The 56,784-nt window shown below is 74.8% G+C and carries 45 protein-coding genes, 1 pseudogene and 2 riboswitches (1 of these 48 running past the window's edge); of the genes and pseudogenes, 24 read left to right on the plus strand and 22 right to left on the minus strand.

Going from position 1 to position 56,784, the window contains the following annotated elements:
• Window positions 1-174: 174 nt before the first annotated feature.
• Window positions 175-1,656, minus strand: a complete 1,482-nt coding sequence (locus ACIGZJ_RS04030) for a glycine hydroxymethyltransferase (RefSeq protein WP_396455806.1) — start codon at window positions 1,654-1,656, stop codon at window positions 175-177.
• Between the two features lie 20 nt (window positions 1,657-1,676).
• Window positions 1,677-1,772: riboswitch (ZMP/ZTP riboswitch) on the minus strand.
• Between the two features lie 304 nt (window positions 1,773-2,076).
• Here ACIGZJ_RS04030 and ACIGZJ_RS04035 point away from each other — a divergent pair.
• From ACIGZJ_RS04035 to ACIGZJ_RS04050, 4 genes are all read left to right on the plus strand, one after another.
• Window positions 2,077-3,057 (plus strand): ABC transporter permease, encoded by a 981-nt coding sequence (locus tag ACIGZJ_RS04035; protein WP_396455807.1) that lies wholly within the window; start codon window positions 2,077-2,079, stop codon window positions 3,055-3,057.
• 84 nt (window positions 3,058-3,141) lie between these two features.
• Entirely contained in the window at window positions 3,142-4,890 is a 1,749-nt protein-coding gene (locus ACIGZJ_RS04040; RefSeq protein ID WP_396455808.1) for an ABC transporter substrate-binding protein, read from the plus strand.
• A 32-nt stretch (window positions 4,891-4,922) separates the two neighbouring features.
• Entirely contained in the window at window positions 4,923-6,032 is a 1,110-nt protein-coding gene (locus ACIGZJ_RS04045) for an ABC transporter permease (protein WP_396455809.1), read from the plus strand.
• A 29-nt stretch (window positions 6,033-6,061) separates the two neighbouring features.
• A complete protein-coding gene (locus tag ACIGZJ_RS04050; RefSeq protein ID WP_396455810.1) occupies window positions 6,062-7,810 on the plus strand; it encodes a dipeptide ABC transporter ATP-binding protein in 1,749 nt (582 codons plus the stop codon).
• Window positions 7,811-7,831: 21 nt separating this feature from the next.
• On the opposite strand, the gene ACIGZJ_RS04055 is transcribed toward ACIGZJ_RS04050, so the two are convergent.
• Window positions 7,832-8,770, minus strand: coding sequence for an EamA family transporter (locus ACIGZJ_RS04055; protein ID WP_396455811.1), 939 nt, complete (start codon window positions 8,768-8,770; stop codon window positions 7,832-7,834).
• A gap of 138 nt (window positions 8,771-8,908) precedes the next feature.
• Here ACIGZJ_RS04055 and ACIGZJ_RS04060 point away from each other — a divergent pair, with 138 nt between their 5' ends.
• From ACIGZJ_RS04060 to ACIGZJ_RS04085, 6 genes are all read left to right on the plus strand, one after another.
• Window positions 8,909-9,373: a gamma-glutamylcyclotransferase family protein gene (locus ACIGZJ_RS04060; RefSeq protein ID WP_396455812.1), complete on the plus strand. Its 465-nt coding sequence runs from the start codon at window positions 8,909-8,911 to the stop codon at window positions 9,371-9,373.
• Between the two features lie 159 nt (window positions 9,374-9,532).
• Window positions 9,533-10,771, plus strand: a complete 1,239-nt coding sequence (cbiE, locus tag ACIGZJ_RS04065; RefSeq protein WP_396455813.1) for a precorrin-6y C5,15-methyltransferase (decarboxylating) subunit CbiE — start codon at window positions 9,533-9,535, stop codon at window positions 10,769-10,771.
• A complete protein-coding gene (cobM, locus tag ACIGZJ_RS04070) occupies window positions 10,768-11,529 on the plus strand; it encodes a precorrin-4 C(11)-methyltransferase (RefSeq protein WP_396455814.1) in 762 nt (253 codons plus the stop codon). Before cbiE ends, cobM begins: the two co-directional genes overlap by 4 nt.
• On the plus strand, window positions 11,529-12,278 hold the full coding sequence (locus ACIGZJ_RS04075) for a cobalt-precorrin-6A reductase (protein ID WP_396456224.1): 750 nt from the start codon (window positions 11,529-11,531) through the stop codon (window positions 12,276-12,278). The genes cobM and ACIGZJ_RS04075 overlap by 1 nt, the downstream gene beginning before the upstream one ends.
• Window positions 12,279-12,318: 40 nt before the next feature.
• The gene (locus ACIGZJ_RS04080; protein WP_396455815.1) at window positions 12,319-12,822 is read left to right on the plus strand and encodes a DinB family protein; all 504 of its coding nucleotides are present in this window, start codon (window positions 12,319-12,321) and stop codon (window positions 12,820-12,822) included.
• 29 nt (window positions 12,823-12,851) lie between these two features.
• Complete coding sequence (locus ACIGZJ_RS04085; protein WP_396455816.1) at window positions 12,852-13,358, plus strand: protein phosphatase; 507 nt, start codon at window positions 12,852-12,854, stop codon at window positions 13,356-13,358.
• 19 nt (window positions 13,359-13,377) lie between these two features.
• On the opposite strand, the gene ACIGZJ_RS04090 is transcribed toward ACIGZJ_RS04085, so the two are convergent.
• Window positions 13,378-14,907: a UDP-N-acetylglucosamine 1-carboxyvinyltransferase gene (locus tag ACIGZJ_RS04090; protein ID WP_396455817.1), complete on the minus strand. Its 1,530-nt coding sequence runs from the start codon at window positions 14,905-14,907 to the stop codon at window positions 13,378-13,380.
• A gap of 156 nt (window positions 14,908-15,063) precedes the next feature.
• Entirely contained in the window at window positions 15,064-16,182 is a 1,119-nt protein-coding gene (locus ACIGZJ_RS04095; protein WP_396455818.1) for a cobalt-precorrin-5B (C(1))-methyltransferase, read from the minus strand.
• A gap of 116 nt (window positions 16,183-16,298) precedes the next feature.
• Here ACIGZJ_RS04095 and ACIGZJ_RS04100 point away from each other — a divergent pair.
• Window positions 16,299-16,394: pseudogene (locus tag ACIGZJ_RS04100) on the plus strand (type II toxin-antitoxin system RelE/ParE family toxin); the annotation flags it as partial.
• Between the two features lie 103 nt (window positions 16,395-16,497).
• On the opposite strand, the gene ACIGZJ_RS04105 reads toward ACIGZJ_RS04100, so the two are convergent.
• Genes ACIGZJ_RS04105 through ACIGZJ_RS04115 form a run of 3 tightly spaced genes read right to left on the minus strand, consistent with a single transcriptional unit; the run spans window position 16,498 to window position 19,861 of the window.
• Window positions 16,498-18,015, minus strand: a complete 1,518-nt coding sequence (locus ACIGZJ_RS04105) for a precorrin-2 C(20)-methyltransferase (protein ID WP_396455819.1) — start codon at window positions 18,013-18,015, stop codon at window positions 16,498-16,500.
• Window positions 18,012-18,638 (minus strand): precorrin-8X methylmutase, encoded by a 627-nt coding sequence (locus ACIGZJ_RS04110; protein ID WP_392931195.1) that lies wholly within the window; start codon window positions 18,636-18,638, stop codon window positions 18,012-18,014. The genes ACIGZJ_RS04105 and ACIGZJ_RS04110 overlap by 4 nt, the downstream gene beginning before the upstream one ends.
• Window positions 18,635-19,861: a cobalamin biosynthesis protein CobG gene (locus ACIGZJ_RS04115; RefSeq protein WP_396455820.1), complete on the minus strand. Its 1,227-nt coding sequence runs from the start codon at window positions 19,859-19,861 to the stop codon at window positions 18,635-18,637. The genes ACIGZJ_RS04110 and ACIGZJ_RS04115 overlap by 4 nt, the downstream gene beginning before the upstream one ends.
• Window positions 19,862-19,993: 132 nt before the next feature.
• Window positions 19,994-20,079, plus strand: a riboswitch (cobalamin riboswitch).
• 185 nt (window positions 20,080-20,264) lie between these two features.
• On the opposite strand from ACIGZJ_RS04115, the gene cobN reads away from it, so the two are divergent.
• A complete protein-coding gene (gene cobN, locus ACIGZJ_RS04120) occupies window positions 20,265-23,885 on the plus strand; it encodes a cobaltochelatase subunit CobN (protein ID WP_396455821.1) in 3,621 nt (1,206 codons plus the stop codon).
• A 110-nt stretch (window positions 23,886-23,995) separates the two neighbouring features.
• Window positions 23,996-25,531 carry an apolipoprotein N-acyltransferase gene (gene lnt / locus ACIGZJ_RS04125; RefSeq protein WP_396455822.1) on the plus strand — a complete coding sequence of 512 codons (1,536 nt, stop codon included), beginning with the start codon at window positions 23,996-23,998 and terminating at the stop codon, window positions 25,529-25,531.
• 17 nt (window positions 25,532-25,548) lie between these two features.
• Here the strand turns inward: lnt and ACIGZJ_RS04130 are convergent, their stop codons facing one another.
• From ACIGZJ_RS04130 to gdhA, 4 genes are all read right to left on the minus strand, one after another.
• Complete coding sequence (locus ACIGZJ_RS04130; protein WP_396455823.1) at window positions 25,549-26,313, minus strand: VOC family protein; 765 nt, start codon at window positions 26,311-26,313, stop codon at window positions 25,549-25,551.
• Window positions 26,314-26,335: 22 nt separating this feature from the next.
• Window positions 26,336-27,244, minus strand: coding sequence for an NADP-dependent oxidoreductase (locus ACIGZJ_RS04135; RefSeq protein ID WP_396455824.1), 909 nt, complete (start codon window positions 27,242-27,244; stop codon window positions 26,336-26,338).
• 112 nt (window positions 27,245-27,356) lie between these two features.
• Window positions 27,357-27,860, minus strand: coding sequence for a DinB family protein (locus ACIGZJ_RS04140; RefSeq protein WP_396455825.1), 504 nt, complete (start codon window positions 27,858-27,860; stop codon window positions 27,357-27,359).
• A gap of 140 nt (window positions 27,861-28,000) precedes the next feature.
• Window positions 28,001-29,380: an NADP-specific glutamate dehydrogenase gene (gdhA, locus tag ACIGZJ_RS04145; RefSeq protein WP_396455826.1), complete on the minus strand. Its 1,380-nt coding sequence runs from the start codon at window positions 29,378-29,380 to the stop codon at window positions 28,001-28,003.
• A 309-nt stretch (window positions 29,381-29,689) separates the two neighbouring features.
• Here gdhA and ribA point away from each other — a divergent pair, with 309 nt between their 5' ends.
• Both ribA and ACIGZJ_RS04155 read left to right on the plus strand, forming a co-directional pair.
• A complete protein-coding gene (gene ribA, locus ACIGZJ_RS04150; protein ID WP_392931209.1) occupies window positions 29,690-30,334 on the plus strand; it encodes a GTP cyclohydrolase II in 645 nt (214 codons plus the stop codon).
• 84 nt (window positions 30,335-30,418) lie between these two features.
• On the plus strand, window positions 30,419-31,630 hold the full coding sequence (locus ACIGZJ_RS04155; protein WP_396455827.1) for an FAD-dependent oxidoreductase: 1,212 nt from the start codon (window positions 30,419-30,421) through the stop codon (window positions 31,628-31,630).
• Here the strand turns inward: ACIGZJ_RS04155 and ACIGZJ_RS04160 are convergent.
• From ACIGZJ_RS04160 to ACIGZJ_RS04210, 11 genes are all read right to left on the minus strand, one after another.
• Window positions 31,598-32,884: an ATP-grasp domain-containing protein gene (locus ACIGZJ_RS04160; protein WP_396455828.1), complete on the minus strand. Its 1,287-nt coding sequence runs from the start codon at window positions 32,882-32,884 to the stop codon at window positions 31,598-31,600. The genes ACIGZJ_RS04155 and ACIGZJ_RS04160 overlap by 33 nt on opposite strands.
• Before the next feature lie 15 nt (window positions 32,885-32,899).
• Window positions 32,900-34,255: a family 16 glycosylhydrolase gene (locus ACIGZJ_RS04165; protein WP_396455829.1), complete on the minus strand. Its 1,356-nt coding sequence runs from the start codon at window positions 34,253-34,255 to the stop codon at window positions 32,900-32,902.
• Window positions 34,252-36,174, minus strand: coding sequence for a glycosyltransferase (locus ACIGZJ_RS04170; protein ID WP_396455830.1), 1,923 nt, complete (start codon window positions 36,172-36,174; stop codon window positions 34,252-34,254). The genes ACIGZJ_RS04165 and ACIGZJ_RS04170 overlap by 4 nt, the downstream gene beginning before the upstream one ends.
• A complete protein-coding gene (locus ACIGZJ_RS04175) occupies window positions 36,167-36,979 on the minus strand; it encodes a polysaccharide deacetylase family protein (protein WP_396455831.1) in 813 nt (270 codons plus the stop codon). Before ACIGZJ_RS04175 ends, ACIGZJ_RS04170 begins: the two co-directional genes overlap by 8 nt.
• Entirely contained in the window at window positions 36,976-37,992 is a 1,017-nt protein-coding gene (locus ACIGZJ_RS04180) for a glycosyltransferase family 2 protein (RefSeq protein WP_396455832.1), read from the minus strand. Before ACIGZJ_RS04180 ends, ACIGZJ_RS04175 begins: the two co-directional genes overlap by 4 nt.
• Window positions 37,992-39,365 carry a lipopolysaccharide biosynthesis protein gene (locus ACIGZJ_RS04185; protein WP_396455833.1) on the minus strand — a complete coding sequence of 458 codons (1,374 nt, stop codon included), beginning with the start codon at window positions 39,363-39,365 and terminating at the stop codon, window positions 37,992-37,994. The genes ACIGZJ_RS04180 and ACIGZJ_RS04185 overlap by 1 nt, the downstream gene beginning before the upstream one ends.
• The gene (locus ACIGZJ_RS04190) at window positions 39,365-40,702 is read right to left on the minus strand and encodes a glycosyltransferase family 2 protein (protein ID WP_396455834.1); all 1,338 of its coding nucleotides are present in this window, start codon (window positions 40,700-40,702) and stop codon (window positions 39,365-39,367) included. The genes ACIGZJ_RS04185 and ACIGZJ_RS04190 overlap by 1 nt, the downstream gene beginning before the upstream one ends.
• Complete coding sequence (locus ACIGZJ_RS04195) at window positions 40,699-42,045, minus strand: glycosyltransferase family 2 protein (protein ID WP_396455835.1); 1,347 nt, start codon at window positions 42,043-42,045, stop codon at window positions 40,699-40,701. The genes ACIGZJ_RS04190 and ACIGZJ_RS04195 overlap by 4 nt, the downstream gene beginning before the upstream one ends.
• A complete protein-coding gene (locus ACIGZJ_RS04200) occupies window positions 42,042-42,869 on the minus strand; it encodes a glycosyltransferase family 2 protein (RefSeq protein ID WP_396455836.1) in 828 nt (275 codons plus the stop codon). The genes ACIGZJ_RS04195 and ACIGZJ_RS04200 overlap by 4 nt, the downstream gene beginning before the upstream one ends.
• 382 nt (window positions 42,870-43,251) lie before the next feature.
• Entirely contained in the window at window positions 43,252-45,366 is a 2,115-nt protein-coding gene (locus ACIGZJ_RS04205; protein ID WP_396455837.1) for a putative bifunctional diguanylate cyclase/phosphodiesterase, read from the minus strand.
• Entirely contained in the window at window positions 45,363-46,169 is an 807-nt protein-coding gene (locus ACIGZJ_RS04210; protein WP_396455838.1) for an SAM-dependent methyltransferase, read from the minus strand. The genes ACIGZJ_RS04205 and ACIGZJ_RS04210 overlap by 4 nt, the downstream gene beginning before the upstream one ends.
• 184 nt (window positions 46,170-46,353) lie before the next feature.
• Here ACIGZJ_RS04210 and ACIGZJ_RS04215 point away from each other — a divergent pair, with 184 nt between their 5' ends.
• From ACIGZJ_RS04215 to ACIGZJ_RS04255, 9 genes are all read left to right on the plus strand, one after another.
• On the plus strand, window positions 46,354-48,135 hold the full coding sequence (locus tag ACIGZJ_RS04215) for a glycoside hydrolase family 15 protein (protein WP_396455839.1): 1,782 nt from the start codon (window positions 46,354-46,356) through the stop codon (window positions 48,133-48,135).
• A gap of 9 nt (window positions 48,136-48,144) precedes the next feature.
• Entirely contained in the window at window positions 48,145-48,594 is a 450-nt protein-coding gene (locus ACIGZJ_RS04220) for an SRPBCC family protein (protein WP_396455840.1), read from the plus strand.
• Between the two features lie 173 nt (window positions 48,595-48,767).
• On the plus strand, window positions 48,768-49,919 hold the full coding sequence (locus tag ACIGZJ_RS04225; RefSeq protein WP_396455841.1) for an aminotransferase class I/II-fold pyridoxal phosphate-dependent enzyme: 1,152 nt from the start codon (window positions 48,768-48,770) through the stop codon (window positions 49,917-49,919).
• Between the two features lie 239 nt (window positions 49,920-50,158).
• Window positions 50,159-51,448, plus strand: coding sequence for an ergothioneine biosynthesis glutamate--cysteine ligase EgtA (egtA, locus tag ACIGZJ_RS04230; protein ID WP_396455842.1), 1,290 nt, complete (start codon window positions 50,159-50,161; stop codon window positions 51,446-51,448).
• Entirely contained in the window at window positions 51,445-52,857 is a 1,413-nt protein-coding gene (gene egtB, locus ACIGZJ_RS04235) for an ergothioneine biosynthesis protein EgtB (RefSeq protein ID WP_396455843.1), read from the plus strand. The genes egtA and egtB overlap by 4 nt, the downstream gene beginning before the upstream one ends.
• Window positions 52,857-53,594, plus strand: coding sequence for an ergothioneine biosynthesis protein EgtC (gene egtC, locus ACIGZJ_RS04240; RefSeq protein ID WP_396455844.1), 738 nt, complete (start codon window positions 52,857-52,859; stop codon window positions 53,592-53,594). The genes egtB and egtC overlap by 1 nt, the downstream gene beginning before the upstream one ends.
• 56 nt (window positions 53,595-53,650) lie before the next feature.
• Window positions 53,651-54,622: an L-histidine N(alpha)-methyltransferase gene (gene egtD / locus ACIGZJ_RS04245; RefSeq protein ID WP_396455845.1), complete on the plus strand. Its 972-nt coding sequence runs from the start codon at window positions 53,651-53,653 to the stop codon at window positions 54,620-54,622.
• A gap of 118 nt (window positions 54,623-54,740) precedes the next feature.
• Entirely contained in the window at window positions 54,741-56,171 is a 1,431-nt protein-coding gene (locus ACIGZJ_RS04250) for a sugar porter family MFS transporter (RefSeq protein ID WP_396455846.1), read from the plus strand.
• Between the two features lie 139 nt (window positions 56,172-56,310).
• A protein-coding gene (locus ACIGZJ_RS04255) for a nitric oxide synthase oxygenase (RefSeq protein WP_396455847.1) crosses the window boundary here: on the plus strand, window positions 56,311-56,784 show its 5' end (the start). The gene runs 741 nt beyond the window's last position; 474 of the gene's 1,215 nt are visible here — the first part of the coding sequence; it begins with the start codon at window positions 56,311-56,313; its stop codon lies beyond the right edge, outside the window.

Here is a 56,784-nt window from a genome sequence, read left to right on the forward strand (position 1 = left end):
CGCCCGCGGGGCGCCCCCCGCCGGCCCCGGGGGGGGGGGGCCCGGCCCGGGGGGGGGGGGGGCCGGGGGGGGGGGGGGGGGGCCCCCCCCCCCCCCCGGGGGGGGGGGCCCCCCCCCCCCCCACCCCCGCGCACCCGACCGTGTGCGGCCGTCCGGCCGCACACGGTCGCACCGTCAGACCAGGTCGACGCCCGGGTAGAGCGGGAAGCCCGCGAGCAGGTCCGCCGCCCGCTTGGCGACGCCGTCGCGCAGCGCCTCGTCCAGGACGTACCGGGCCTTGGAGGGCGCACCGCCGGGGCCGGCCGCCGGCGTGGTGCCGCGCAGCACGGTGTCGATCAGGCCGGCGATCTCGTCCATCTCCGCGACACCCAGGCCCCGGGTGGTCAGCGCGGGCGTGCCGATCCGGACACCGGAGGTGTACCAGGCGCCGTTCGGGTCCTGCGGGACGGAGTTGCGGTTGGTGACGATGCCCGAGTCCAGGAGGGCGGACTCGGCCTGACGGCCCGTCAGGCCGTAGCCGGAGACGTCGGCGAGCACCAGGTGGTTGTCGGTGCCGCCGGTCACCAGGCGGCCGCCGCGGCGCAGCAGCCCCTCGGCGAGCGCCTGCGCGTTGTCGACGACCCGGCGGGCGTAGTCCTGGAACTCCGGGCGGCGGGCCTCGGCGAAGGCGACGGCCTTGGCGGCCATCACGTGCGAGAGCGGGCCGCCGAGGACAAGCGGGCAGCCGCGGTCCACGTGCTCGGCCAGCTCGGAGGTGCAGAGGACCATGCCGCCGCGCGGGCCGCGCAGCGACTTGTGGGTGGTGGTGGTGACGATGTGGGCGTGCGGGACGGGGTCGTGGTCGCCGGTGAGGACCTTGCCCGCGACCAGGCCGGCGAAGTGCGCCATGTCGACCATCAGGGTCGCGCCGACCTCGTCGGCGATCTCGCGCATCAGGCGGAAGTTGACCCGGCGCGGGTAGGCCGAGTAGCCGGCCACCAGGATCAGCGGGCGGAACTCCCGGGCGGTGGCGCGCAGTGCGTCGTAGTCGATCAGGCCGGTGGCCGGGTCGGTGCCGTAACTGCGCTGGTCGAACATCTTGCCGGAGATGTTGGGGCGGAACCCGTGGGTGAGGTGGCCGCCGGTGTCCAGGGACATGCCGAGCATCCGCTGGTTGCCGAGCTCGCGGCGCAGCTCGGCCCAGTCCTCTTCGGTGAGGTCGTTGACGTTGCGGACCTCGGCGCGCTTGAGGGCGGGGCTCTCCACACGCTGGGAGAGCACGGCCCAGAAGGCGGTGAGGTTGGCGTCGATGCCGGAGTGCGGCTGGACGTAGGCGTGGTCGGCGCCGAACAGGGCGCGGGCGTGCTCGGCGGCGAGGGACTCGACGGTGTCGACGTTGCGGCAGCCGGCGTAGAAGCGGCGGCCGACCGTGCCCTCGGCGTACTTGTCGCTGAGCCAGTTGCCCATGGCGAGCAGGACGGCGGGGGAGGCGTAGTTCTCGCTGGCGATCAGCTTGAGCGAGGAGCGCTGGTCCTCGATCTCCTGGCCGATGGCGGCGGCGATGCGGGGTTCGACCTCGCGGACGACGTCGAGGGCGCTGCGGAAGGCGGTGTTGGCGGTGGCGCTCGCGGCGGTGTGCGGCTGCTGCGCGGCGTCGGGGGTGCCGGGGGTGGCCAAGGCTGTCTCCTCATCGGGATGCGGACGGCCCAGGCGCACGGCAACTGACGTGAGGATTCACGGAGCCGCTTCCCGATGGTTGATTCCATCCCTGCGCGCCAGTCGCGGCTCACCGGGATCGTACCAACGCCCGGCGCGCTGTGGTGGAGATCTCAACATGCGGGACGGGACCCGCCCGGGCGCGCCCTTTGCCACTAAATGTCCGTTCTATTGCGACGGCAGTATTGCGGCGGAATGAAGCCGTCACAATCCCCGCAACATTGCCGGAGAGTTCGGGTCGGAATGATTTGCGAAACGCCCGGCGCATCCGATCTGATGACGTTCGACGGGCCGCCGGGAAACCCCCGGCACCCGTCCGGAAATGCACATCAGCGCACCCTCACCCACGGGGCGGCGGAGAATTCGGGGAGTACGCCTCTCATGGCAGTGGTCGAGACAGTCGCAGAGCCGGACGCCCAGGCGCCGGCCGCCGCACCGGCCCCGCAGGGCCTGCTGCGCCGGATCCGCCGCACCCGGACCGGCACCGCCGCCCTCGCCGTCGTCCTGCTCCTCCTGCTGCTCGCCCTGGCCGCCCCGCTGATCGCCGCGCTGTACGGGCGCAACCCGGTCGAGCACTACGGCCAGAACACTCCCGGCCTGCTCAGCGACGGTGGACTGCCGGTCCTGCCGAACGGCGGGATCTCCGCGGACTTCTGGTTCGGCCTGGAGCCGGGGCTCGGCCGCGACGTGTTCACCCAGCTGCTCTACGGCATGCGCACCTCGCTGCTGATCGCCTTCGCCGCGGCGGCCGTCACCACCGCGCTCGGTGTGCTGGCCGGGGTCGCGGTGGGCTACCTCGGCGGGATCACGGACCGGCTCTTCGGTTTCCTCTCGAATGTGCTGCTGGCCTTTCCGACGCTTCTGCTGCTGCTCTCGCTCAGTCCGGTCATCCAGTCCCGGCTGGTCGATCCGGGCGCCGCGGAACCGGAGTGGATGCAGTTCCTGATCCTGATCCTGGTGTTCTCCGCGTTCGGCTGGATTCCGCTCGCGCTTTCCCTGCGCGCCTCCGTGCGGTCGCTTAGGGAAAGGGATTTCGTGCAGTCCGCCCGGGCCCAGGGGGCGAGCGGATTCCATATCGTCTTCCGCGAACTGCTGCCGAACGTCCGGGCGCAGCTGCTGGTGCACGCCACGATGGCGGTGCCGACGTTCGTCGCCACCGAGGCGGTGCTCTCGTTCCTCGGGGTCGGCATCAACGAGCCGGTCCCGGACTGGGGCCGGATGATCGCCCGCGGGTCCGAGGTCTTCCAGGCCGACCCGACGTACATGTTCTTCCCCGGTGTGGCGCTGCTGCTGTTCGTGCTCGCCTTCAACCTGCTCGGGGACGCGGTGCGCGATGCGCTCGATCCGCGGGCCGGCCGCTGACGGCCCTCCCCCTCCTCCTTCTTTTTCGCCCGGCTCCCCTTTTCACCTAGCCGCCCCGCATCCCGGGGCAAGGAGAGATTCGCCATGCGCTGGATCAAACCGTCCCTTGCCGTCCTCGCCACCGCGCTGCTGGCGACCTCCTGCTCGGCCGGCGCGGGCTCCAGCACCGGCGGGAGCACCGCCGCCAAGGACACCTCCCCGCTGACCGCCGCGCTCGGCACCGAGAAGGAGAGCGCCGGCCCCGCCCCCGCCGTGCCGGGGGCCCGCGCGGGCGGCACGGTCAACGTCTACAACGCCACCGACTTCCGCCACCTCGACCCGCAGAAGGTGTACGCCGGCGCCGCGTACAACACCTCGCTGCTCTGGGGCCGGCAGCTGACCCAGTACCAGGTGGTGGACGGCAAGGCCAGGCTGGTCGGCGACCTCGCCACCGACACCGGGCAGTCCGCCGACGGCGGCCGCACCTGGACGTACCGGCTCAAGGAGGGCGTGGCCTGGGAGGACGGCCGGCCGATCACCTCCCAGCAGGTCCGGTACGGCATCGAGCGCAGCTTCGGCAAGGGCTACGAGGTCGGCCCGCCGTACTGGCCGCAGTGGCTGACCGGCGAGGCCAGCTACGAGGACGCCCGCAAGAAGTACGCCGGCCCGCAGGACGGCGACCTCGCCGCGATCGAGACCCCGGACGACCGCACCCTCGTCTTCCACTTCCCGCAGCCGCAGGCCGACGTGCCGTACATGGCGGCGCAGTCCTCCTCCTCGCCGGTGCGCCAGGACAAGGACACCGGGACGGACTACGACCGGCTGCCGTTCTCCAGCGGTCCCTACCGGATCGCCGAGCACGTCCAGAACACCCGGATGGTGCTGGAGCGCAACCCGCACTGGAAGCCGGAGACCGACCCGATCCGCAGCCAGTACCCGGAGAGGTTCGTCTTCAGCTTCGGCAAGGAGGCGCTCAACATCAACCAGGAGATCCTCTCCGGCCGCGACGGCGGCGCCGATGCCACCACCGTCTCCACCGTGCTCTCCCCCGAGCTGTACCAGACCGTCGACACCGACCCGAAGGCCAGGGAGCTGGTGGCCTTCGGCCGGCAGGGCGCCTTCGTCACCCAGCTCGTGGTCAACAACGAGCGGGTGCCGGACGTCGAGGTCCGCCGGGCCCTGCACCTCGCCTACCCGCGCCAGCAGGCCCGGCAGGTCCAGGGCGGCAGCCGGGTCGGCGAGCTGGCCACCACGCTGAGCTCGCCCGCGCTGGTCGACTGGCAGAAGTACGACCTGTACCCGGCCAAGCCGGAGGGCGACCCGGAGGCCGCCAAGCAGGCCCTGGCCAAGGCCAGGCAGGCGCCGGCAAGCCTCACCTACGCGTACGCCAACACCCCCAACGGGCAGCGGGTCGCCCAGGTGCTGGTGGAGGGCTTCGCCAAGGCCGGCATCACCATCGTGCCCAAGCCGGTCGACCCGAAGGCCCTGCTGGACGAGGCGCACCGCCCCGACTCCCCGTACGACCTGTTCGAGGAGACCAGTTCGGTGGACTGGCCGACGCCCTCCACGCTGGTCCCGTTCTCCTTCGACGGCCGTGCCAACAGCGACCTCAACTCCGCCCGGTACCACAACGCCGAGGTGGACAAGGAGATCGACCGGATCAACCAGATCGGCGAGCCCCGGCAGAAGGCCAAGGAGCTGTACGCGCTGGAGCAGACCGTGATGAAGGACCTGCCGGTGCTGCCGTTCGCCTACCCGACCATCAACCAGCTGCACGGGAGCAACCTCGGCGGGGCGTTCATCCACCCGATCTACGGGACGGTCGGCCTGGGCTGGGTGTACCTGAAGTCCTGATCGCCCCGGGCTCCTCCGGTTCGATCCCCTTGGTGGCCCCGGCCGTTGACGCGGCCGGGGCCGCCACTCCCGCCACCACCCCCGTTTCCTCCCCCGCACCGCACCGCCCTCCCCGCCTCCTCCTCCGCCCCGACGACCCCGGACCGGCCATGCTCTCCTTCGCCCTGCGGCGGACCCTCCAGGCCCTCGCCGTCCTGGTCGCGGTCTCCGCCGCCGCCTTCGCCCTCTTCTACGCCGCCCCCGCCGACCCGGCCCGCGCCGCCTGCGGCCCGCGCTGCGACTCCGGCCAGGTCGCGGCGGTCCGCCAGAGCATGGGCCTGGACCAGCCGCTGCTCGCCCAGTACACCGACTACCTCACCGGGGTGGTCGCCGGCCGGGACATCAGCGACGTCGACGGCTCGGTCATCCGCTGCGGCGCGCCCTGCCTCGGCTACTCCTACCGGCTGCACCAGCCGGTCACCGAGGCGCTGGTCGACCACCTGCCGGTCACCTTCTCGCTCACCGCGGGCGCCCTGGCCGTCCTGCTCGTGCTCGGCCTCGGTACCGGGTTCGTCTCCGCGCTGCGCCACGGCACCCGCACCGACCGGCTGCTGTCCGGCTTCACCCTGGTCGGCGCGAGCGTGCAGATCTACTTCCTCGGGTACGTCGCCCAGTGGGCGCTGGTGTACTCCACAGGCCTGCTGCCGCTGCCTTCGTACACCCCGCCGGCCGACGATCCGGGTGCCTGGGCGGGCGGGATGCTGCTGCCCTGGCTGGTCCTCGGCTTCGTCAACTCGGCCGTGTTCGCCCGGCTCTCCCGCTCCCAGCTGCTGGAGACGATGAACGAGGAGTACGTCCGCACCGCTCGCGGCAAGGGCCTCGGCCGGCTGCGCGCCCACCTCAAGTACACCTCGCGGGGCGCCGCCGGACCGCTGGTGCAGCTGCTCGGCCTGGAGGCCGGTGCGCTGCTGGGCGGCGCGGTGATCACCGAGACGGTGTTCGGGCTGAACGGCGTCGGCACCTTCGCGGCCGAGGCGGTCGCGGGCCAGGACCTGCCGGCCGTGGTCGGCGCCGTCCTGCTGGCCGCCTGCTTCGTGGTGCTGTTCGTCGCGCTGGCCGACCTCGCGGTCGCCTGGCTCGACCCGCGCATCCGCCTCAGCTGACCTCGCCTCCCCGGTTCGGAGCCCCCGCCATGACTGCCAGCCCCAGCGCCCCCGGCGCCACCCTCTCCGGTTCTCCCCTCTCCGGCGCCACCCTCTCCGGTTCTCCCCTCTCCGGCGCCACCCTCTCCGGCGCTCCCGTCCTCAGCGTCCGCGACCTGTCCGTCACCTTCGCCGACCCGCGCGGCGGCGCCCCCGTCGCCGCCGTCCGCGGCCTCTCCTTCGACCTCGCCCGGGGCGAGGTGCTCGGCCTGGTCGGCGAGTCCGGCTCCGGCAAGTCCGCGACCGGGCTGGCCGTGCTCGGCCTGCACGACCCGCGCACCACCACCGTCACCGGCTCGATCCGGCTCGGCGACCGGGAACTCGTCGGCGCGCCCGAACCGGTGCTGCGCGGCGTGCGCGGCGGCCGGGTGGCCCTGGTCTTCCAGGACGCGCTCACCTCGCTCAGCCCGTTCCACGGCGTCGGCGCCCAACTCGCCGAGATGTACCGGCTGCACCACCCGGGTGCGGGCCGGGCCGAGGCCCGCGGGCGGGCGGCCGCAATGCTCGACCGGGTCGGCATCCCGACCGCCCGGGTCCGCGACTACCCGCACCGGTTCTCCGGCGGGATGCGCCAGCGGGTGATGATCGCGATGGCGCTGATGAACGACCCGGACGTGCTGATCGCCGACGAGCCCACCACCGCGCTGGACGCCCGGGTGCAGCGCCAGGTCCTCGACCTGCTCGGGGAGTTGCAGCGCGAGCACGGTACGGCCGTCCTGCTGGTCAGCCACGACCTGGGCGTGGTCGCGGGCACCACGGACCGCACGCTGGTGCTGCGCGACGGCCGGCAGGTCGAGTCGGCACCGACCGCCGAGCTGCTCGCGGCGCCGCAACAGCCCTACACCCGGGCCCTGGTGGGCGCCGCGCTTACCCTGGAGACGGTGCCGGGCACCCCGCTGCCGACGGTTGACGAGCCGTCCCCCTCGTTCTCCTTCGCCGAACGCCCGACGGCCCCGCCGCAGCGCTGGCTGGTCGAGGCGGCCGGGCTCTCGGTGCACTTCCCCGGCCGGCGCGGCCCCGGCGGCCGGCGGGGCGCGCCCGTCCGGGCGGTGGAGGACGTCGGTCTGCGGATCGCGCCCGGCGAGACGCTCGGCCTGGTCGGCGAGTCCGGCTCCGGCAAGTCCACCACCTCCCGGGTGCTGGCCGGACTGCAGACCCCCACCGCCGGACGGCTGCGGTACGACGGCGTGGACGCAACCCGCCCCGACCGGGCGCTGCGCAGGCGGCTCAGCCGGGAGATCCAGCTGGTGTTCCAGGACCCGTACGCCTCGCTCAACCCGCGCCGCACCGTCGCCCGGACCCTGGACACCCCGCTGCGGCTGCACACCTCCCTGAGCGCAAGCGAGCGGCGGGAGCGCTCCGCCGAGCTGCTGGAGCAGGTCGGCCTGACCGCCGCACACCTGGACCGCTACCCGCACGAGTTCTCCGGCGGCCAGCGCCAGCGGATCGGCATCGCCCGGGCCCTCGCACCCGAGCCGCGCCTGATCATCGCCGACGAGCCGGTCTCCGCGCTGGACGTCTCGGTGCAGGCCCAGGTGCTCAACCTGCTGATGGAGCTGCGCGACCGGCTGGGCGTCGCCTTCCTCTTCGTCTCCCACGACCTCGCGGTGGTCCGGCACTTCTGCGACCGGGTGGCCGTGATGCACCACGGCCGCCTGGTCGAGAGCACCGACCGCGACCGGCTGTTCACCGCCCCGCACACCGACTACACCAGGGAGCTGCTCGCCGCCGCGCACTGAGGCCGGCCCCCGGGGCCGGGCTCAGCGGCGCGCGGGCGCCTTGGCGGGCCGTCGGCTGACGCTCACCACCAGGCACACGCCGGCGACCACGATCGCCCCGCCCGCCAGGGTGGGGCCGGTCAGCGGCTCCGCCAGGACCAGCCACCCGAGCAGGACCGCGACCACCGGGTTGACGTACGCGTAGGTGGCGACCAGGGTCAGCGGCGCGGACTTCAGCAGCCAGGCGTAGGCGGTGTACCCGACCAGCGAGCCGGCCAGCACCAGGTAGCCGAGCGCCAGCCAGGACCGGCCGGACACCTCGGCGAGGTTCAGCCCGTGCTCCTCGCCGCGTGCCAGCCCGATCAGCACATTGCCCAGCCCGCCCGCGAGCATCTGGTAGGCGCTGGCCGCGAGCACACTGGCCGGCATCGGGATCCGCTTGGCGGCGAACGACCCGGCCGACCAGGTCAGCGTGGCGCAGATCACCGCGATCACCCCGACCGGGGCGATGTCCCCGCCGATCGCGGGCGCGGAGAGCACCACCAGCCCGGCCAGCCCGAGCAGCACACCGGCCAGCTCGACGGGCTTCGGGCGCTCGCCGACGGTGGCCGTCAGCAGCACCATCCACAGCGGCACCGCGGCCACCAGGAGTGCGGCCAGCCCGGACGGGATGGAGTTCTCGCCGAGCACCACCAGCCCGTTGCCGCCGGTCAGCAGCAGTCCGCCGACCAGCGCCGAGGACCCCAACTGCGGCAGGCTCACCCGGAGTTCGGCCGGCCCTCGGCGGACGGCGACGAAGCCGGCCAGCAGCAGTCCGGCGCACAGGAACCGCGCCCCGGCGGACAGGAACGAGGGCATCGTCTCCAGCGCGATCCGGATCGCCAGATAGGTCGACCCCCACACCACGTACACCAGCGCCAGCGCCACCCACACCGCCCCGCCCAGCTTCGCGGGCGCCGGAACGGCATCGCGGGGGGCCACCCCGGAACGAGGCGAAGCCGATGCTGTCATGTGTGTCCCCCTAGAACGGTGCTGGCATGCTACCCGCCATGACAGCGCATCAACGGCCCGGGGGCCAGCGGGTATCACCAGGCGGTACGGCGGACGTACCGTGGGCGCATGCCCGCCGAGCCGCCCGAGAGCCTGCCGTTCTTCGTCTACGGGACGCTGCGCACCGGCGGGCGCAACCACGCCGCCCACCTGGCCGGACACTGTGCGGCGGTCCGTCCCGCGGTGCTGGAGGGGGCGGCGCTGCACGAGGGCCCGGGCTTCCCGTACGCGGTGCCGGACCGGGAGCGCCGGATCACGGGTGAGCTGATCACCGTGCGCCCCGGCGCCTACGCCCGCGTGCTGGCCGCGCTCGACCTGCTGGAGGAGTGCCGGGCGGACGGCACCGGGCTGTACGTCCGGCGGCGGATGGCCGTCCGGCCCGTCGAGCGGCCGGACGAGGGCCGGGTGGACGCCTGGACCGACCCGGGCGCAGGCCCGGTGGACGCCTGGGTCTACCTGGCCGGCCCGGCCGCCGCCGCCCGGCTGCGCGCCCGCCCGGCGCTCATCCGCTCCGGGGACTGGACCCGTTGCTGAGGCCCGGGGCATGCACCCTGGCCAGGGGGGTTCCGCGGACCGCCAGGTAGGCTGCCCCGGCCACGCCTTCGCCGGCCGGGAGCCTGGCCGGGAGACTGGTCCGGGACGCCGACCGGGCGCCTCCCGAAGACCGACCGCCCACCGAACGAGGAGCCACCGGTGCCCGAGCTGCCACCGCCGATCACCGTCGTCGGGATCGGCGCCGACGGCTGGCCCGGACTCGCCGGCACCGCGCGGGCGGCGCTGCGGGCGGCCGAGGTGGTGATCGGCGGACCGCGCCAGCTGGCCCTGCTCCCCGCCGACGAGGTCGCCGCCGAACGGGTGCCCTGGCCGTCCCCGCTGCGCCCGGCCGTCCCCGGGCTGCTCGCCGGACACGCCGACCGCCGGGTGGCGGTGCTGGCCAGCGGCGACCCGATGTTCTACGGCATCGGCCGCACCCTCGCCGAGACCGTCGGCCCCGACCGGCTGCGGGTCCTGCCGCACCCCTCCTCCGTCTCCTACGCCTGCGCCCGGCTCGGCTGGCCGCTGGACGCCGCCGAGGTGGTCAGCCTGGTCGGCCGGCCGCTGGACACGCTGGCGCTCGCCCTGCACCCCGGCCGCCGACTGCTCGTCCTCGGCGCCGACGCGCAGACCCCCGCCGCCGTCGCCGCGCTGCTCACCGCGCGCGGCTTCGGCACCGCCCGGCTGCACGTGCTGGAACAGCTCGGCGGCCCCGCCGAGCGGCGGCTGGACGGCCCGGCGGACGGCTGGCCGCACCCGGCCGGCGACCCACTGAGCGTCATCGCCGTCGAGCTCGGCGAGGGCCCGCGGAGCTCCCTCGTCCCCGGCCTGCCCGACACCGCCTACGAGAGCGACGGCCAGCTGACCAAGCGGCACGTCCGCGCCGCCACCCTGGCCACCCTCGCCCCCTCCCCCGGCGAGCTGCTCTGGGACGTCGGCGGCGGCTCCGGCTCGATCGCCGTCGAGTGGCTGCGCGCCCACCGCGACTGCCGGGCGGTCACCGTCGAGCGGGACGCCGTCCGCGCCGGGCGGATCACCCGCAACGCGGCCGCGCTCGGCGTGCCCCGGCTGCAGGTGGTCACCGGGGCCGCCCCCGCCGCGCTGGCCGGCCTGCCCACCCCCGACGCGGTGTTCATCGGCGGCGGGCTCACCGCCCCCGGCCTGCTGGACACCTGCTGGGCGGCGCTGCCGCCGGGCGGCCGGCTGGTCGCCAACACCGTGACCCTGGAGTCCGAGGCGCTGCTCACCGAGTGGTACCGGCGGCACGGCGGTGAGCTGCTGCGGCTCGGCGTCGCCCACGCCGTCCCGGTCGGCGGCTTCACCGGCTGGCGCCAGGCGATGCCGGTCACCCAGTGGTCCGCCGTCAAACCTTCGACCGATCCAGGAGCGAGCTCGTGACCGTCCACTTCATCGGAGCCGGCCCGGGCGCCGCCGACCTGATCACCCTGCGCGGCCAGCGGATCCTCGCCCGCGCCGAGGTCTGCCTGTACGCGGGCAGCCTGGTGCCGCGCGAGCTGCTGGACGAGTGCCCGCCCGGCGCCCGGCTGATCGACACCGCGCAGCTCAACCTGGACCAGATCGTCGCCGAGCTGGTCGCCGCCCACGAGGCCGGGCAGGACGTGGCCCGGCTGCACTCCGGCGACCCGTCCGTGTTCAGCGCCGTCGCCGAGCAGATGCGCCGCCTCGACGCGGCCGGAGTCCCGTACGAGGTGGTCCCCGGCGTGCCCGCCTTCGCCGCCGCCGCGGCCGCGCTCAAGCGCGAGCTGACCGTGCCGACCGTCGGCCAGACCGTCATCCTGACCAGGATCGCCAAGCGGGCCACCCCGATGCCCGAGGGCGAGGACCTGGCCACCCTCGGCCGCAGCGGCGCCCTGCTGGTGCTGCACCTGGCCGCCGGGTACGTGGACGACGTGGTCGAGCAGCTGCTGCCGCACTACGGTGCCGGCTGCCCGGCCGCCGTGGTCGCGATGGCCAGCCGCCCGGACGAGCTGGTGCTGCGCGGCACCCTCGCCGACATCGCCGGGCAGCTGAAGGCCAGCGGCGTGGTCCGCACCGCGGTGATCATCGTCGGACGCACGCTCGCCGCCGAGCAGTTCCGCGACAGCCACCTCTACTCGGCGGACCGCGAGCGCCCGCACGAGCCCTGCGGGGCGTGATGCGCCACCTGCTCGTCCTCGGCGGCACCACGGAGGCGCGGGCGCTGGCCGCGGCGCTGGCCGACGCACCGCTGCGGGTCACCAGCTCGCTCGCCGGGCGGGTGGCCGAGCCCCGGCTGCCCGTCGGAGAGGTCCGGATCGGCGGCTTCGGCGGGCCGGACGGGCTCGCCGCCTGGCTGCGCGCCGAGCGGGTGGACGCCGTCGTGGACGCCACCCATCCGTTCGCCGCCGCCATGTCGCACAACGCCGCCCTGGCCGCCGAGGCGACCGGCGTCCCGCTGCTGGCCCTGCGCCGCCCCGGCTGGACGCCGGTGGACGGCGACCGCTGGCACCGGGTCGGCTCGCTCGACGCGGCGGCCGCGCTGCTGCCCGCCCTCGGCCGGCGGGTCTTCCTGACCAGCGGCCGCCAGGGCATCGGGGCCTTCGCCCACCTCGACGGCCTGCACTTCCTGGCCCGCTCGGTGGACGCACCCGAGCCGCCGATGCCCGCCGCCACCGAAGTCCTGCTGGACCGGGGGCCGTTCACCCTGGACGGCGAGCGGGCCCTGCTGCGCGGACACCGGATCGACGTCCTGGTCACCAAGGACAGCGGCGGCGCCGCCACCGCCCCCAAGCTCACCGCCGCACGCGAACTCGGCCTGCCCGTGGTGATCGTGGAACGCCCGCCGGTACCGCCCGGCGTCCCGGTCGCCGAGGACGTGGCGGCCGCGGTCGGCTGGCTCGCCGCACGCGGTCCCACCCTCCGGTAAACCGGACGACGACCCGGCCCGGCGCTGCCATCATGGCCCGATGAGAGACGAGCAGCGCACCCGCACCGAGCAGACCGCCGACGAACGCGCCACCCTGGTGAGCTTCCTGGACTTCCAGCGCGACACGCTCGCCATGAAGTGCACCGGGCTGACCACCGAACAGCTCCGCGAGCGGGTCCTCCAGCCGTCCGCGCTCTCCCTGCTCGGAATCGTCCGCCACCTCGCCGAGGTCGAACGCGGCTGGTTCCGCAACGTGTTCGCCCGCGAGGACCGGCCCGCGTTCTGGAAGCACGCGGACGACTCCTTCGCCGAGTTCGACGTCGCCGACGCCGACCCCGCCGAGGCCTTCGCCGTCTGGCGCGGCGAGTGCGACCACGCCCGGGAACTCGTCGCCGCCGCCGAGTCGTTGGACGTCCTCGGACACCACCGGGACGAGGACTTCTCGCTCCGCTGGATCCTCACCCACATGATCGAGGAGTACGCCCGCCACAACGGCCACGCCGACCTGCTCCGCGAGCACCTCGACGGCACGACCGGGGAGTAGCCGGGCCCGCACCCACCAAGGGAGAGCCGATGCACACCCGTCAGAAGGACCACGAAACCCCCGGGCCCGTGGAGCCGTGGAACGAGATCACGCCCGGACTGTGGATGGGCGGGCACTACACCGCCCCGCCCGGCCGCGCCCTCGAACCGGTCGTGGTGGACCGGGAGTTCGACCTGGTGGTCAGCCTCTTCACCCGGCCCGGGCACGGACCGGCGGCCGAGGTGGAGCACCTGGTCCGGGAGATCCCGGACGGGCCGCTCACCCCGGAGCAGCTCCGGACCGCCCGGGAGGCGGCGGCGCACACCGCCGAAGCCGTCCGCCGGGGGCGCGCCGTCCTGGTGCGCTGCCACTCCGGGTACAACCGCTCCGGTCTGGTGGTCGCCCAGGCCCTCGTCGAACTCGGCCACCGACCCGACCAGGCCGTCGGGTTGGTGCGTGAGCGGCGCTCGCTCTGGGCGCTGAACAACCAGCTGTTCGTGGACTACCTGACCGCCGGCATGGACGTCGACGAGCCGCCGGCCGAACTCGACGAGTGAGGCCGGCCGGCGGGGGCGGTCAGATGTCGCGGAAGGTCTCGATCTGGGCGCCGATCGAGTTGAGGCGCTCGGCGAGGTCCTCGTAACCGCGGTTGATGACGTACACGTTGCGCAGCACCGAGGTGCCCTTGGCGGCGAGCATCGCGAGCAGGATCACCACGGCCGGGCGCAGCGCGGGCGGGCAGACCATCTCGGCGGCGCGCCAGCGGGTGGGGCCCTGGACGAGCACCCGGTGCGGGTCGAGGAGCTTGATGTCCGCGCCGAGGCGGGTGAGTTCGGTCAGGTAGATGGCGCGGTTGTCGTACACCCAGTCGTGGATCATCGTGGTGCCGTGTGCGGCCGCGGCGATCGCGGCGAAGAACGGCACGTTGTCGATGTTGATGCCGGGGAAGGGCATCGGGTGGATGGTGTCGATCGGGGCGGTCAGCTTGGAGGGCCGCACGGTGAGGTCGACGAGGCGGGTGTAGCCGTTGTGGGCGCGGTACTCGGGGGTGCGGTCGTAGTCGAGGCCCATCCCCTCCAGCACGGCGAGCTCGATCTCCAGGAACTCGATCGGCACCCGGCGGATCGTCAGCTCGGAGGAGGTGACGACGGCGGCGGCGAGCAGGCTCATCGCCTCCACCGGGTCCTCGGCGGGGGTGTAGTCGACGTCGCAGGTGATCTGGGGGACGCCGTGCACGGTGAGGGTGGTGGTGCCGATGCCCTCGATCCGCACGCCCAGCCGCTCCAGGAAGAAGCAGAGGTCCTGGACCATGTAGTTCGGGGAGGCGTTGCGGATGACGCTGACGCCGTCGTGCCGGGCGGCGGCGAGCAGGGCGTTCTCGGTCACGGTGTCGCCGCGCTCGGTCAGCACGATCGGCCGGTCCATCGGGGCGCCGGGCTGGACGGAGGCGTGGTAGGCGCCGGCGGTGGTGGCGACCTCCAGGCCGAAGCGGCGCAGCGCGGTCAGGTGCGGCTGGACGGTGCGGGTGCCGAGGTCGCAGCCGCCGGCGTAGGGGATTTCGAAGCGCTCGGCGCGGTGCATCAGCGGGCCGAGGAACATCAGCACGCTGCGGGTGCGGCGGGCGGCCTCGACGTCCATGGCGGCGATGTCGAGCTCGGCGGGCGGGGTGAGTTCGAGGTCGCGGCCGTCGTTGGTCCAGCGGCTCTTGACGCCGATGCTGGTGAGCACCTCGAGGATCCGGTAGACCTCCTCGATCCGGGCGACCTGGCGGATCGTGGTGCGGCCGGTGGTGAGCAGCGAGGCGCAGAGGATGGCGACGCAGGCGTTCTTGCTGCTGCGGACGTCGATGGCGCCGGAGAGGCGGGTGCCGCCGGCGACCCGCAGGTGCATCGGTCCGGCGTAGCCGAGGGAGACGATCTCGCTGTCGAGGGCCTCGCCGATCCTTGCGATCATCTCAAGGCTGACATTCTGCTTGCCCTGTTCGATCCGGTTGACCGCGCTCTGGCTGGTGCCGAGGGCTTCGCCGAGCTGGGCCTGGGACCAGCCGCGGTGCTGACGCGCGGTGCGGATGAGGGTGCCGATACGGGTGAGGTAGTCGCCTGTCACCCGGCAGACCATATCTCATGCTTGAGATAGCGCCAGAACCCGGGGTTGACATTGCACCGCATTTGTCCGTTTCTGCTCCCGATTGACGAGCCATCGGCACATCACCGCCACACTCCCGTTACGGTCCACGCGGGTACCGGGCGCGCCCTACGGCCCCTACGGCCCCAGCGGCTCCGCCCGGCCGACGATCGTGCCCGCCCGGTCGATGCAGATGACGTCCACGGTGACCGGCGAGCCGACCAGCACCCCGAGGGCGGTGCCGCGGGCGGCCTCGGCGACGAGGTCGCCGAGCGGGACTCCGGCGGCGCGGCAGCGCTGGATCGCCTCCAGGGCGGTGTTGGCCGCCGCGACCGCCGCGACCAGCTCCGGCCCGGCGCCCCCGGTGCGGGCCAGTTCGGACAGGTGGCCCGGGTCGACCTGGGAGCGGGCGGAGTGCAGGTCCAGGTGGCCGGCGGCGAGTTTGGAGAGCTTGGCGAAGCCGCCCGCGATGGTCAGGCGCGGCACCGGATGGCGCTTCAGGTACTTGAGCACCGCCCCCGCGAAGTCGCCCATGTCGAGCAGCGCGTCCTCGGGCAGGCCGTGCACGGCGACGGCCGTCTTCTCCGAGGTCGAGCCGGTGCAGCCGGCGACATGGGTGCGCCCGGCGGCCCGGGCCACGTCGATGCCGCGCCGGATGGAGTCGATCCAGGCGGAGCAGGAGTAGGGGACGACGATGCCGGTCGTGCCGAGGATGGACAGGCCACCGAGGATCCCCAGGCGCGGGTTCCAGGTGGACCGGGCGATCTCCTCGCCGTGGTCCACGGAGACCTCCACGACGACGTCCCCGCCGTCGCCGAACTCCGCCGCCACCTCGGCGACCGCGTCCCGGATCATCTGCCGGGGCACCGGGTTGACGGCCGGCTCGCCGACGGCCAGCGGCAGCCCGGCCTTGGTGACCGTCCCGACCCCCGGCCCGGCCCGGAACACCACCCCGCTGCCCGGCTCGCCCGCCCACACCGTGGAGCGGATCAGCGCGCCGTGCGTCACGTCGGGATCGTCCCCGGCGTCCTTCACCACGCCGGCCATCGCCCGGCCGTCGGACCGCTGCTCCGCGGCCAGTGCGAACCCGGGCCGCTGCCCCTTCGGCAGGGTGATCTCCACCGGATCGGGGAAGACGCCCGTCAGCAGCGCCTGGTACGCCGCCTTGGTCGCGGCCGTCGCACAGGCGCCGGTCGTCCAGCCGTGCCGCAGCCCGCTGCTCCTCAGCTGCCCGGCCCGCCCACCGACCTCGCCCATCACCGCACCGCTTCCCGTCGCACCGACACCTGACACCTGAATTCCGACGCCGGACACCTCCCCGGCGCCCCCATGCTCCCCCGCGGCCCCGCCCGCCGCGGAACCGGGGCGCTCCGCGCCGCGGGCTTCGGGTCGGCGACCACCGGGTGGTCTACACCGTCGACGGCGGGCGGCTCGTCGTCCTGGTGATCCGCGTCGGGCACCGGTCCTAGGTCTACCGCGGCTGAGGGCTACCGCGGCTGAGGTCTGCCGGGGTCGGGGCGGTGGGCCCGGGAGGGCTGGTCGGCCTCCCGGGCGCTCGGCCGCGCGCCCGGGTCAGGCCTCCGGGTAGCGGCGGGGGGTCCAGACGACCTGGGTGCCGTTGCCGCGTTCGACGGCCTGGGTCTGCGAGGAGCCGATCAGCAGGATGGTCCGCATGTCGACCTCGGCGGGGTCGAGCTCCCCGAGGCGGACGGTGCGGACCCGCTCGGTCGGGCCGCCGACGTCGCGGGCCATCACCACCGGGGTCGCCTCGTCCCGGTACTCCAGCAGGAGGTCGCGGGCGCGGCCGACCTGGGTGGTGCGGGACTTCGAGCCGGGGTTGTAGAGCGCGAGCACGAGGTCGGCCTCGGCGGCGGCGCGCAGCCGCTTGGCGACGGCCTCCCAGGGCTTGAGCCGGTCGGAGAGCGAGACCACCGCGTAGTCGTGGCCGAGCGGGGCACCCGCCCGGGAGGCGGCCGCGTGGGCGGCCGTCATGCCGGGGACGATCCGCACCGGGACGTCCCGGTAGCCGTCCTCGCAGGCGACCTCCAGGACGGCGGTGGCCATCGCGAAGACGCCAGGGTCGCCGGAGGAGACCACCGCGACCCGGTGGCCGCGGCGGGCCAGGTCGAGCGCGAACTCGGCGCGCTCGGACTCGACCTTGTTGTCCGATCCGTGCCGCTGCTGGCCCGGCCGGACCGGCACCCGGTCCAGGTAGGTGGTGTAGCCGACCAGGTCGGTGGCGGCGGCGAGGGCGCCGCGCGCCTCGGGGGTGAGCCAGAGCGGGCCGGCCGGGCCGGTGCCGATGACGGTGACGCTGCCGGGGCCGTCCGGCTCCGGCTGCGGGGTGTGCAGCGGCGCGACCTTGCTGGGCAGCACGACGACCGAGAAGTAGGGGACGGTCTCGGCCTCGACGGAGGCCAGCGGTACGACGCGCTCGCCCTCCATGAAGGCCCGCTCGACGTACTGGGCGTCGGCGAGCCGCCCGGCCCGCTCCAGGGCGCGGCGCACGGCCGGGAAGGTCCGGCCGAGCTTCATGATCACGGCGGAGTCGGCGGAGGCGATCCGCGCGGTCAGCTCCTCCTCGGGCAGGGTCCCGGGGATGACGGTGAGCGTCTCCTCGGCCTCGGTGAGCGGCTGCCCGAGCCGGGCGGCGGCGGCGCTGACGGACGTCACGCCGGGGACCACCTCGGTCGGGTACCGGTGCGCGAGGCGCTTGTGCATGTGCTGGTAGGAGCCGTAGAAGAGCGGATCCCCCTCCGCCAGCACCACGACGTCGCGGCCGGCGTCCAGGTGGGCCGCCAGCCGGGCGGCGGCCTCCTCGTAGAAGTCGTCCAGCGCGCCCCGGTAGCCGCCGGGGTGGTCGGTGGTCTCGACCGTGATCGGGTAGACCAGCTTCTCCTCGACCTGACCATCCGTCAGGTACCGCTCGGCGATGGACCGGGCGATCGAGCGGCCGTGCCGGGCGCTGTGGTAGGCCACCACGTCGGCCTTGCCGATGAGTTCGGCGGCGCGGACGGTGACCAGCGACGGGTCGCCGGGGCCGAGCCCGACCCCGTACAGCCGGCCCGTGGTTGCCTGATTGTCCGTCACTCTTCCTCACTCGCAATCGCGTTGACGGCGGCGGCGGCCATCGCGCTGCCCCCGCGCCGGCCGCGCACCACCAGGTGCTCCAGACCGGACGGGTGCACGGCCAGGGCCTCCTTGGACTCGGCGGCGCCGATGAAGCCCACCGGGACGCCGATCACCGCGGCCGGGCGCGGGGCGCCCGCCTCGATCATCTCCAGCAGCCGGAACAGCGAGGTCGGCGCGTTGCCGACGGCGACCACCGCACCTTCCAGCCTCGGCAGCCACAGCTCCATCGCGGCGGCGCTGCGGGTGTTGCCCATCTTGCGGGCGAGCTCCGGCACCGACGGGTCAGTGAGGGTGCAGACCACCTCGTTGTCGGCGGGCAGCCGCTTGCGGGTGACGCCGCTGGCGACCATGTTCACGTCGCAGAGGATCGGCGCCCCTGCGTGCAGCGCCGCACGGGCGGAGGCGACCACGCCCGGCGAGTACACCAGGTCCTCGACCAGGTCGGTCATGCCGCAGGCGTGGATCATCCGCACCGCGACCTGGGCGACGTCCGCGGGCAGCGCGGCCAGGTCGGCCTCGGCGCGGATGGTGGCAAAGGACTGGCGGTAGATGGACGCGCCGTCCCTCTCGTACTCGATCACTTCGTGGTCCTCCTGGCCTCGGCGACCGCCTCGGCCATCTCCTCGTTCGTCACGTCCAGGGCGGTGCCCCGCCCCGGTTGGGCGGGCTGGACCGCCACCCGGTATCCCTGCCCGGTCGCCAGCACGTCGACCCACCGCCCGGCCGGGTGGCCGCAGCGGCGCTCGCAGCCCGACCAGTGCACCGGCAGGCCGCCGGTCCCGGCGGCCTCCAGCGCCCGGGCCGCGTCGGCCCGGACGTCGGCCAGCGAGGACCCGCAGCCGGGCAGCCCGGTACAGGCGGTGGCCCGCTCCCACGCGGCTCCGGGCGCGGTCCGAAAGCCCGCCGCCGCCAGGTCCGCGAGCCGCTCGGCACCGGCGCCGGGCAGCACCACCCCGCGCCACGGGGTGAGCCGCAGCTCCCCCTCGGCGGCGTCGACCAGCACCCGCCACTGCGCGGCCGGGGCCGCGCCGAAGCGCAGGGCGACCGACAGGCCGCCGGGTACCGCGCCGAGCGCCGGCGGCGCACCGGCGAACGCCGGCAGCTCCACCGGGCCCGGCGCCAGCAGGTCGGGGACCTCCCGCAGGTGCCAGGCCTGCCGGCCGCTGGTGCGCAGCGCGTCCAGGAAGTCCCGGGCGGCCGCCAGTGCGGCGTCCACGGCCTGTCCGGCGGGGACGGGCCGTGCGGTGGCGGACCGGCCGAGGCGCAGCAGGGCGGCGCCGTCCGGGCCTGCGATCAATGTCACATCGGCGTTCAGCGCGGCCACGTCGCCGCGGCCGTCGTCCAGGGCGAAGAGGAACTTGCCGGAGAGGGCGGCCGCCCACGGGCCCGCGCAGAGCTTCGCGTCCAGCTCGCGCGCCCAGGCCTGGACGTCGGCGAGGCCGCCGGCGGGGCCGGGTGAGGCGACGATGTTGCGGACCCGCTCGTGGGTGTCCGAGGGCAGCAGTCCGACCGCGCGCAGCCGCTCGCCGAGTTCGGCGCCGCAGTGCGAAGCGAGGCCGCGCAGCTGGACGTTGCCGCGCGAGGTGATCTCCAGGCCGCCGTCGCCGAGCGCCTGCGCGGCGTCGGCCAGCGCCAGCGCCTGACGGGTCGTCAGCAGTCCGCCGGGCAGCCGGACCCGGGCCAGTGCGCCGTCGTCGGCCTGGTGCAGGCGCAGGGCGCCGGGGCAGGCGTCGGCGCGCCCCCGGTCGGGCACGGCGGCGCCCGGCGCGGTGGCGTCGGGTGTCGGTGGCATGGCCGCGAGCATACAGATGATCCGATCGGTTGCCGCCGTACCTCGGATCACACTCCCGACCGCTCTCCCCCAGGTCAGCCGTACCCCGTACGATGCTGCCGGGCGGCCCCCGCGGGCCGCCCGCACGCCAGCGACGGCGCAGGGGAGGAAGCCGGTGCAAACCCGGTGCGGTCCCGCCACTGTGACCGCGGTTCACCGGAGCTCCGGGGAGTCGCGGGAGCCAGGAACTCCTGCCGTCCTCCACCGGCCCGGGGCGCGGACCCCGAGGAAGGCTTGACGCCATGCGCCGCCGCATGCCCGCGACCCCGCCGTCGCAGGTGCCCCCACCTGTGACCCCGCCGTCGCACGTGCCCACACCCGCGACCCCGCCGTCGCTCGTGCCCATGCCCGCCATCGAGGCCGGGAGGGCCTTCGCATGATCCTGCTGCTGTCGACGTCCGACACCGACCTGCTCAGTGCCCGCGCCGCCGAGGGGCCGGTCCGCTACCGCCTCGGCAACCCGGCCCGGCTGACCCCCGAGGACCTGCCCGCCCTGCTGGAGGGCACCGACCTGGTCGTGGTCCGGCTGCTCGGCGGCCGCCGCGCCTGGCAGGAGGGCCTGGACGCGCTGCTGGCCGGCCCCCGCCCGGTCATCGTGCTGACCGGTGAGCAGGCCCCCGACGCCCAGCTGATGGAGCTGTCCACCGTCCCGGCCGGCATCGCCGCCGAGGCGCACGCCTACCTCGCCCACGGCGGCGCGGCCAACCTGGCCGAGCTGGGCGCCTTCCTCTCCGACACCGTGCTGCTCACCGGCCACGGCTTCGCCCCGCCGGCCTCCGCCCCCGCCTGGGGCCCGCTGGTCCGCGAGGCCCGGACGGCCGAGGGCCCGACCGTCGCGGTGCTCTACTACCGCGCCCACCACATGAGCGGCAACACCGCGTTCGTCGAGACCCTCTGCCGGGCGATCGAGGACCAGGGCGCGCAGGCGAAGGCCTACTACTGCGCCTCGCTGCGCGGCGCCGAGCCCGAGCTGCTGGCCGAGCTGGGCGCGGCCGACGCCCTGGTCACCACCGTGCTGGCGGCCGGCGGCACCCGCCCGGCCGACGCGCAGGCCGGCGGCGACGAGGAGGCCTGGGACGCGGGCGCGCTGGCCGCGCTGGACCGGCCGATCCTGCAGGCGCTCTGCCTCACCTGGTCGCGCGCCCAGTGGGAGGCCAGCGACGACGGCCTCTCCCCGCTGGACACCGCCACCCAGATCGCCGTGCCCGAGTTCGACGGCCGCCTGATCACCGTCCCGTTCTCCTTCAAGGAGCTGGACGAGGACGGCCTGACCGTCTACGCCGCCGACCCCGAGCGGGCCGCCCGGGTCGCCGGCACCGCCGTGCGGCACGCCCGGCTGCGCCACATCCCGGCCGCCGAGCGCCGGCTCGCGCTGGTGCTGTCCGCGTACCCGACCAAGCACGCCCGGGTCGGCAACGCGGTGGGCCTGGACACCCCGGCCAGCGCGATGCGCCTGCTGGAGCGCCTGCGCGCGGAGGGCATGGACCTCGGCTCGGACCTGCCGGGCCTGGACTCCCTGCCGGAGGGCAAGGACCTGCACGAGGGCGACGCGCTGATCCACGCGCTGATCGCGGCCGGCGGCTACGACCAGGACTGGCTCACCGAGGACCAGCTGGCCCGCAACCCGGTCCGGATCCCGGCCGCCGACTACCGCCGCTGGTACGCCACCCTCCCCGAGGCCCTGCGCACCCACGTCGAGGAGCACTGGGGCCCGGCCCCCGGCGAGCTGTACGTGGACCGCTCGCAGAACCCGGACGGCGACATCGTGCTGGCCGCGATCCGCTCCGGGAACCTGCTGGTCCTGATCCAGCCCCCGCGCGGTTTCGGCGAGAACCCGGTCGCGATCTACCACGACCCGGACCTGCCGCCCTCCCACCACTACCTGGCCGCCTACCGCTGGATCGCGGCCGGGCAGGCCGACGGCGGCTTCGGCGCCGACGCGGTGATCCACCTCGGCAAGCACGGCAACCTGGAGTGGCTGCCCGGCAAGACCGCCGCCCTGTCGGCCGAGTGCGGCCCGGACGCCGTCCTCGGCGACCTGCCGCTGATCTACCCGTTCCTGGTCAACGACCCCGGCGAGGGCACCCAGGCCAAGCGCCGCGCCCACGCCACCCTGGTCGACCACCTCGTCCCGCCGATGGCCCGCGCCGACTCCTACGGGGACATCGCGCGCCTGGAGCAGCTGCTCGACGAGCACTCCAACATCGCCGCGATGGACCCGGCCAAGCTGCCCGCGATCCGCGCCCAGATCTGGACGCTGATCCAGGCCGCCAAGCTCGACCACGACCTCGGCCTGGACGAGCGCCCCGAGGACGACGGCTTCGACGACTTCCTGCTGCACGTCGACGGCTGGCTCTGCGAGATCAAGGACGCCCAGATCCGCGACGGCCTGCACGTCCTGGGCCAGGCGCCGGCCGGAACCGACCGGGTCAACATCGTGCTCGCCATCCTGCGCGCCCGGCAGATCTGGGGCGGCGTCAGCGCCCTGCCCGGCCTGCGCGAGGCGCTCGGCCTGGACGAGGCCGCGCTGACCCTGGGCGCCACCGACGCCGCCGAGGCGCAGGCCCGCGCCCTGGTCGAGGCGATGGAGGCCGAGGACTGGGCGCCGTCGGCGGTCGAGAAGGTCGCCGCCGGGCTGGCCCCGGCCGTCGCCGAGGTGCTCTCCTTCGCCGCCACCCAGGTCGTCCCGCGGCTGGCCGCCACCACCGACGAGCTGGACGCCGTGCTGCACGCGCTCGGCGGCGGTTTCGTCCCGGCCGGCCCCTCGGGCTCGCCGCTGCGCGGGCTGGTCAACGTGCTGCCGACCGGCCGCAACTTCTACTCCGTCGACCCGAAGGCCGTGCCGAGCAAGCTCGCCTGGGAGACCGGGCAGGCCCTCGCGGCGTCCCTGGTCGAGCGCTACCAGGCGGACAACGACGGCGCCTTCCCGCCCTCGGTCGGCCTCTCGCTCTGGGGCACCAGCGCGATGCGCACCGCCGGCGACGACATCGCCGAGGCCTTCGCCCTGCTGGGCGTGCGCCCGGTCTGGGACGAGGCCTCGCGCCGGGTCACCGGTCTGGAGGCGATCGGCCTGGAGGAGCTGGGCCGCCCGCGGATCGACGTCACGCTGCGCATCTCCGGGTTCTTCCGGGACGCCTTCCCGCACGTGGTCGCCCTGCTGGACGACGCGGTGCGCCTGGCCGCCGCCCAGGAGGAGCCCGCCGAGCGGAACTTCGTCCGGGCCCACGTCCAGGCCGACCTCGCCGTCCACGGCGACGAGCGCAAGGCCACCGTCCGGGTCTTCGGCTCCCGCCCGGGCACCTACGGGGCCGGCCTGCTCCAGCTGATCGACAGCCGCGACTGGCGCACCGACGCCGACCTCGCCGAGGTGTACACGGTCTGGGGCGGCTACGCGTACGGGCGCGGCCTGGACGGGCGCCCGGCGCGGGAGGAGATGGAGACCGCGTACAAGCGGATCACCGTGGCCGCGAAGAACACCGACACCCGCGAGCACGACATCGCGGACTCGGACGACTACTTCCAGTACCACGGCGGCATGGTCGCCACCGTCCGCGCGCTCACCGGCAAGGCCCCGACCGCCTACATCGGCGACTCGACCCGCCCGGAGACCGTCCGCACCCGCACGCTGACCGAGGAGGCCGCCCGGGTCTTCCGCGCCCGGGTGGTCAACCCGCGCTGGATCGAGGCGATGCGCCGCCACGGCTACAAGGGCGCCTTCGAGATGGCCGCGACCGTCGACTACCTGTTCGGCTACGACGCCACCACCGGTGTGGTCGCCGACTGGATGTACGAGAAGCTGACCCAGGAGTACGTCCTCGACCCGGTCAACCGCGAGTTCCTGGCCGGTGCCAACCCCTGGGCGCTGCACGGCATCAGCGAGCGGCTGCTGGAGGCGGCGAGCCGGGGGCTGTGGGAGCAGCCGGACCCGGCCCTGATCGAGCAGCTCCAGGCCGCGTTCCTGGAGACCGAGGGCGACCTGGAGGGTGAGGAGGGCTGACGCCGGGGCGAGGCCCGGCCGGCCCGGCGAGGTCCGGGCGGACCGGGCTTCGCCCGTTCGGGTGACGCGGCAGCTGGTGGCATTCCCCGCCCAAGCGGACAATACGGGGCATGCCGCTGCGCCCCGCGCCTCCCCTCAGCACCTCCAGCCGGCCCGCGTCCCCGGCCGCCGCGCACCGCTACCCCGCCCGGGTGGCGGCGCTCGCCGCCGGGGCGCTGCCGGTGCTCGCCTTCCCGGCCCCCGGGCTGGCCGCCCTGGCCTGGGTCGCCCTCGTCCCCGGGCTGGTCCTGATGCAGCGGGCGCCCGGCGCGCGGGAGGCGGCGGTCCGCGGCTGGTGGTTCGGCGCGGGCTTCATCCTGACCGCGATGTACTGGCTGATCCCGTCCATCGGACCGGCCCTGCCGGTGCTCGCCGTACTCGTCGGCGCACTGCAGGCGGGGGTCGGGCTGGCGGTGTGGCGGCTGCTGCACCCGCCGCTGACCACCGCCCGGGCACTGGCGGCCCTGGTCGTCGTCCCCGCCGTCTGGCTGACCACCGAGTACGCCCGCTCCTGGCACGCCCTGGGCGGCCCGTGGGCGCTGCTCGGCGCCACCCAGTGGCAGCACCCGGCCGTGCTCGCGCTGGCCTCGGCGGGCGGGATCTGGCTGGTCAGCGCCGCCGTCGTGGCCGTCAACACGGGTGTGCTGATCATGCTGACCGCGGCCGGCCGCCGCCCCCGGGCGCTCGCCGCCCTCGCCACCGTGCTGGTGCTGGCGGCCGGGCCGCTGCTGTTCGCCCTGCGGGCGGCCCCCGCACCCGCCGGGACGGCCGTCGTCGCCCTCGTCCAGCCCGGCATCGTGGACGAGCCGCAGGCCCGCTTCGACGCGAGTGCCGAGGCGACCGCCGCGCTGGCCGGCCGGCCGGTCGACCTGGTCGTCTGGGGCGAGAGCAGCACCACCGCGGACCTCGACCGCGACCCGGCGGCCCTGGCCCGGCTGAGCCGGCTGTCCGCCGCCACCGGCGCGATGGTCCTGGCCGGGGAGGACGCCCGCAAGGCCGACGGGCGGATCTCCAAGGACGCGGTGCTCGTCTCCCCGGCCGGCATCGTCGACCGCTACCGCAAGATCCGCCTGGTCCCGTTCGGCGAGTACATCCCGCTGCGCCCGCTGCTCGGCTGGATCGCCGGGGTCAGCCGGGCCGCGGGCGAGAACCGCGCCCCCGGGACGGCCTTCCACCCGCTGCCGGCCACCGGCCGCGACGGCGAACCGCTGCCGGTCGGCGCGCTGATCTGCTTCGAGTCGGCGTTCCCCGACATGTCCCGGACGGCCGCGCGGGACGGCGCCCGGCTGCTGGTCTACCAGTCCTCGACGTCGACCTTCCAGCGCACCTGGGCGCCCGAGCAGCACGTCTCGCTCGCCGCGATCCGGGCCGCCGAGACCGGCCGCCCGGCCGTCCAGGCCTCGCTCACCGGCGTCTCGGCGGCCTTCGACGCCCAGGGCCGCGAGCTGGCCCGGCTCGGCACCGACCGCACCGGCGCGCTGACCGTCCGGCTGGCGCTCACCGAACCGGGCGCGCTCACCTGGTACGACCGGGTCGGCGACGTGGTGCCGCTGGCGGCGCTGCTGGTCACGGCCGGCGCGGCGGTCGCGGCCCGGCGCCGGCCCTGACGGGTCCGCCCGCGGCCTCAGCCCCCGTGACCGCCCGCGTAGAGGGCGAACGCCGCACCGACCGGGTCGCGCAGGACGGCGACCCGCCGGCCGCCCGCCATCGAGACCGGCGGCATCAGCACGTCGGCGCCGAGGTTCCCGGCCCGGAACACCGACACGTCCACGTCCGCCACCGCGAAGTACGGCAGCCAGTGCGGCGGCACCTGCGGCGGGAAGCGCTCGTCCATCACCAGCATCCCGCCGAAGTCCAGGCCCGCCAGGCCCCACTGGGTGTAGGACTCGGACGGGTTGACCGTCCAGCCGAGGACCGCCGGGTAGAAGGCGGTGGCGCCCGCGGCATCCCGGGTGAGCAGCTCGACCCAGCCGAGCGCGCCGGGTGCGTTAAGCACCTCGGTACCGGCCAGGGAGTACCCCTGCCAGAGTCCGAACACCGCGCCGGACGGGTCGGCGGCGATCACGAACCGGCCGAGGTCCAGCGCGTCCGTCGGCTCGACGAGGACGCTCCCGCCCGCCCCGCGGACCAGGGCGGCGGAGGCGTCCGCGTCGGCGACCGCGAAGGAGACCGTCCAGGCCGTCGGCTGGTCCTCCCCCATCAGCGGGGCGACGGCCGCGGCGATCGCCTCGTCCAGCCGCAGGTAGGTGTAGCCGCGGGCCTCGGGCCGTTCGTCGGTCTCGGCCCGCCAGCCGAACAGCTCGCCGTAGAACCGCTGGGCGCCCTGCGGGTCGGCGCTGCCGTGCTCGACCCAGCAGGGTCCGCCGACGGCCACTTCGTTGATCTTCATCCCTCGTACCCTCCTCGGTCGTTCAGCCGATTTCCAGGACCAGCTTGCCGCGCACGTGCCCGGACTCCACCAGCGCCAGCGCCTGCGCGGCGTGCGCCAGCGGATGGCGGCCGGTGATGTGCGGGTCCAGCGTGCCGGCGGCCACCATGGCGGCCAGTGCGGCGAGGCTCCCGGAGGTGGTGCTCCGGGTGATGTAGCGCCCGCCGAGCTCCGCGACGGTGTCCGGGTCCACGGTGCTGACCAGCTTCGAGCGGTCGGCGAGCGTCTCGGCGGCGGCCCGCAGGTCCTCGCCGCCGACCAGGTCGAGGATGCCGTCCACGCCGTCCGGTGCCGCCGCCCTGATCCGCTCCGCCACCCCGGCGCCGTAGCGCACCTGTACCGCGCCCAGCGACTCCACGTGGCCCCGGTTGGCGTCGCTCGCCGTCCCGATCACCCGCAGGCCCCGGCTGCGGGCGATCTGCGCGGCGGCGCTGCCGACCCCGCCGGCGATGCCGAGGATCAGCAGGGTCCGCCCGGAGCCGAGCCCGACGTCGCGGACCCCGTCGTCGGCGGCCGCGGCGGCCACCGGAAGCGCCGCCGCCTGGTCGAACCCGACCCCGGCGGGCTTGCGCGCGCTCTGTGCGGCGACCAGCAGGGCCTGCTCGGCGTAGGCGCCCGCCGCGGTGACCCCGAACACCTCGTCGCCCGGGGTGAACCCCTCGACGCCGGGGCCGATCCGCTCCACCACGCCCGCCGCCTCGGTGCCCAGCACGGCGGGCAGCTCGCGGCCCCGCCCGAGCAGACCCCGGCGGATCTTCCAGTCGACGGGGTTCACCCCGGCCGCCCGGACGGCGATCCGCAGCTGTCCCGGCCCCGGATCCGGTGCCGGGCGGTCCAGGAACTCCTGAGTCTGGGGCCCGCCGTAGTCGACGAACCCGAACGCCTTGGACATCGTTGATCGCACTCCTCGGGTAGGCGGGCTGCACCCCCGCCCAGCATGCGGCCGCCCGCCGCCCCCGGCCCGCCGCCGCTGCGCCGAACGGACCAGGGGCCGCGCCGCCTGCTCAGCCCCGGTTGTGGTCGCCGGTCCGGCCGTCGATCAGCTCGCGCAGGATGTCCAGGTGGCCGGCGTGCCGGGCGGTCTCCGTCGCCATGTGGATCAGCACCCAGCGCAGCGTCACCTCCTCGCCGAACCAGGACCGGCCGCGGTCCTCCAGGTCGAGCTCCTCGATCACCAGGTCGGCGGCGGCCCGCGCACGGGCGTAGAAGGTCAGGATGTCGGCGGTCGACTCGTGCGGCGCGACCCTCAGGTCCGACTCCTCGTCCTCCTCCAGGTCGAACGGGAGCGGGCCGGTCTCCCGGCCGAACGTCTCGCAGAACCAGCCGAGTTCGACGCCACCGAGGTGCTTGAGGAGCCCCAGCAGGTTCGTCCCGGACGGGGCTATCGGGCGCCGCAGCTGCTCGTCGTCCAGGCCTTCGAGCTTCCACAGCACCGCGTCCCGGTGCCGGTCGAGAGCCACGTACAGGCTCTCCTTCTCCCCACCCGTGAAGGGCACGCGCTTCGTCATGTCGCGGACCCTAACAGGCCGCCGGGCCGACGGGGCGGCCAACGCCCCATCGGTCCGGCCGAGTTCACCGCTCGGCCCACTCCCGCCCGGGAGTTCACCCCCGGGACGGTTCCTGAGTGGGCGTCAGATAAGGCCCTGCGTCAGATCAGGCCCTGCGCCAGCATCGCGTCCGCGACCAGCTCGAAGCCCGCGATGTTCGCGCCCACCACGTAGTTGCCCGGGCTGCCGTAGCGCTCGGCCGTGGCGTGGCAGGAGTCGTGGATGTGCCGCATGATCTCGGCGAGCCGCTGCTCGGAGTGCGCGAAGGTCCACGAGTCGCGCGAGGCGTTCTGCTGCATCTCCAGGGCGCTGGTGGCCACGCCGCCCGCGTTGGCCGCCTTGCCGGGGCCGAAGGCCACCCCGGCCTCCTGGAAGACCCGCACGGCCTCCGGGGTGGTGGGCATGTTGGCCCCCTCCGCGACCGCCAGCACGCCGTTGCGGACGAGGGCGAGCGCGTCCGGCTCGGCCAGCTCGTTCTGGGTCGCGCACGGCAGGGCGACATCGCAGGGCACGCCCCAGACGCCGGGGCCCTCGACGAACCGCACGTGGGAGCCGCGCAGCTGCGCGTAGTCGGCGACCCGGCCGCGGCGGACCTCCTTGACCTCCTTGAGCAGGGCGAGGTCGATGCCCTTCTCGTCCACCACGTAGCCGGTGGAGTCGGAGCAGGTGAGCACGGTCGCACCGAGCTGCTGCGCCTTCTCGATCGCGTAGATGGCGACGTTGCCGGAGCCGGACACCGCGACCCGCCGCCCGTCCAGGCTGTCGCCGCGGCTGCGCAGCATCTCGGCGGTGAACAGCACGCAGCCGTACCCGGTCGCCTCGGTCCGCGCCTGCGCGCCGCCCCAGCCGAGGCCCTTGCCGGTGAGGACCCCGGACTCGTAGCGGTTGGTGATCCGCTTGTACTGCCCGAAGAGGTAGCCGATCTCGCGTCCGCCGACGCCGATGTCCCCGGCGGGGACGTCGGTGTACTCGCCCAGGTGGCGGTGGAGTTCGGTCATGAAGGACTGGCAGAACCGCATGATCTCGGCGTCCGAGCGGCCCTTCGGGTCGAAGTCGGCGCCGCCCTTGCCGCCGCCGATCGACATGCCGGTCAGGGCGTTCTTGAAGATCTGCTCGAAGCCGAGGAACTTCACGATGCCGAGGTTGACCGACGGGTGGAACCGCAGCCCGCCCTTGTAGGGGCCGAGGACGCTGCTGAACTCCACCCGGAAGCCGCGGTTGACGTGGATGCCGCCGCGGTCGTCCGACCACGGCACCCGGAAGATCAGCTGGCGCTCGGGCTCGCAGATCCGCTCGATGATCCGGGCGTCGACGAGCTCGGGCCGGCGGGCGAGCACCGGGCCGAGGGTCTCCAGGACCTCGCGCACCGCCTGGTGGAACTCCTGCTCGCCCTGGTTGCGGCGGAGCACCTCGGTGTAGAGCGACTCGATGAGCTGGACCTCGGTCGCGCTGGGCGCGGAGGAACGGGGGGTGGCCGGCATCTGATCAGGACCTTTCGTGGTCAAGCGATCGGCAGGTACGGGGAGAGCTGCGGCACAGACAAGTCTTGCAGTGTTAACAGCAGATTTCCGGCGGCATCCACCATCTGAAACTTCGTCGGGCGATTCCCCGGCGCCCGGGCGGCCGGTGGGAACACCGGGTGGGGCGGCGGTGTTCCAAGCGCCTGGTGGGACGGGTGCCAGTGGGACGGGCGGGGTCGGCGAAGGTCACATCCGACTCCTGTTGTTCAAATTGGAACTACCTAGTACGGTCGACAACCGATCCACCACCCCAGTAACGGAGGCCCGCCCATGCCGCAGTCCGCCACGGCGCAGCCCGGCACCGCCACGGTGCGCTCGCGTGTGCGCATCCCGCTGACCTTCCCGGACGGCTTCCGCGCCGAGGCCGAGGTGTCCACCTTCCACGGCCTGGACGACGGCGCCGAGCACCTGGCGCTCGCCTTCGGCACCGTCCGCGAGGGCGCGACGCCGCTGGTGCGGCTGCACTCGGAGTGCCTGACCGGCGACGTGTTCGGCTCCGACCGGTGCGACTGCGGGCCGCAGCTGCGCGAGTCGGTGGAGCGGATCTCCGAGGCCGGCGGCTACCTGCTCTACCTGCGCCAGGAGGGCCGGGGCATCGGCCTCTACAACAAGCTCGACGCGTACGCCCTCCAGGACTCCGGTCTGGACACCTACGACGCCAACACCGCGCTCGGGCTGCCCGAGGACGGCCGGGACTACACCGCCGCCGCCCAGATGCTCACCGCCCTCGGCGCCACCGGCATCGACCTGCTGAGCAACAACCCGGACAAGGCGGCCCAGCTGGCCGGCCTCGGCATCACCGTCGAACGCCGGGTGCCCACCGGCGTGCACCTGTCGGCGAGCAACGTCCGCTACCTGCAGGCGAAGGTGGAGCGCACCGGCCACTCGATCGAGCTGTCCCGGCTGGTCGGCTGAGCGGGGCGGCGGGCCTCAGCTGATGCCGTCGGGCGGGCGGGAGCGCATCCTGAAAAGGACTTCGCAGCGTTCCTGGAGGCGGCCATGCCGACGCAGTACCTGCCGGTCGCGGTGGTGGGGGCCGGCCCGTACGGGCTCGCCACCGCGGCCCATCTGAAGGCGCGGGGTGCGGCTCTGCGGGTGTTCGGGGAGCCCATGGACGGCTGGCGCGCCCACATGCCGGCCGGGATGTTCCTGAAGTCCACACCGCGGGCGTCGAGCATCTCCGACCCCGCCGAGCGGCACCGGTTGGCGGACTTCCGCAGGTGGCGGGGCCTTCCGCCGATCAACGACCGCTACCCCGTGCCGATCTCGGAGTTCATCGACTACGGCGAGTGGTTCCAGCAGTCCTGCGTCCCCGAGGTGGAGCACTCCGCCGTCCGGCACATCGGCTACGACCGCGGGGTCTTCCGGCTGCGGCTGGACACCGGCGAGGAGGTCGCGAGCCGCGCCGCGGTGCTCGCGACGGGCCTGCAGCCCTACGCCCACGTGCCCGCGGAGCTGGCGGCGGTACGGGAGGCGGGCCTCGCCTCGCACCCCGCCGAGCACGCGGACCTCGGCGTCTTCGCCGGCCGCCGGGTGGCGGTGATCGGCGCCGGGCAGTCGGCCCTGGAGAGCGCGGCCCTGCTGCACGAGGCGGGGGCCGACACGACGCTGCTGGCGCGCACGGACCGCCTGCTGTTCGGCAGCCCGCCCGAGGCGGGCCTGCCGGGCGCGCGACCGCTGCCGGCCCGGGTCCGGCACCCCGGCTCCGACCTCGGCCCCGGGTGGAACCTGCTCAGCTACTGCCGGGCGCCCTGGGCCTTCCGCCACCTCCCGGACGACGTCCGCGCCCAGCGGGTCCGGACTGTCCTGGGGCCGGCCGGCGCGTGGTGGCTGCGCGAGCGGGTGGAGGGCTCGGGCGTCCTGCTGCTCACCGGGCACACCGTGGAGTCCGCCCGGGAGAACGGCGGATCGGTGCGGCTGCGGATCCGCGGCCGCACCGGGGAGCTGGAGGTCGACCACGTCCTGGCGGCCACCGGCTACCGGGTGGACGTCGAGCGCCTCGACGTGCTCGACCGGGGCCTGCGGCGGGCGGTGCGGACGGCGCAGGGCGCGCCCCGGCTGTCGAACGGCTTCGAGTCCTCCGTGCCCGGGCTGTACTTCACCGGGCTGGCCGCGGCGAACAGCTTCGGCCCGGTGCTGCGCTTCGTCTGCGGCACGGGCTTCGCGGCGCGCCGGGTCTCAGCCGCGCTGGTCGGCGGTCCGCGCGCCTGAGGGCCGGACCGCGGCCACCACCGCGCAGCGGATCCGGCGGGCGACGTACAGGGCGGCGCGGCCGCCGAACCGGGCGGCCTCGGCGGCGGCGGGCGCGGGATCGTCCGGGCAGAGCCAGGCCCGCTCGGTGCCGCGCTGCGGCGCCACGCCGCACGGCAGGCGGCGCCGGCGCCAGGCGGCGGAGCCGGCCGAGAGCAGGTCGAGCTGGCCGACGGTGTAGCCGCGGTCCAGTTGCGGCCCGCGCGGTACCGGGCGGCCGGTGAGCGACAGGTGCAGGGCGCGCACCACGTCGACGCCGTCCGCCGTCTCGAACAGCCGGAACTGGGCGCCCGTGCGCGGGTTGAAGTCGACCAGCTTGTAGCGGCCGTCCCGCAGGTCGAGGCGCCAGTCGAGGTCGGCGATCCCCTGGTAGCCGATCCGCCGGCAGAACCGCTCGGCCAGTTCGGCCAGTTCGGGGTTGGCGACGGCGCGGGCCCGGGTGGTGACGCCGGCCTCGGGGGGCCAGGAGCGCAGTTTGACGCCGGTGAAGAGGACCAGCGGTGCGCCGCCGGGGCCGCAGGTCAGATGGGTGAACCAGTCCTGGGCCTGGTCGGCGGGCAGGTACTCCTGGGCGAGTACCGCGAGCGGCGGGCCGCCCGGCGGGCAGAGCTCCAGCAGCCGGGCCTCGTCGCGGACGACGGTGGTGTGGCCGACCACGGGGCGTTCCAGCCGGGTGAACGGCTCGCGGTTCTTCAGGACCAGCGGGTAGCCGAACCGGCCGGCGGCGGCCCGCAGTTCGGTGCAGTCGGCGGGCGCGCAGGCGCCCGGGGTGGGCGTGCCGGCGGCTTTGCAGAGCCGGTACAGGCCGACCTTGTCGGCGAGCCTGCGGGGCAGGCCGGGCTCCACCTGGGGCAGCAGGAGGTCCGCGGAGAGCTCCGCGGCGTGCTCGGCGAGCAGGACCGCCGCCTCGTCGTCGGTGGCCACCGCCACGGCGCGCCGCCCGGTGCGCCGTCGGACCTCGCCGGCCGCCTCCCGCAGGGCGGCGACCAGCCGCTCCGGCGGCTCGCAGCCGGTGGTGGGGCGGACGATCGCCCCGGCGAGGTAGCGGGAGACGGCGGTGGGGGTGAACCGGTCCTCGACCATCGCGTAGACCGGGACGCCGAGCCGGCCGAGCGTGCGTGCGGCGCCGACGGCGCTGTGCGACTGCGGGTAGTGGCCGACCTTCACCAGCAGGGCCGGAACGGTGCGGTCCGCATCGGGACGGCTGTGTGCCATGACGCTCCCACCTCCTCAGTGCTGCCACACCTGGACCCAGCGCACGCCCAGCGCGGCCGAGTCGGTGCCGGCGGGCGGCGACTGCAGGTACCCGACGGCCAGGTTGATGACGATCTCCATGGCCACGTTCGGGATCCGCGAGGGGTCGGTGACCTGGAACCACTGCCTGCCGTCGATGTACCAGGTCACCGCGTCCGGCTCCCAGTCGACGGCGAAGACGTGGTAGCCGGAGGCGAAGTCGGTCGGCCCCCAGTTGTCGCCGACGTGCTGGTCGGATCCGTCGGCGCCGCGCCAGTGCAGGTTCATGTGGGCGTACTGGCTGGTGTTGGGGAACTCGGCGACGTCCACCTCCGGCGGGGTGCCGCGGGTGTCGGCCGGGATCAGCCAGAAGGCGGGGAAGAAGCCGTCCGGGTTGGCCGGGACCTGGATCGAGGCGGCGAAGTAGCCGTAGGTGAAGGTGTGCCGCGGTTTGGCGTTCCAGTTGTCCCGGCCGGTGCTGATCATGCCGGAGACCCAGGGGTACGCCTGGCCGTCGCCGCCCGTGACGGCCCTGCGCTGCGCGGTGAGGGTGAGCCGGTCGCCGCCGACCTTGACCTGGCCGGGCTGGTACCACTGCTGCTCGTGGTTGCCGGCGTTGGTACAGCCGTTGTCGTTCCAGTCGTAGCAGGTGGTCCAGGCCGACCGGTCGAGGGTGGATCCGGTGAACGCGTCCTGGAACGCCAGGCGCCAGCTGCCGGCGGCGGCCGGCTGGCCGGGCAGGGCTCCGCCGAGCTGTTCGGCGGCCGGGCCCGAACCCGGCTGCACCACCGCCGTCCTCGGCCCGGAGCCCGCGGTGGCGCCGGAACAGGCCGTGGCGAGGACCAGCAGGGCGGCCACCGCCATCCCGCCGGCACCGTGCCGCAGCCGGCGCCGCCCCTTCTTCGAGCGGTCGGACTCCGAGCGGTCGGCCTGCGAAGGCCCTGCCCCCTCAGACCCGGACCGCTCCGCCCGGCCCGCCCGGCCCGCCCGCAAGCGGCCCGGCCAGGGGGGGTGCGGCAGCAGCGCGAGCAGCGTGCCGACGACGGCCAGGACGGCGATCGCCCGGCCCGCCGTGAAGGCCCCGTAGCCCAGCAGCGCGACGGCGACCAGCGTCGCCAGCGCGGTGCTGATCGCGACCGCGAGCGAGGCCGCGGCGATCCGGTCAGGCCCGCCGGCCGTCCGGGCGATGGTCGGACGCGCCAGCAGCGCGGCCGTCCCCGGGCCGACCAGCAGGAAGCCGGCGGTCAGCGCGACCCGCAGCGGGTTGGCCGGCGGCAGCGCGGTGGCCGCCAGGGCCACCCAGCCGAAGAGGGCCAGCAGCAGGCGGGGCACGGTCCGCGGCGACGTCCTCATGGCGTCCCACTCTCGCTGAAGAGGCTCTCCGGGGCGACCGGGGCGGTGTGTCGGTACACCACCGCGTCACCGTCGGTGAACACCACGCGCAGCGTGGACGAGGCCGAGGCGGCGGCCCTGACCCGGTCGACGGTGTCGGCGGGCAGGATGCCGGTCAGCTCGCACTCGGCGATCTGGGCCCTGGTCAGCACCAGGTAGGAGGGGCCGGTGATGGCCGGGTCGGCGAGCGCGGCCTCCACGGCCGCGCCGGGGTCGGTCAGCAGGTGCCGGCGGTCCTCGGGGGTGCCCAGGGCGAGCGCGGCGCGGCTGTGTTCGTCGTACCGCTCCTCGCCGCCGGGCAGGTCGGCGGTGATCGAGATGATCCGCGACCCCGGCGGCGCGGTGTGCGCGACGTACCGCAGGGCGGCGACCTCGCCGGGGGTGAAGCTGTTCATCGACTCCTTGCTGTAGTAGCCGAAGAGCAGCCCGCCCAGCAGGGAGAACAGGACGGCCGTGGTGAGCCCCCAGTGGAGGACGGGCAGCGCCCGGCGCACCCCGCGCGGCCGGACGGGCGCCCGGGCGCCGGACGGGATCACCAGGGTGGCGGCCAGCAGGGCGGCGGCGGGCAGCGCGAACAGGTAGGCGCGGAAGACCATCTCGCCGCCGTAGTTGTTGGCGAGCAGCAGCGGGACGGGCGCGCACAGCAGCAGCGGCAGGTTGGTGCGGCGCACCCAGCGGTGCCGCACGACGGCCGCCACCGCCAGCAGCAGCACGGCCGCGGTCAGGCCCCGGTCGACCCAGGACGCGAACACCTGCGCGGCGGCGGGCTGGGCGAGCCGCTGCAGGCCGGGGAGGGCGTTGCTGTCGGGGGAGGCCAGGGCGGCGACCAGGTTGTCGATGTTCCTGGCCAGGTAGGGGCGCGCGACCGTGGCGTCCCAGGCGAAGGTGATGGCGACGGCGGCGGCCAGGGCGGGCAGCACCACCCGGCGGTTGCGGCGCCGCAGGGCGAGCATCAGCAGGGTGCTGATCAGCATCAGCGGGGTGAGCTGGTGCGAGCAGACGATGGCCGCGATCAGGACCAGCAGCAGGGCGAACGGCAGCGGCCGCCAGCCGGCCCGGGCGGGCGTGTCGGAGACCCAGGTCACCGCCCGTGCCCCGGTGCCCTCCCCCGGCGGCGCCCCGTCGGGGGGCTGCGCGGCGCGGGCGGCGGCCAGCCGGCGCAGCACCAGGGCGAGGACGGCGAGGAACAGCAGGTAGGTGAAGGCCTGCGGGGAGAAGTAGTCCTGCCCGACCCAGGAGGCGCTGAAGTAGATCCAGATCCCGCCCCAGACCAGTCGGCGGTCCTGGGTGACGGACCGGAAGACCAGCAGCAGCGGGCCGAGCAGCAGGACGTTGGCGAGCACCGGGTACCAGGCGGCGTAGCCCAGCGAGGAGTGCAGTCCGGTGGCGCGCAGCAGCAGGACGTTCAGCTGGAAGAAGCCGGGCCACTGGTTGTAGATGTCGAGTTCGCCGGCGTGCGGCACCGAGCCGTCGTGGCGCAGCATCGCGTCGACCACCATCACGTGCTTCCACGCCCAGGCGTAGCGCAGCGTCGGGTACAGCAGGGTGGGTGTGGCGTGGATGAAGGCGATGAGCGCGAGGACGTAGCCGGCCGCCCAGCGCTGGCGGATCCGGGGGTCGTGCAGGACGGCGACGAATCCGGTGACGAGCAGGGCGAGGCCGGCCCAGTAGAGCACCGGCAGGACCTGGAGCAGGCCGAGGTCGCCCATCCGGTCGATCCGGACCCGGGGCAGGGCGAGCGCCCAGAGCAGCAGCGCCGCGGGCAGGGCGCCGCGGGCGAACAGGCCGAGCGGCCCGATCGGCCGCCCGCCGCCGCGCGGGCCGCGGGACGGTGCGTCCCCGCCCGCCGGGGTCCGGGCCCGGGTCACCTGGTCAACCATTGGAGGGCCTTCCGACCGGACTGCCGACGGCGGTGCGCAGTCGGCGGTAGTTGCGCCAGAGCCGCGTGTAGAGGCTCTCGGGGACGGGCCCGGTCCGGGCGCCCCGGCCGGCCGCCCAGTCGTGGAAGACCCGGTCGGGGGTGTCGCTGCGGACCATCAGCCGGCAGATCCGCAGGACGGAGTCGGAGGCGGAGCTGAACTTGTTCTCGACCGCGGTGGCCGAGGTCCAGCCCGCCTCGCGGACCTTGCGCCGCACGGCGGGGCTGGAGTAGCCGTGCGGGTAGGCGAAGGCGCCGACCTCGTGGCCCAGGGCGTCCTCCAGCCGCTGCTTGCAGACGACGATCTCGTCGGTGCAGCGCTGCCCGTAGACGGTGTCCAGCTGGGCGTGGGTGACGGAGTGGCCGCCGATCTCGACGCCCATCGCGTCGAGGGTGGAGATCTGGCGCCAGTTCAGCATGTCCGCGGGCGGGAAGAGGCTGCCGGTGGGGCGGCCGCCGGGCGGGTGGACGGCGCCCACGGTGACGTAGAGGGTGGCGGGCAGGCCCCGTTCGGCGAGCAGCGGGGCGACCGTCCAGTAGAAGTCGGCGAAGCCGTCGTCGAAGGTGAGCACGGCGGCGCGGGGCGGCAGCGGCGGGCCGCCGAGGATCGCGGCGACGAGTCGGCGCAGGGGTACCACCGGCAGGCCGCTGTCGACGATCCAGTCGAGCTGTCGGCGGAACGTCTCGGGGGTCACGGTGTAGGGGGCGATCCACGGGGGCGGATTGTCGGACACCGAGTGGTAGAGGAAGACCGGTACCGCTCTCATGTCCGCCTCCCCGTCACGGATGGGCCGGCGGGGGCCGGGCGCCCGGTCGGGGCGGCGGGGCCGTCGGCGGGGCGGCCGGGACGGGCCAGTCGGCCGGTGGTGTACCCGACCGCCGCCAGGCAGGCGCCGGTGCCGAGGGCCGCGGCGGCCCGCAGCCGGCCTGCGCGCAGGGCGCTGCCGACGGCGGCGGGCAGGGTGTGCCGCACGTAGCGGCGCTCGCTGGAGAGGGCGGACCGGGTGCCCGCGTGCCGGGCGACGACGGCCTTGGAGCGGCCCTCGGCGTAGCAGCGGGCGCTGAAGTAGCGCCAGGTGGCGCGGGCCGGCGGGACGTGCTGGCGGACCACCGCGGCGGGTTCGTAGCGCAGTTCGCGGCCGGGGTGGCGGGCGGTCAGCCGCAGGCAGAGCTCGGTCTCCTCGCAGCCGAACGGGCTGGTGCCGATCCGGCCGAGGTCGCCGCGGAAGCCTCCGGCGGCGACCACCTCGGCGCGGCGGAAGGACATGTTGGCGCCGATGAAGTTGCGCACCGTGCCGGTGGCCTCGAGGGCGCCGGGGTAGGAGCAGCCGACCACCCAGTCGTACTCGGGCGGGAACCAGTCGGGGCGGCCGGTCTCCCACCAGGACTCGACCGGGCCTCCGACGCCGATCACCCGCTGGTCGCGGTAGGCGGCCAGCAGTCGGCCGGTCCAGTCGGGTGCGGCCACGGCGTCGTCGTCGAGGAAGGCGACCACCTCGCCGCGGGCGGTGCGGACGCCGGTGTTGCGGGCGCCGGAGACGCCCGGTTCCTCGGGGCTCTCCACCAGGCGCAGGCCCGGGCGGTCGGCCAGCCGGGCGGTGAGCTCGGGGCAGTGGTCCACCACGACGACGGTCTCGTCGGGCCTCAGCCGCTGGGCCTGGAGCGAGTCGAGGGCCGCGCACAGGTCCTCCCAGCGGTCGAGGGTGTAGCTGCAGACGACGACGGACAGGGTCGGCGAGCTCTCTTCGGTACCCGGACCGGGCTTCGGCACGGTGTTCATCACGATCTCCGATCGGGGGACGGAAGCCAGCGCGGGAGGGCGACCAGCAGCGGGAGGGCGAGGACCGTGCCGGCGAGCAGCCAGGCCAGGCCGACGCCGGTGAGGCCGAGGACCGGCAGCAGTACGGCGGTGAGTCCGATGACGAGGACCGCGTAGACCAGCTGCAGCCCGATCATCCAGCCGAGGGCGCGGCGTACCCGCGCCACGTCGATGGCCATGCTCAGCACGACGTTCGGCAGTGCGGAGAGGGCCATCAGCCGCAGCACCGTGGTGCCGTGCTCGGCGTATCCGGGGCCGAACAACTGGAGCAGCCAGGGCGCTCCGGCGACGATCACGACGACGGCGCCGAGCACCAGCAGTCCGGTGTGGCGCAGCATCCGGCGGGCGTGCTCGGAGAGCCGGTCGGGGCGGTCCGCGGCCTCCACGACCAGTGAGCTGCCCATGCTGTAGGCGGCCATGTAGAGGCTGTCGGCGATCACCCAGGCGAGCGAGTAGTAGGCGTTCTGCTCGGCGCCGAGCATGGCGAGGACCATCAGCGGTACGACGCTGCAGGCGGCGATGCCGGAGATGTTGCCCAGGTAGTCCGCCATCGCGTACCGGGCCACCCGCGGGGGCGCCGGTGCGCTCTCGCCGGCCGCCCGCTGGTGGGCCGGGATCGCCCGGCGGAACAGCACGACGTTGGTGAGCAGGACGGTGACCAGCAGGGCCGCCGCCCAGGAGACGAGGATGCCGGTGCCGACGGCGAGCACGGTGCAGACGGCGAGTGCGCCGGCCTTGGCGACGGCGAACATCGCGTTCTCGCCGAGGACCCAGCCGGTGCGCCGCAGGCCGGTGAGGGCGCCGTCCTGGAGGACGAACAGCGAGTAGCCGGCGGTGACGACGACGAACGCGACGGCCATCACCGGTTGGCGCAGCGAGTCCAGGCTCGGGGAGAGCCAGGGGATCAGCAGCAGGAAGAGGATCGCGGCGAGGCTGCTGGCGGCGATGCTGGCGAGGTAGCAGCGCATCACCAGCCGGCGGGTGTGCCGGCCGGCCCCGGGCAGGAAGCGCACCAGGACGCTGCTGAGGTTGAAGCGGCCGAGGGCGGACAGCAGCCCGGCGGCGGAGACGGCGGCGTAGCTGAGGCCGACCGTCTCGGCGCTGTACCAGCGGGTGGCGAACACCCAGAAGACGGCGCCGAGGGCGGCCGCGACGATCGAGCTGGCGAGCAGCATGTGGCCGTTGCGCAGCAGTGGCTCGCTGTCCAGGTGGACCCGGCCGGCCCGGACCCTGGCCCGCAGCAGGGCCGGGTAGGAGCACTGGCAGGGAAGTGGCAGCGGGCAGGAGCAGGGCCGCCGCGCGGGGGCGGTGGTCCGGGTGCTGAGGAGTTGCATCAGGACCAGTCCTCGGCCCGGTACCTGCGGTCCTGCCGGAGGCTGACCAGGTAGCTGAACGGGCCGTAGCACAGGCCGCGCAGTTCGAGCCGGCCGAGCCGGGCCAGGGCCGGGTCGGGGGCGTCGCCCGGTCCGGAGGCGGCCCGGCGCAGGGTGTACCGGGCGCCGGCCGGGAGCCGGCGGAGCAGCTCGGCGAGCAGGCCGGGCCGGTGGGTGACGGCGGCGGTCAGGTAGGCGCCGAGGCCGGTGCCGAAGCCCTGGATCTGGGCGTCCAGCGCCGCCATGGTGCGCCGGTGCCGGTGCCAGACGACGGCGTCCGGCCGGTAGCCCAGGGTGTGTCCGGCGACCAGGACGCGCAGGAAGGCGAGCAGGTCCTCGCCGCCGCGGGTCGGGGTGCCGGCGCCGGTCGCCGGGTCGAAGCCGCCGATGCCGCGGATGACGGAGGTGCGGAAGGCCATGTTGGCGCCGGTGCCGAAGCGGCCGGCGGCGAACGGGAAGAGCGGGTCGCGGCGGTTGGCGCGCAGTGACCAGTCGCGGGCGGTGAAGCCCTTGCCGAAGCCGCAGTACCGTTCGAAGACCGCCTGGGCCTCGGTGTCGAGTTCGGCGGGGACGACCAGGCCGGTCACGCAGGAGATCCGGCGGTCGGTGCGGAAGGCCGTGGCGAGGGCGCTCACCCAGCCGGGGTCGGCCAGCGCGTCGTCGTCGGTGAAGGCCACGAACTCGCCGCGGGCGGCGGACAGGCCGCGGTTGCGGGCCCGGGACAGGCCCGGGACGGGCTCGCGCAGGTAGCGCAGCCGGCCGGGGGCGAGGGTGCGCACGAGCCGCTCGGTGGCATCGTCCTCGGGGGCGTTGTCGACGACCAGGAACTCGGCGGCGGGGTAGTCGGTGCGCAGCAGCGCGCTCAGGCTGTCGCCGAGCAGGGTGGGGCGTCCGCGGGTGCAGACGATGACGCTGACCAGTGGGGCGGGGGCGGGCGGGGGCGCCGGTGCGGCGGCGGGCGGCCCGGTGGCGAGGTCCCGTTCGGCGGCCTCGACGAGGCGGCGGCGCAGTTCGGCGCAGTCCCGGGGGCCGTCCGGCCCGGCGTCCGGGGCGAAGGCGTCCGGGGCGAAGGCGTCCGGGGCGAGGGCGTCCGGGGGGAGGGTGACCAGGCCGAGGGGTCGGCCGGCCCGGCGGACCAGGGCCACGATGGACCCCTGCGGGCGGACCGGGGCCGTGAAACCGGGCCGCCACGGCCCACCGGGCCGGTCGAGATCGAGTTCGACCACCTGCGCGGGGACGGGCAGGGCGGTGGCCGGTCGCGTGGTGGCCGACGGCGCGGTGGCCGTGCCGCCGGTCATGACGCGCCTCCGGTGCGCGCGCGGTGGTCGCCGGTCCGCACGGTGTGCTCGTGCCAGAGGCTGAGCAGGTAGCCGAACGGGCCGACCAGGAGGCCGCGGAACTCGCGGCGCCCCAGGCTCAGCAGGACGGACTCGCCGTCGGCCGGGCCGGAGCGGGCGCGGTGGTGGCGTACGGTCTGCCACCGCCGCAGGCCGCCGGGCACCCGCCGCAGCAGTGCGGTGAGCATGCCGGGGCGGTGCGAGACGGCCGCGGTCAGGTAGGCGCCGAAGCCGACGCCGAAGTTGAACACCTGCCGGGTCAGCGCGTCGCAGGTGCGCGGGTGGCGGTGCCAGACGATGGCGTCGGGCTGGTAGGCGACGGTGTGGCCGGCGTCCAGGGTCTGGAAGAAGGCCAGCAGTTCCTCGCCGCCGCGGGCCGGGGTGCCGGCGCCGGTCGCCGGGTCGAAGCCGCCGATGCCGCGCAGGACGGCCGTCCGGAAGGCCATGTTGGCGCCGGAGCCGAAGCGGCCGACCGAGAACCGCATCAGCGGGTCGTCCGGGCGCTCGCGCAGCGACCAGTCGCGGGCGGCGAAGCCGCGCGAGTAGCCGCCGTACTGTTCGAGGGCGGCCTGCGCCGGGGTGTCGAGCTCGGCCGGCAGGACGAGCCCGGTGACGCAGCCGATCCGGTCGTCCGCGCCGAAGGCGCCGGCCAGCGCCTCCACCCAGGCGCCGTCGATGATCAGGTCGTCGTCGGCGAACGCCACCACCTCGCCGCGCACCTCTGACAGTCCGCGGTTGCGGGCCCGGGAGAGGCCCGGCACCGGCTCGCGCAGGTACCGGACGCGGTTGCGGTACCGCGTGGCGACGAGGCGTTCGGTGGCGTCGCTCTGCGGGGCGTTGTCGACGACCAGGATCTCCGTGTGCGGATAGCCGTTCCGCAGCAGGGAGTCCAGGCAGCTCCGCAGTTGATCGGTCCGGTTGCGGGTGCAGATCACCACGCTGACCGTGACCGGGCCCGCGGGCACCCGGGCGCGGCCGACCCGACCGGGACGCGCCGCGGGTGTCGCGGTGGACAGGGCGGGAACGCGGAGTTCCCGGTGAGCGGCGTCGACCAGCGCCCGGCGCAGCGCGGCACCTTCGCCGGCTGTTCCGGTGGCCTTGACCAAGCCGAGCGGGTGTCCGTGCAGTCGCACCAACGCCAACACGCGGCCGGCCGGGTCGACGGTGCCGAGACCGCCGGGCGGGCGCAGCCCGCTCGGTTCGTCCAGATCCAGCTCGACGACGCGGACGGGGGTGTAGAGCGAGTCGCGGGCGGCAGGGCGCGGGCAGGCAGCTGCGGTGCGCCGGTCGGAGCCATTCATCATCGCTCCCCCGTGGAGGCGGCCGCCGAGGACCGGGCGCCGGGACGCTCGGAGATCAGGGTCCGCAGCACCCGGCGTCCGTCGGAGACGGCGTGCAGGTGGGATCGACCGCTGCGGCGGGGAAGTTCAAGGCTCGGCACCTCGGCGATCCGCAGTCCCGAACGCAGCGCGTGCGCGATCATCTCGGCCTCGATCTCGAAGCCGGTGGAGCGCAGGTCGAGGGCGTCCAGGAAGGAGCGGCGGAACGCGCAGTAGCCGTAGCACAGGTCGGTGAGGCCCGCGTCGTAGAGGCGGTTGACGACGGCGAGCAGGGCGCGGTTGCCGAGCGAGCGGATCCTGGTGAGGTCCAGCGAGCCGCCGCCGGCGATGCACCGGGAGCCTTTGACGAAGTCGAAGCCGTGATCGAGGAAGTGCAGGAAGTGCGGGATCTCGCCGGGCCACATGGAGCCGTCGGCGTCCATCATGACGACGTACTCGCCGGTGGCGGCGGCGAAGCCGGTCCGCAGGGCGTTGCCCTTGCCCGGTCCGCGCTGCTCGACGCTGCGCACGGTCGGCAGGCAGTGCCGGGCCATCGGGACGGTGGCGTCCACGGACGACCCGTCGACCAGGATGACCTCGTCGACGCAGCGCGGGATCTGCTCGAACACCCAGGGGATGTTGCGGGCCTCGTTCCGGGCGGGGACGACCAGGCTGACGCTGTGTCTGCTGACGGCGCCGTCCCCGGCGCGGCGCATCGGGCGCCGGAGGGTGACCTGGTCGCCGGCCCGCCGCAGCGGATGGCCGTCAGGCGCGTACGCGAGGACGTGAGGAGGCAGGGCGGTACTCATCGGGGTCGGCCTCTCCGGGGGAGGCGGCGGGCGGCGCCGGAGAGCGGCGCGGCCCCTGGTGACGGGGCGGTCCCGCGGCGCGACGGAAAGCGCCGGGGCGGGGCCCCGGGAGGGAAGTCCCTGGGGGGACGAACTACGGAGAGCGACCGTGGCGGCGGGTGGAGTGCGGGCCGCCGGGCTCTCGGGCGCCGAGGCGCCGGTGTGTCGAACTGGCCAACGTGCCTCCCGCACCGGGGGTGCGGGGTATGCCAGGGCCTCATCGTGCCCAGGTGACCTGCGTCACGTCAAGGGGGTTTGTCCCATTACTTTCTGTTTTTACCGAAATCAGAACGGGGCAACTCCGGAGCGGTGTCGGCGCCGGCCCGGTCCGGCGCCGGACCGTTCAGCTCTGGACCGGCCGGCCCTCCGGCTCCTCGGCGATCCGGCGGGCGATCTCGCCGGGCCGCACCGGGCGGCCGAAGTGCCAGCCCTGCGCCCAGTCGCAGCCGATCGTGCGCAGCCGCTCGGCGTCCCGCCGGGTCTCCACCCCCTCGGCCGTGACGGTCAGGTTGAGCGCGTGCGCCATCGACACCAGACCGCTGACGATCCGCCAGCCGGTGGACTCGTCCTTGGCCGGGTCGTGCAGGTCGCCGACGAAGGAGCCGGCGATCTTCAGCCCGGACACCGGAAGGTCGCGCAGGTAGGCGAGGTTGGACCAGCCGGTGCCGAAGTCGTCCACGGCGAGCGAGACGCCGAGGCCGACCAGCCCGTGCAGGGTGCGCAGCGCCTCGTCCTCGGGGCCGACCACGGTGGACTCGGTGATCTCCAGCTGGAGCAGGCCCGGGTCCAGCCCGGTCTCGTCGAGGATCCGCCCGAGGTCGGTCACCAGGGCTGCGCTGCGGGCCTGACGGACGGCCAGGTTGACGTTGAGCTGCGGCGCGTCGGCGCCGAACCGCTTGGCCCAGTCGGCGGCCTGGCCGCAGGCCTGCTCCAACACCCAGCGGCCGAGCGGCATGATCAGGCCGGTCTCCTCGGCGGTGGTGACGAACTCGTCCGGGCCGAGCACGCCGAGCTGCGGGTGGCGCCAGCGCACCAGCGCCTCGACGGCGGCGAGCCGGCCGTCGGCCAGCGCGTACAGCGGCTGGTAGTCGATGAAGAACTCGCCCCGGTCCAGGGCGGCGGGCATCCGCACCGAGACGGCGTAGCGGCTGACCGCGCGGGCGTTGGCCTTGGGGTCGAACAGCGTCCAGCGGCCGCGCCCGGCCTCCTTGGCGCGGTACAGCGTCAGGTCGGCGGCCCGGACGGCGGCCCCGGGGGTGGTGGTGGAGACCCTGCGCTCCAGGACGCCCACGCTGGCGCCGACGGCCAGCTTGTGGTCGCCGATCAGGACCGGCCCGGCCAGCGCCTTGAGGACGGTCTTGGCGGCGGCGACGGCCTCCTGCTCGCCCCGGCAGTTCTCCAGCAGCACCACGAACTCGTCGCCGCCGAGCCGGGCCACCAGGTGTCCGAGCGGGGTGAGCGCCGCCTTCAGCCGGGCGGCGACGGCGGAGAGCAGCTGGTCGCCGGTGTCGTGGCCGAGGCTGTCGTTGACCACCTTGAAGCCGTCGAGGTCCACGTAGCAGAGCCCGAACCGGGCGCCCGGGTCGGGTTCCTCGAAGAGCTTCTCCAGGCGTTCGAAGAAGGCCGCGCGGTTGGGCAGGCCGGTCAGCGGGTCGTGGGTGGCCTGGTGGCGCAGCCGCTCCTGGAGCCGGTAGCGGTCGGTGATGTCCTCCAGCATCGCCACCTGGTACTGCGGGCGGCCGTCGTCGTCGCGGATCAGCGAGACCGTCAGGTGCGTCCAGACCACCTCGCCGTCGTGCCGGTAGTACGGCTTGTCGAACTGGAAGTAGTCCCGCTTGCCGCTGATCAGCTCCTCGTACGCCTCCCAGACGCCCGGGGTGTCCTCGGGGTGGACGAGGTCGCCGACCCGCCGGCCCCGCATGTCCTCCGGGCCGGCCCCGAACAGCTCCTGCAGGGCGCGGTTGACGGCCAGGATGTTGCCGTCGGTGTCGCCGATGCCGATGCCGATCGCGGCGCTCTCGAACAGGGCGCGGAACCGGGCCTCGGAGACCCGCAGGGCCCGCTCGGCGTCCAGCCGGGCGGAGTCGGCGGCGGTGCGGATCGCCTCCTGCTCCCGCAGCGTGCGCTCGCGCAGGGCGGCCGCCCAGCCGGCCGCGAACGCGCCGCACAGGGCGGGCCCGCGGCCGTCCACGGCCGGCTGCTCCTGGAGCAGCTCGACCGCCCGGGCCAGCACCACCGGGTCGGTGAAGTGCGCCTCGACCAGCTCGGCGCCGGCCTGTGAGGCCAGCAGCGGCTCGAAGGGATCGTCCTGCTGGGCGCGGTGGAGCAGCGCGGCGGTCCTGGACACCAGTCGGCCGAGCAGGCCGGGGTGGACCGCCGTGCCGTGGTCACCGGAGAGCAGCCGCGCCCAGTCCTCGTGGAACCGTTCGGCGCTGCTGGGAACCGGTGTTCCGGTCACGGACGGAACCCCACGCCCGCCACCCCGGTCATCCGCTCCGGGTGCTGCCCGACGGCCTGCGGCAGGTCGGGGCGCCACTGCGGCAGGTAGACGACGCCGGGCTCGACCAGGTCGAAGCCGGCGAACATCGCGCTGATCTGCTCGTGGGTGCGCATGGTGAGCGGGGTGGGCGTCATCCGGTACAGCTTCTGGTGGTCCTCCGCCTGGTCCGGGCGGCCCTCCAGGGAGGCGTGCGAGAGGACCAGCGCGCTGCCCGGCGGCAGCGCGTCGCGCAGGACGGAGACCAGCTTCCAGGGGTCCTCGGCGTCGCTGACGAAGTGCAGGACGGCGACCAGCAGCACCGCCACCGGCTCGCCGGCCGCCAGCAGCGCCGTCACCTCGGGGCGGCTCATCAGGTCGTCGATGTCCCGCAGGTCGGCCTGGACGGCGCAGCTGTGCCGGTCGCCCTCCAGCAGCAGCCGGCTGTGCGCGACGGCCACCGGGTCGCGGTCGATGTAGACCACCTCGGCCTCGGGGCGGATCGCCCGGGCGATCTCGTGCACGGATCCGAAGGTGGGGATGCCGGAGCCGATGTCCAGGAAGCGGGTGATGCCCTGTTCGGCGGTGAACTGGACCGCGCGGCGCAGGAAGGCCCGGTTGGAGCGCATGATCTGGGGCAGCTCCGGCCACAGGGCCATCGCCTTGCGGGCCATCTCCCGGTCCACCTCGAAGTTGTGCGACCCGCCGAGGTAGTAGTCGTAGACCCGCGCGGCGTTCGGTTTGTCCAGGTCCGTGCCCTCCGGTACCCAGTTCGCTCGCCGCATCCTCGGGACTCCTTCGCTCCGGTTATGGGGGTGTAGCCGACTCACGAGACGGCTGTGACAGATGAGACTACAAGCACAAAAGATCCTCCTCTGCACGCCGAACGCGTGCAAGCGGAGTCACCCGCTCCCTCCGCCCGCACTCCCCGCGCTGCCGGGGCGGCCGCGGGGCCGGAGAATGGACCCGATGGCCGGACGCATCGAGGACTACGCCCTCATCGGTGACCTGCAGACCGCCGCCCTGGTCGGACGGGACGGTTCGGTCGACTGGCTGTGCCTGCCCCGGTTCGACTCCCCCAGCTGCTTCGCCGGGCTGCTCGGCGACCAGCGGCACGGCGGCTGGCGGCTGGCCCCGGTCGGCGCCGGCCACTGTTCGACCCGCCGCTACCGGGGCGACACCCTGGTCCTGGAGAGTGAGTGGCACACCGCCTCCGGCTCCGTCCGGGTCGTCGACTTCATGCCGCAGCGCGGCCAGGGCGGCCGGCGCGCCCCGCAGCTGATCCGGATCGTCGAGGGGCTCAGCGGCAGCGTCCCGATGCGCGGCGAACTGCGGCTGCGCTTCAACCACGGCCGGATCGACCCCTGGGTGCGCCGCACCGGCCGCCACCGGGTCGCCGTCGCCGGACCGGACTCGGCCTGGCTGCGGGTGCCGAACGGCGTCCACACCTACGGGGTCGACGGGGTCACCGCCTCGGACTTCACCGCCACCGCCGGGTGCAGCGTCCCGTTCGTCCTCACCTGGCAGCCCTCCCACCTGGCCACCACCCCGCGCACCGACCCCGACCAGGCCCTGCTGGCCACCGTCCGCGACTGGCAGCACTGGGCGGCCGGCTGCCGCTACCGCGGCGAGTGGCAGGGCGCCGTCCTGCGCTCGCTGATCACCCTCAAGGCGCTCGCCTACGCCCCCAGCGGCGGCATCGTCGCCGCCCCCACCGCCTCGCTGCCCGAGCGGATCGGCGGGCTGCGCAACTGGGACTACCGGTTCTGCTGGCTGCGCGACTCCTCGATGACCCTCTCCGCCCTGCTGCGCGGCGGATTCCGCGAGGAGGCCGCCGCCTGGCGCCACTGGCTGCTGCGCGCCATCGCCGGCGACCCGCGCGACCTGCAGACCGTGTACGGGGTGGCCGGGGAGCGCGTGCTCGGCGAGACCGTCGCGCACTGGCTGCCCGGCTACGAGGGCTCCCGGCCGGTCCGGTTCGGCAACGCCGCCGTCGACCAGCTCCAACTCGACGTCTACGGCGAGGTGGTGGACACCCTGCACCTCGCGCTGCTGGCCGGGATCCCGATGGAGCGGCACGTCTGGAGCCTGCTGCGGGCCCTGATGGCCTACCTCGAACAGCACTGGCGGGAGCCCGACGAGGGCCTGTGGGAGGTGCGCAGCGGGCGCCGGCACTTCGTCCACTCCAAGGTGATGGCCTGGGTCGCCGCCGACCGGGCGATCCGGATGGCCGAGGCCACCGGCCTGCCGGCGCCGGTCGACCGGTGGCGGGCGATGCGGGACGCCGTGCACGCCGACGTCTGCGCCAACGGGTACGACCCGCGGCTCGGCGTGTTCGTCCAGCACTACGGCGGCCAGGGGCTGGACGCGGCCACCCTGTTCGTCGTCAAGAGCGGCTTCCTGCCGCCGGACGACCCGCGGGTGGTGCGCACGGTGGACGCGGTGCGCGAGGGCCTCGACCACGGCGGGCTGGTCCGCCGCTACCAGGCGCACCAGCGCACCGACGGGCTGCCCGGCGGCGAGGGCGCCTTCCTGGCCTGCTCGTTCTGGCTCGCCGACGCGCTGGCCGCCACCGGGCGGCCGGACGAGGCGCGCGAGCTGTTCGCCCGGGTGGTCGGGCTCGGCAACGACCTCGGGCTGCTCTCCGAGGAGTGGGATCCGCACGCCCGCCGCCAACTCGGCAACACCCCGCAGGCGTTCACCCATGTCGCGTTGGTCAACACCGCCTTCACGCTGGCCGAGCCCGCGTAGGCTGCCGGCGTGGACCCCAACCACTACCGGTTCAGCGGCGCCTGGCTCCTCGACGCGCCACCGCGCGCCGTGTACGCGGCACTTGAGGACGTGCCGCGCTACCCGCTGTGGTGGCCGGACATCCGCACCGCGCGGCAGACCGGCGCGGACACCGGGGAGGTGGTGATCCGGGCCCTGGTGCCGTACCGGCTGGTCCTGGTGCTGACGGCGGCGCGGCGCGACCCGGCGGCCGGGGTGCTGGAGGTCGCCATGGACGGCGACCTGGTCGGCTGGTCGCGCTGGACGGTTCGCCCGGACGGCGCCGGCACCCGGGCGCTGTTCGAGGAGGAGACCCGCCCCGGCAAGCCGCTGCTGCGCCGTCTCGCGCGCCCCGGCCGGCCGGTGTTCCGGGCCAACCACGCCGTGATGATGCTGCGCGGGCGGCGCGGCCTGCGGGCGTACCTGGCGGGCGCGGGCTGAGCCCTCGGAGGGCCCGGATCCCGCCGGGGGGGGCGGTCGGTCGCGGGCCCCGGCCCGCCGGTTTCGGCGGATCGTCCGTAGCCGCCGCCCCCGCCTGCGGCCCGGGGCTACCGTGGGCAGACGACCCGCCGTGGCAGCCCGCGCTGCCCGCCCGCCGCCCGGGAGGCCCTGCCATGACGCGACCGCCGGACGGGTTCGGCTTCGACGCCCCCTTCGACCGCTCCGGCACCGGCAGCAGCAAGTGGGCCCGGGCCGGCGGCGGGGCCGGCGGGGTGATCGCGATGGGGCTGGCGGACATGGACCTGCCCGGCCCGCCGGCCGTGGCCGAGGCGCTGGCCCGGCGGGCCGCGCACCGGGCGTACGGGTACACGGTCTGCGACCCGGCGGGCCGGGGGCTGGTGGCCCGCTGGTACCTCGAACGGCACGGCGCCGCGGTGGATCCGGAGTGGGTGCTGCTGCTGCCGTTCGGGCCGCGGACCGCGCTGCGGCTGCTGCTGGAGGCGCTGCGCCCGACCGGGCCGGTGCTGTTCCCGACACCCGAGTGGGGCGGGTTCGGGCAGCTCTGCCGGGCCGCCGGGCTGCCGTACGAGGAGCCGGCCCTGGTCCGGGAGGGGGCGGGCTACCGGCTGCCGCTGGAGGCGTTCGCCGGCCGCCGGGTCGGGGCGGTGCTGCTGAGCAACCCGCACAACCCCTCCGGCCGGGTCTGGACCGCCGGGGAGATCCGCTCGCTGGCCGAGGCCGCGGCGGGCGCCGGGGCCGTCCTGGTCTCCGACGAGGTGCACGGCGACCTCACCCACCCCGGCCGCCGGCACCCCGTCGCGGTGGTGGCGGCGGGCGGGCTGCGGGCGCACACCGTCACGCTGAACTCCGTCGGCAAGACCTTCAACTGCTCCGGCATCCCCAGCTGCTTCGCGCTCGTCCCCGACCCGGCGCTGCGCGGGCGCCTCACCGAGCTGATGGCCGGGTACGGCCTGTGGGAGGGCGGCCTGGTCGAGCAGCTGGTGCAGCAGGCGGCGCTGCGCGAGGGCGGGCCGTGGCTGGACGCCCTGCTGCGCCACCTCGCCGCCGCCCGGGACGGGCTGACCGGGCTGCTCGGCCCGGCCGTCCGGTCCCGGCCGGAGGCCTCGTACCTGCTCTGGGTGGACGCCGTCGCGCTCGGTCTGCCGGCCGTCGGCGCCGGCCCGGCGCTGCTGGCGCGGTGCGGTCTGGAGGCCTCCGACGGCGCCGGCTTCGGCCCCGGCGGGGAGGGCTCGCTGCGGCTGAACTACGCCCTGCCGGGCCCCGTCCTGGAGACGGTGTCCGAGCGCCTGCGGCGGCTCGGGTGACACCCCCCGGACACCCTGTCCGACCGCCGCGGCGCCACCATTTCACCCGATCGCACCACACCTGACCTGCATGGATACCCGTTCACAGGATGTTTGCGGGGCGGCCCGGCATGGTCCGTAGCAGACTGGGCAGGGTAGACCGGGCCGCAATCGTGATCCCGAGGATGGTGAGTCCGGTGATACCCGTTCGCCCGACCAGTCCGACCGACCGGCAGAGTGCCGGACCGCCCCCGAGCGGGGTGACCCCGCTGACCGAGTCCGCCGCCCGCAGCCATGTGGCCGGCGTCTGCTTCAAGATCGGGCCGCCCCGGCTGGTCGGGGTCGAGGTCGAGTGGTTCGTCCACGACGACCGATGTCCCACCGGCCCCGTCCTACCGGAGCGGCTGCACGCCGCGATGGATTCGCTGCCGCTCGGCGGCCCGGACGGCGCATCGCTCCCCTCCGGGTCGCTGCTGACCCTGGAGCCCGGCGGCCAGGTCGAGCTCAGCTCCCCGCCCGCCACCAGCCTCACCGCCTGCGTCGACGACACCCGGCGCGATCTCGCCGCCCTGCGGGCCGCCTTCGCGGCGCAGGGCCTGCGACTCACCGGCACCGGCACCGATCCGCTGGCCCGCCCCCGTCAGATGGTCCTGGACCACCCGCGTTATCTGGCGATGGAACGATTCTTCAACTCCGCCGGGCCCTGGGGCCGGATCATGATGACCGGCACCGCCTCCGTCCAGGTCTGCCTGGACGCGGGCGCCGCGGGCGGCCCGCACGCGATGGACCGCCGCTGGCGGCTGGTCCACGCGCTGGGGCCGGTCCTGGTCGCCGCCTTCGCCAACTCCCCGCTGCTGGACGGCCGGCCGACCGGCCACCGGTCCACCCGGCAGACCGTCTGGTCCCGGATGGACCCGACCCGCACCCTCGCCCCGGACCCGGACCACGGTGACCCGCGCGAGGCCTGGGCCCGGTACGTGCTCGACGCCGAGGTGCTCTGCATCCGCCGCCCCGAGGGCCTGCCCTGGACGGCGCCGGTCGGACTGACCTTCCGCGACTGGCTGCGCGGCGCGGGCGAGCGCCCGCCCACCCTGGCCGACCTGGACTACCACCGCACCACGCTGTTCCCGCCGGTGCGCCCGCGCGGCCACCTGGAGCTGCGGATGATCGACGCCCAGCCCGGTGACGGCTGGATCGTCCCCACCGCCCTGGTCACCGCGCTGCTGGACGACCCGGTCGCGGCCGACGCCGCGCTGGCCGCCCTGGAGCCGCTGGAGCGCCCCGACGGGCCGCGCCCGCCCCGCAACGACGTCTGGCGCCGGGCCGCCACGCTGGCCACCGCGGACCCCGCACTGCGCCGCGCCGCGCTCGCCTGCTTCGCCGCCGCCGATGCCGCACTGGGCCGGCTGCCCGGCGCCGACGGCCTGCGCACCGCCGTCGGCGAGTTCGCCGAGCGCTACCCCGCGCGCGGCCGCTGCCCCGCCGACGACCAGCTGGACGCCCTGCGCTCCGGCACCCGACGCACTCCTCCGGAGGAGGCCGCACCATGATCGACGACGCCCGCCCGACCGGCGCCCCCGCCGGCGCCCCGAGCCCGGCCGCAGCGCTCACGCAGACCCCGCCGCCCGCCGCCGTGCCCTGGGAGAACCTCTCGCGGGAGGCCCTGCGCGAGACGATCGCCACCGAGCTGCTGACCGCCCGCGCCCGCACCGCCGCACTGACCGACTGCGTCGAGGACCCGGACCTCACCGCCCAGCACTCCCCGCTGATGTCGCCGCTGGTCTGGGACCTCGCGCACATCGGCAACCAGGAGGAGCTCTGGCTGCTGCGCAACGTCGGCGGCCGCGATCCGCTGCACCCGGAGATCGACCCGCTCTACGACGCCTTCGAGCACCCGCGCTCCGAACGGCCCAGCCTCCCGCTGCTGCCGCCGGGCGAGGCCCGCGCCTACGCCCACGACGTCCGCGGCCGGGTCCTCGACCTGCTCGCCGCCAGCCCCCTGGAGGGCGCGCCGCTGCTGGACGCCGGGTTCGCCTTCGGCATGATCGCCCAGCACGAGCAGCAGCACGACGAGACCATGCTGATCACCCACCAGCTGCGCCCGGGGGAGCCCGCCCTGGCCGCTCCCCCGCCGCCGCCCGCCCCGGCGGACGCGGCCGCGCTGCCCGCCGAGGTGCTCGTCCCCGCCGGGCCGTTCACCATGGGCACCGACACCGAGCCCTGGGCGCTGGACAACGAGCGGCCCGCGCACCGGGTGGAGCTGCCCGCCTTCCGGCTGGACACCACGCCCGTCACCAACGGCGCCTACCAGCGGTTCATCACCGACGGCGGCTACGACGACCCGCGCTGGTGGGCGCCCGAGGGGTGGCAGCACCGCCTGCAGGCCGGGCTGAGCGCCCCGCTGTTCTGGCGCCGCGAGGGCGGCGACTGGCTGCGCCGCCGGTTCGGCGTGCTGGAGCCGGTACCCGAGGACGAGCCCGTGCTGCACGTCAGTTGGTACGAGGCGGACGCCTACGCCCGGTGGGCCGGGCGGCGGCTGCCGACCGAGGCGGAGTGGGAGAAGGCCGCCCGGCACGACCCGGCCGCCGACCGCTCCCGCCGCTACCCCTGGGGCGACCAGCCGCCCGCGGCCGAACACGCCAACCTGGGCCAGCGGCATCTGCGCCCGGCCCCGGCCGGCAGCTACCCGGCCGGCGAGTCCCCCTACGGCGTACGGCAGTTGATGGGCGACGTCTGGGAGTGGACGGCCAGCGACTTCCGTCCGTACCCGGGCTTCCGGGCCTGGCCGTACCGGGAGTACTCGGAGGTGTTCTTCGGCCCGGAGTACAAGGTGCTGCGCGGCGGCTGCTTCGCGGTGGCACCGGTCGCCTGCCGGGGCACCTTCCGCAACTGGGACTACCCCGTCCGGCGGCAGATCTTCGCCGGGTTCCGCACCGCCGCCGACCCGGAGGCCGGCTGATGTGCCGCCACCTCGCCTACCTGGGCGCGCCGGTGACCCCCCGGGAGCTGCTGGTGGAGCCGCCGTTCGGGCTCTACCGGCAGTCCTGGGCGCCGCGCACCCAGCGCTACGGCACCGTGAACGCGGACGGGTTCGGCCTCGGCTGGTACGCCGACGGGGACGAGGTGCCCGCCCGCTACCGGCGGGCCGGGCCGATCTGGGCGGACGCCTCCTTCGCCGACCTCGCCCGGGTGATCCGCACCCGGGCGCTGCTGGCGGCCGTCCGCTCCGCCACCGAGGGCTGCGCGGCCGGGGAGGCGGCGGCCGCGCCGTTCGCCGCCGGGCGCTGGCTGTTCAGCCACAACGGCGCGGTCGACGGCTGGCCGGCCAAGCTGGACGCGCTCGCCGCGCTGCTGCCGCCCGCCGAGCTCCTCGCCCTGGAGGCCCGGACCGACTCGGCGCTGCTCTGGGGCCTGGCCCTGCACCGCCTGCGGGCCGGCGCCGACCTCGGCGAGGCACTGGCCGGCGCCGTCGCGGACACCGCCGCGCACACCACCGGGCGGCTCAACCTGCTGCTCACCGACGGCCGCACGCTCGCCGCCACGGCCTGGGGCGACACCCTGCACCACCGGACCCTGCCCGGCGGCGCGGTCCTGGTCGCCTCCGAGCCGTACGACGACGACCCGGCCTGGACGGCCGTTGCGGACCGCTCGCTGCTGCTGGCCGGACCGGACGGGATCACCGTCCGGCCGCTCTGAGCGACCTCGTCCGCACCCCACCATCCTTCACCTTGTGAATAGAGGACTCACCTGTCATGAGCACCTTCGATCTCATCCGCCTGCTGCCCGCCGACCACTTCAGCACCGCCCTGCGGCACGACGTGCAGCACGGTCTGACCTCCGAACCCAAGTGGCTGCCGCCGAAGTGGTTCTACGACGCGCGGGGCAGCGAGCTGTTCGAGGAGATCACCCGGCTGCCCGAGTACTACCCGACCCGCGCCGAGCGGGCCATCCTGACCGCCCGGGCCGACGAGATCGCCGCCGTCACCCGGGCCCGCACCCTGGTGGAGCTGGGCTCGGGCTCCTCCGAGAAGACCAGGCTGCTGCTGAGCGCGCTGCGCGGCCTCGGGACGCTGGACAGCTACGTCCCGGTGGACGTCAGCGAGAGCGCGCTGGCCGCCGCCGGCGAGGCGCTGGCCGCCGACTACCCCGGGCTGTCCGTGCACGCCGTGCTGGCCGACTTCACCGCCCGGCTCGCGCTGCCCCCGGACGGCGGCCCGCGGCTGGTCGCCTTCCTCGGCGGCACCCTCGGCAACCTGCTGCCCGCCGAGCGGGCGGCCTTCCTGCGCGGCCTGCGCGCGACCCTCGACCGGGGCGACTTCCTGCTGCTCGGCACCGACCTGGTGAAGGATCCGGACGTCCTGGTCGCGGCCTACGACGACGCCGCCGGGGTGACGGCCGAGTTCAACCGCAACGTGCTCAACGTGCTCAACCGGGAGCTGGCCGCCGACTTCGACCCGGAGGCGTTCGCGCACGTGGCGCGCTGGGACGCCGAGCAGGAGTGGATCGAGATGCGGCTGCGCTCGCTGCGCACCCAGACCGTCAAGATCCCGGCCCTGGACCTGCCGGTCCACTTCGAGAAGGACGAGGAGCTGCGCACCGAGGTCTCCGCGAAGTTCCGCCGGGAGCGGGTCGCCGAGGAGCTGGCCGCGGCCGGCCTGCGGCTCGCCCACTGGTGGACGGACGACGAGGGGCGGTTCGGACTGTCGCTGGCCCGACCCATTTGATAGTTCACTTTACTAATAGACAAAGGGACTTGCCGGGCATCCCACGTACAACACTTGAACATTGACGGGTTACGATCGCGGCTACCAAGCTCAGCGTTGAGTACCAGGAGTCAATCTCGTGAGCGTCACCAAGCAGCCCTCGGAGCCCGCGGCGGCGGAGGCCCGGCCCTCCGACCGCCTCGGCTTCGTCGTCTTCATCACCGCCGCCGCGGCCCTCGGCGGCTTCCTGTTCGGCTACGACAGCTCCGTGATCAACGGCGCGGTCTCCGGCATCCAGGAGCGGTTCGCCGTCGGGGACGGCGTGACCGGGCTGATCGTGTCCTCCGCCCTGCTGGGCTCCGCGGTCGGCGCCGCACTGGCCGGCCGGTTCGCCGACCGGTACGGCCGCATCAAGGTGATGAAGGCGGGCGCGCTGCTCTTCGCGGTGAGCGCGGTCGGCTCGATGCTGCCGTTCTCCGCCTGGGACCTCGCTCTCTGGCGGGTCCTCGGCGGAGCGGCCATCGGCATCGCCTCGGTGATCGCCCCGACCTACATCGCCGAGGTCGCCCCGACCAGGTACCGCGGCCGCCTGGCCTCCTTCCAGCAGGCCGCGATCGTGCTCGGCATCGCGATATCCCAGCTGGTCAACTGGGTGCTGGCGGACGCCGCCGGCGGCGACACCCGCGGGCGGCTGCTCGGCCTGGAGGCCTGGCAGTGGATGCTCGGCATCTGCGTCGTGCCGGCCGCCGTCTACTTCGTGCTGTCCTCGATGATCCCCGAGTCCCCGCGCTACCTGATCGCGGCCGGCCGCCTGGACGAGGCCCGCACCGTGCTCGGCGAGGTCGAGGGCACGGGCTGCGACACCGACGCCCGGATCGCCGAGATCCAGGGCCTGATCGCCTCCGACCACCGCCCGCGCTTCCGCGACCTGCTGGGCGGCCGGTTCGGCCTGCTGCCGATCGTCTGGGTCGGCATCGGCCTCTCGGTCTTCCAGCAGCTGGTCGGCATCAACGTGATCTTCTACTACTCGTCGATCCTCTGGCAGTCGGTCGGCATCGACCAGGGCGACTCGCTGCTGATCAGCTTCATCGGCTCGGTCATCAACATCCTCGGCACCGTGGTCGCGATCCTGCTGGTCGACCGGATCGGCCGCAAGCCGCTCGCCCTGATCGGCTCGGCCGGCATGGCCGTGGCGCTCGGCGCCTGCGGCTGGGCGTTCTCCTCGGCCACCGGCAGCGGCGACAACGTCGTGCTGCCCGACCTTCAGGGCACCGTCGCACTGATCGCCGCCAACGCCTTCGTGCTGTTCTTCGCGATGTCCTGGGGCGTGGTGGTCTGGGTGATGCTCGGCGAGATGTTCCCCAACCGGATCCGGGCCGCCGCGCTGTCCGTCGCGGCCTCCGCGCAGTGGCTCGCCAACTGGGCGATCACCGTCTCGTTCCCGTCACTGTCACGCTGGAACCTGTCGGCGACGTACCTGGTCTACGCCGCCTTCGCGGCCCTGTCGATCGTCTTCGTGGCCCGCTTCATGAAGGAGACCAAGGGTGTCCGCCTGGAGGACATGGGCTGATCCGACAGTCCGACCAGCCGATCGGCCTACCGGCCCCCGCACCCTAGCGTCATCCGCCCGGGTGCGGGGGCCGATTCGCTCACTCCCTGCGCCGGGGTGCGCACATCCGGTACTCCTGTTCGCCAGGAGGGATGTGTCCTTGATCTTCAATCGGCTTCGTACCCGCGGCCCGCGCAGACCCGCGGCGGCTCCGGCCGGCGGCTGCCCGTACGCCCACGCGCACACCGTTCCCGAGGCCCCGCGGCTGCCCGAACCGCCGCCCCGGGCCGAGCACTTCACCGACCCCGACGAGGCCGCCGGCTTCATCCGGCAGTTCCACCGCGAGCAGCCCGCCGCCGGGGACCCGGTCGAGCGGGTGCGCGCGGTGCTCGACGAGATCGACCGCACCGGCACCTACGCGCACACGGCCGCCGAGCTCGGGTACGGCGCCAAGCTCGCCTGGCGCAACGCGGCCCGCTGCATCGGCCGGCTGTACTGGCGCAGCCTGGTGGTGCGCGACCTGCGGCACCTGAGCGCCGCCGACGACATCGCCGACGAGTGCTTCGAGCACCTGCGGCTGGCCGGCAACGGCGGCCGGATCCGCCCGGTGGTGTCGGTGTTCGCCCCCGACCGG

Origin of the sequence: Kitasatospora sp. NPDC052868 (assembly GCF_044547105.1) — a bacterium.
GTDB lineage: Bacteria > Actinomycetota > Actinomycetes > Streptomycetales > Streptomycetaceae > Kitasatospora.

What these genes read in the sequence shown, in the direction of transcription:
- ACIGZJ_RS04035 (WP_396455807.1), top strand. Translation starts at nt 2,077, where the DNA reads ATGGCAGTGGTCGAGACAGTCGCAGAGCCGGACGCCCAGGCGCCGGCC.
- ACIGZJ_RS04040 (WP_396455808.1), top strand. Translation starts at nt 3,142, where the DNA reads ATGCGCTGGATCAAACCGTCCCTTGCCGTCCTCGCCACCGCGCTGCTG.
- ACIGZJ_RS04050 (WP_396455810.1), top strand. Translation starts at nt 6,062, where the DNA reads ATGACTGCCAGCCCCAGCGCCCCCGGCGCCACCCTCTCCGGTTCTCCC.
- ACIGZJ_RS04060 (WP_396455812.1), top strand. Translation starts at nt 8,909, where the DNA reads ATGCCCGCCGAGCCGCCCGAGAGCCTGCCGTTCTTCGTCTACGGGACG.
- ACIGZJ_RS04075 (WP_396456224.1), top strand. Translation starts at nt 11,529, where the DNA reads ATGCGCCACCTGCTCGTCCTCGGCGGCACCACGGAGGCGCGGGCGCTG.
- ACIGZJ_RS04080 (WP_396455815.1), top strand. Translation starts at nt 12,319, where the DNA reads ATGAGAGACGAGCAGCGCACCCGCACCGAGCAGACCGCCGACGAACGC.
- ACIGZJ_RS04085 (WP_396455816.1), top strand. Translation starts at nt 12,852, where the DNA reads ATGCACACCCGTCAGAAGGACCACGAAACCCCCGGGCCCGTGGAGCCG.
- ACIGZJ_RS04095 (WP_396455818.1), bottom strand. Translation starts at nt 16,182, where the DNA reads ATGGGCGAGGTCGGTGGGCGGGCCGGGCAGCTGAGGAGCAGCGGGCTG.
- ACIGZJ_RS04115 (WP_396455820.1), bottom strand. Translation starts at nt 19,861, where the DNA reads ATGCTCGCGGCCATGCCACCGACACCCGACGCCACCGCGCCGGGCGCC.
- cobN (WP_396455821.1), top strand. Translation starts at nt 20,265, where the DNA reads ATGATCCTGCTGCTGTCGACGTCCGACACCGACCTGCTCAGTGCCCGC.
- lnt (WP_396455822.1), top strand. Translation starts at nt 23,996, where the DNA reads ATGCCGCTGCGCCCCGCGCCTCCCCTCAGCACCTCCAGCCGGCCCGCG.
- ACIGZJ_RS04130 (WP_396455823.1), bottom strand. Translation starts at nt 26,313, where the DNA reads ATGAAGATCAACGAAGTGGCCGTCGGCGGACCCTGCTGGGTCGAGCAC.
- ACIGZJ_RS04135 (WP_396455824.1), bottom strand. Translation starts at nt 27,244, where the DNA reads ATGTCCAAGGCGTTCGGGTTCGTCGACTACGGCGGGCCCCAGACTCAG.
- ACIGZJ_RS04140 (WP_396455825.1), bottom strand. Translation starts at nt 27,860, where the DNA reads ATGACGAAGCGCGTGCCCTTCACGGGTGGGGAGAAGGAGAGCCTGTAC.
- gdhA (WP_396455826.1), bottom strand. Translation starts at nt 29,380, where the DNA reads ATGCCGGCCACCCCCCGTTCCTCCGCGCCCAGCGCGACCGAGGTCCAG.
- ribA (WP_392931209.1), top strand. Translation starts at nt 29,690, where the DNA reads ATGCCGCAGTCCGCCACGGCGCAGCCCGGCACCGCCACGGTGCGCTCG.
- ACIGZJ_RS04155 (WP_396455827.1), top strand. Translation starts at nt 30,419, where the DNA reads ATGCCGACGCAGTACCTGCCGGTCGCGGTGGTGGGGGCCGGCCCGTAC.
- ACIGZJ_RS04160 (WP_396455828.1), bottom strand. Translation starts at nt 32,884, where the DNA reads ATGGCACACAGCCGTCCCGATGCGGACCGCACCGTTCCGGCCCTGCTG.
- ACIGZJ_RS04165 (WP_396455829.1), bottom strand. Translation starts at nt 34,255, where the DNA reads ATGAGGACGTCGCCGCGGACCGTGCCCCGCCTGCTGCTGGCCCTCTTC.
- ACIGZJ_RS04170 (WP_396455830.1), bottom strand. Translation starts at nt 36,174, where the DNA reads ATGGTTGACCAGGTGACCCGGGCCCGGACCCCGGCGGGCGGGGACGCA.
- ACIGZJ_RS04175 (WP_396455831.1), bottom strand. Translation starts at nt 36,979, where the DNA reads ATGAGAGCGGTACCGGTCTTCCTCTACCACTCGGTGTCCGACAATCCG.
- ACIGZJ_RS04180 (WP_396455832.1), bottom strand. Translation starts at nt 37,992, where the DNA reads ATGAACACCGTGCCGAAGCCCGGTCCGGGTACCGAAGAGAGCTCGCCG.
- ACIGZJ_RS04185 (WP_396455833.1), bottom strand. Translation starts at nt 39,365, where the DNA reads ATGCAACTCCTCAGCACCCGGACCACCGCCCCCGCGCGGCGGCCCTGC.
- ACIGZJ_RS04190 (WP_396455834.1), bottom strand. Translation starts at nt 40,702, where the DNA reads ATGACCGGCGGCACGGCCACCGCGCCGTCGGCCACCACGCGACCGGCC.
- ACIGZJ_RS04195 (WP_396455835.1), bottom strand. Translation starts at nt 42,045, where the DNA reads ATGATGAATGGCTCCGACCGGCGCACCGCAGCTGCCTGCCCGCGCCCT.
- ACIGZJ_RS04200 (WP_396455836.1), bottom strand. Translation starts at nt 42,869, where the DNA reads ATGAGTACCGCCCTGCCTCCTCACGTCCTCGCGTACGCGCCTGACGGC.
- ACIGZJ_RS04210 (WP_396455838.1), bottom strand. Translation starts at nt 46,169, where the DNA reads ATGCGGCGAGCGAACTGGGTACCGGAGGGCACGGACCTGGACAAACCG.
- ACIGZJ_RS04215 (WP_396455839.1), top strand. Translation starts at nt 46,354, where the DNA reads ATGGCCGGACGCATCGAGGACTACGCCCTCATCGGTGACCTGCAGACC.
- ACIGZJ_RS04225 (WP_396455841.1), top strand. Translation starts at nt 48,768, where the DNA reads ATGACGCGACCGCCGGACGGGTTCGGCTTCGACGCCCCCTTCGACCGC.
- egtB (WP_396455843.1), top strand. Translation starts at nt 51,445, where the DNA reads ATGATCGACGACGCCCGCCCGACCGGCGCCCCCGCCGGCGCCCCGAGC.
- egtC (WP_396455844.1), top strand. Translation starts at nt 52,857, where the DNA reads ATGTGCCGCCACCTCGCCTACCTGGGCGCGCCGGTGACCCCCCGGGAG.
- egtD (WP_396455845.1), top strand. Translation starts at nt 53,651, where the DNA reads ATGAGCACCTTCGATCTCATCCGCCTGCTGCCCGCCGACCACTTCAGC.